Source organism: Aeromonas sanarellii (genome assembly GCF_000820085.1).
GTDB lineage: Bacteria > Pseudomonadota > Gammaproteobacteria > Enterobacterales > Aeromonadaceae > Aeromonas > Aeromonas sanarellii.
The window spans coordinates 1-57,671 of sequence record NZ_CDBN01000039.1; the positions used below are offsets into that span (position 1 = coordinate 1).

The following is a 57,671-nucleotide window of genomic DNA, read 5'->3' on the forward strand; positions in this document are numbered from 1 at the left end:
CGCCGCTGGCGGCGGTGGCCGAAGAGATGGTGGACACCATGTTCACCCATGGGGACGCCATGCTCTGTCTGGCCCGGATCCGGGCCAAGGATGCCTATCTGATGGAGCACTCCATGAACGTCGCCATCCTGCTGGCGAACTTCGGCCGTTATCTGGGGCTGGAGCGCAGCGTGCTCAGGGAGCTGACCCTGGGGGGGCTGCTGCACGACGTGGGCAAGATCATGACGCCGGACGAGGTGCTCAACAAACCGGGCAAGCTGACGGACGAGGAGTTCGATGTCATGCGCCAGCACGTGGTGCACAGCCACGACATCCTGATCGCCACCGCCGGCATCACCCCCACCATGCTGGAGGTGGCCACCAACCATCACGAGCGCCTCGATGGCACCGGCTATCCAAGACGGCTAAAGGGGGAACAGCTCTCGCTCCATACCCGCATGAGCGCCATCGTCGACGTCTACGACGCGGTCACGGCGGACAGGGTCTACAAGCGGGGGATGCAGCCGACCCAGGCGTTTCGCATCCTGCTCAAGGGGGCCGATCACCACTTCGACCGGGTGCTGGTGACCAAGTTCATCAAGTGCATGGGGGTCTATCCGGTCGGCACCCTGGTGCAGCTATCCAACCAGCGGCTGGCCGTCGTGATGCAGCGCAACGAACAGCAGCCGCTCAAGCCCGTGGTCAAGGTGATCTATCACGCGACCCAGCGCCACTATCTCGAGGTGCAGTGGCTGGATCTCGCCCGAAGCGGAGTGCAGGAGACCATAGAGAACACGGTGGATCCCAAGGAGTTTGGCATCAACCTGGCCCATTTCGTCTAGCGCACCCGGGACTCGGGGGCCTGCTCGCGGCAGTAGCGGATGAGGAACTCCTCATCCAGCGGGGAGAGATCGAAGCGCAGGCAGGCCTCCTCGATAGCCCGGATGTCGTGCAGATGATGGTCGCTTAGCCAGCGCACGGCACGGCGCAGATCCTCTCCATGGGGCAGCAGGGTATGGTCGCTCATGGTCACCTCCGGTCAGCCATCGTTCCCGGCCCGTCGCGGCGGGCCCTCTCTATCTAGCTTAGCCCGCCTGCCGCCCCTTCATCCTGCCTTCAAGCTGGCTCAGGCAAACGCCCGCTGCCAGTCCTGATCGAATTTCGCCAGCGCCGCATCCACCGCCGGCACCTGGAGCAGCTGCTCCGCCACATCGAGCGGCAGGGTAATGGACCGGCAGCCCGCCAGCAGGCAGTCGAGGGCCTGGCGCGGAGTACGGAAGGAGGCTGCCAGCACCTTGCTGTGCGGGGCGTGCAGCGCCAGCAGCTGCTGCAGCTCCTGCACTGTCTTGATGCCGTCCCCCCCCTGGGCATCCAGCCGGTTGACGTAGGGCGCCACGTACTCGGCCCCGGCCACCGCCGCCAGCCAACCCTGCAGCGGGGTATAGACCGCGGTGCCCAGGGTCGGCACCCCGTTCGCCGTCAGGGTCTTGATGGCCGCCAGTCCTTCCGCACACACCGGGATCTTGATCACCAGGTCCAAGTCCAGCTCACGCAGGGCAAACGCCTCGCGCACCATCTCGGTCTCGGTTTTGCCCATCACCTGGGCAAACAGCCGTCCCTTGGCTCCCAGCACCTCCCGCAGGGCGGGCAGCAGCTCGGGCAGCGGCATGCCGCCAGCCGCGGTGATGGACGGGTTGGTGGTGACGCCGGCCAGCGGCAGGATCCGCGACCAGCGGCGCACCGCGGCCACATCGGCCGTATCGAGATAAAGCTCCATCTCTGACTCCTTATGGGGATGTTCAATCTGTCGCCATTCTAGCGGTTTCTCATTCGCAAGTTTATTGATCAATATCAAAATGACTTTCGAATGAAAGCAAATAGAATGAAAATCAAAAGGAGGTGGTATGATTTTCGACCTGCAACGCTACTCGACCCACGATGGCCCCGGCATACGCACCCTGGTGTTTCTCAAGGGATGCTCCCTCGCCTGCCGCTGGTGTCAAAACCCGGAAAGCCGCTCTCCCAGGCCGGAGATCCTGCTCGACCGGCGCCAATGCATCGAGGGATGCAGCCTCTGCAGCCAGGCCTGCCCGGCCATCCTGCGTGACGCTCAAGGCATCCGGCTGATACGGTCCGGCCTCGGAGCCCAGGATGTGGAGCGGCTGCGCGGCCTCTGCCCGAGTGAGGCGCTGCAGGTGTGCGGTCGGGAGGAGAGCCTGGACGCGCTCATGAGCACAATATTGCGGGATCGCCCCTTCTTCGAGCGCAGCGGCGGCGGGGTCACCCTCTCCGGCGGCGAGCCCTTTATGCAGCCCGACTTCGCCGCAGAGCTGCTGGCCCGCTGCAAGGCCCAGGGGCTGCATACCGCTGTGGAGAGCTGCCTGCACGTGCCCTGGCACCAGATTGAGCCGAGCCTCCCCCACCTCGACCTGCTGCTGGCGGATCTCAAGCACGTGGATGAGGCGCGTTTCTTCGACTGGACCCGCGGCAAGGTCGCCCTGCCCCTGGCGAACCTCGGGCGTCTGGCCGAGCGCGGCGTGGCCATGCAGATCCGGGTGCCGCTCATCCCCGGCTTCAATGCCGACCGCGAATCGATAAAAGCCATCACCGACACCGCCGCCCGCCTCGGCACTGTGCAGGAGATCCACTTTCTCCCCTACCACACCCTGGGGGCGGGTAAATATGCCCTGCTGGATTTGCCCTACGAGGCGCCAGAGCGACCCCTCAATGACCCGGATTTGCTCGACTTTGCCCACACCTATGCCCAACGCCAGGGGCTGACCCCTGTCACCAGAGGATAAGATCATGACCCAGCTCGATTTGAATACCCTCAGCCCCCGGATCCGCGCCCACAAGGAGAGCCTGATCCACATCGTCCAGCCGCCGGTCTGCACCGAGCGGGCCCGCCACTACACCGAGGCCTATCAGGCCCACCTGGCCCGGCCGCTGCCGGTACGCCGCGCCCTGGCGCTGGCTCATCATCTGAAGGAGCGCACCATCTGGATCAAGCACGACGAGCTCATCGTCGGCAACCAGGGGAGCCAGGTGCGGGCGGCGCCGCTCTTTCCCGAATACACGGTGGGCTGGATCGAGAAGGAGATCGACGAGCTGGCCGACCGCCCCGGTGCCGGCTTTGCGGTGAGCGAGGCAGACAAGCTGGCCATCCACGCCCTCACCCCCTTCTGGCGCGGCCAGACGGTGCAGGATCGCTGCTACGGCCTCTTCACCGACGAGCAGAAGGCGCTGCTGGAGAGCGGCATCATCAAGGCCGAGGGCAACATGACCTCGGGAGATGCCCACCTCGCGGTCAACTACGAGCAACTGCTCGCCCTCGGCCTCGACGGCCTCAAGGCCAGGGTGGCCGAGCGGCGCGGCCGGCTCGATCTGGCGGACTGGGCCGATCTGCAGCGCGAGCAGTTCCTGCAGGCCGTCGCCATCACCTTCGATGCCGTCAGCCAGCACATCGAGCGTTATGCCGCGCTGGCCCGCGAACTGGCACAGCAGGAGCCGCGTCCCGAGCGCCGCTGCGAGCTTGAGACCATCGCCCTCAACTGCGCCCACATCGCCCACCGGCCCCCCGAGACCTTCTGGCAGGCGCTGCAGCTCTGCTACTTCATCCAGCTCATCCTGCAGATCGAGTCCAACGGCCACTCGGTGTCGTTTGGCCGGATGGACCAGTACCTCTATCCCTGGTATCGCCGGGAAGTGGAGCTGTCGGAATCCCTGCCGCGCACGCGCGCCATCGAGCTGTTGCAAGGGTGCTGGCTCAAGCTGCTGGAGGTGAACAAGATCCGCTCCGGCACCCACTCCAAGGCCTCAGCCGGCAGCCCGCTCTATCAGAACGTCACCATAGGCGGGCAGAACTGGCGCAATGGCACAGCCCAGGACGCGGTCAACGGCCTCTCCTACGCCATTCTGGAGTCCTGCGGCCAGTTGCGCTCGACCCAGCCCAACCTCTCGGTGCGCTACCACGCCGGCATGAGCGAGGATTTCCTCGATGCCTGCATCCAGGTGATCCGCTGCGGTTTCGGCATGCCCGCCTTCAACAACGACGAGGTGGTGATCCCCGAGTTCATCAGGCTCGGGGTGAGCGAGGAGGATGCCCACCACTACGCCGCCATCGGCTGCATCGAGACCGCGGTGCCCGGCAAGTGGGGCTATCGCTGCACCGGCATGAGCTTCATCAACTTCGCCCGCATCCTGCTGGCGGCGCTGGATGGCGGCCGCGATGCCACCACGGGCAAGGTCTTCTTGCCCCAGCCCCAGACCCTGCGCGAGGGCAATTTCGCCTCCTTCGACGAGGTGATGGCCCGCTGGGACGAGCAGGTGCGCTACTTCACCCGCAAGTCCATCGAGATCGACTGCGTGGTCGACAGCGTGCTGGAGGCCCAGGCCCACGACATCCTCTGCAGCGCCCTGGTGGACGACTGCATCGAGCGCGGCAAGACCATCAAGGAGGGGGGCGCCGTCTATGACTGGGTCTCCGGCCTGCAGGTGGGGATCGCGAACCTGGGCAACAGCCTGGCGGCGCTGAAGAAACTGGTGTTCGAGCAGGGCGTGGTGGATCAGCGCGAGCTGGCCGAGGCGCTGGAGCAGGACTTTGCCGGGCTTCAGGGGGAACAGCTGCGCCAGCGCCTCACCCATGCGGCCCCCAAATACGGCAACGATCTGGACGAGGTGGATCTGCTGCTGGTGCAGGCCTACCAGAGCTACATCGACGAGCTCAAGGGGCTGCACAACACCCGCTTCGGTCGCGGCCCCATCGGCGGCACCTACTATGCGGGCACCTCCTCCATCTCAGCCAACGTGCCGTTCGGCGCGGCCACCCTGGCCACCCCGGACGGCCGCCACGCCCACACCCCGCTGGCGGAAGGGGCCAGTCCGGCGTCGGGCTCGGATCGCCTGGGGCCGACGGCGGTGTTCAACTCCCTCGGCAAGCTGCCCACGGCGGCCATCCTCGGCGGCGTGCTGCTCAACCAGAAGCTGAGCCCGGCCAGCCTGGAGAACGAGCGGGACAAGGCCAAGCTGATGAGCCTGCTGCGCACCTTCTTCGAGGTGCACAAGGGGTGGCACGTGCAGTACAACATCGTCTCGCGCGAAACCCTGCTGGCGGCCAAGACCCATCCCGACCAGTACCGGGATCTGGTGGTGCGGGTGGCGGGTTACTCGGCCTTCTTCACCGCCTTATCCCCGGATGCGCAAGATGATATCATCGCCCGCACCGAGCACAGTCTCTGACCCCCACAGCGCCCGTGCGACCGATGACTGGCAAGCCACCCCCGGGTGGCTTTCCCTTATCTCCCCAACCTGCGAGGCCCCATGAACCCACGCCACCAACTGATCCTCACCCTGGTCCATCAGGCCCGCAAGATGAGCGTGGCCGAGCTCTCCCGCCACACCGGGGTGTCTGAGGTGACGGTGCGCAACGATCTCACCGCCCTGGAGAGGCAAGGGCTGCTCAAGCGGGTACACGGCTCGGCCATGGCGCTGGAGAGCGACGACCCGGACGCACGGATGAACATCAACTACCTGCTCAAGGAGCGTCTCGCCGAGCGGGCAGCCCAACTGGTGGAGGACGGCGAGACGGTCTTTATCGAGGGGGGCAGCGCCAACGCCCTGCTGGCCCGCTATCTGGCGCTGCACAAGCGGGTCACCATCATCACCATCAGCAGCTACATCGCCCACCTGCTGCGGGACACCCAGGCTCAGGTGGTGCTGCTGGGCGGCCTGTTCCAGCACCAGAGCGAGAGCGTGGTGGGGCCGCTGACGCGCCTGTGCATCGAGCAGGTGCACTTCTCCAAGGCCTTCATCGGGGTGGACGGCTTTCACCCCGAGATGGGCTTCACCAGCCGGGACATGATGCGGGCCGACGTGGTCAACAGCGTGCTGGCCAAGGGGGTGACCAACGTGGTCATCACCGACAGCAGCAAGTTCGGCGCCATCCACCCGAGCCCCCTCGGAGCGCCGGGGCAGATCGGCGTGCTGGTCACCGACGATGCCCTGCCCGCCCCCATGCGGGCCGCCCTGGCGGTGCGCGGCATCACCCTTCACTGCGTCGCCGCCTGATCCCGTCATGGCCGCTCGCGGCCTGACGCCTCCCCCGCCTGGCCGCTTGACGGCGCCCACCCTGACAGGGGTATGCTCGTCCTCTTTCGGCCTCCCCTGGCAGGAGCCGCTCACACAAGGACGTTGCATGCAAACCAAGGACAAGTGTCTGGCCGCCCTGGTCATCCTCTGCTGGGGCCTCAACTTCGTCGCCATCAAGTGGGGGCTGGAGGGCATACCGCCGCTGCTGCTGGGGGCGCTGCGCTTCATCGGGGTGGTCTTCCCCGCCATCCTGCTGGTCCCCAGGCCCGCCATGCCCTGGCGCTGGCTGCTGGCCTACGGCGGCGCCATCAGCCTGGGCCAGTTCGCCTTCCTGTTCTGCGCCATGAAGTTCGGCATGCCCGCGGGCATGGCCTCTCTGGTGCTGCAATCCCAGGTGGTGTTCACCCTGCTGTTCGCCATGATCTGGCTGGGGGAGCGCTGGCAACCCCACCACTGGGTGGCCCTGCCCCTGGCGGGGCTGGGTCTCTACCTCATCGCCACCCATGGTGAGGGTAACCTGACCCTGCTCGGCTTCGTGCTGACCCTGTGCGCGGCCGCCTGCTGGGGACTTGGCAACGTCATCAACCGCCAGATCGGGCTGCGCTACCAAACCACGCTGCCCAGCCTTATCGCCTGGGGCGGCCTGGTGCCCATACTCCCCTTCCTCGCGCTCTCCTGGCTGTTCGAGGGACCGGAGCTGATGGCCAGCAGCCTGCTGAACTTCAGCTGGCAGGGGCTCCTGTGCGTGCTCTATCTCTCCTTTGTCGCCACCTGGCTCGGCTACGGCCTGTGGGGGCGGCTGCTGATGCGCTATCCGGTGGCGCAGGTGGCCCCCCTCTCCCTGCTGGTGCCCTGCGTCGGCATGGTGGCCGCAGCCCTGCTGCTGGATGAACACCCCACCCCCTTGCAGTGGCTGGGCTCCGGCCTGGTGCTGCTCGGCTTTCTGGTGCATCTGCTGGGAGGCAGAATGCGGCTGTTCAGGGTCCAGGCCGAGGATTGACCTCGCAGGGGAAACTTCCCATGATGGTGAAGGCCCTCTTGGGCCCGATCCCCTATCCCGGCCGGACGCCATCATCAGGAGAGCAAGGACATGCGCCACCCTTCACCCTCGGTCATTCCCTCTTTATCACGGGCCATGGGGCTCATGGCCATCGTGCTGCCGCTGTGCTGGAGCCCCTTCGGCTGGAGTGCCAGCCTGCCGGCCGACCTCAAATGGGAGAGCAACGACACCGACCCCGTCTATGCCGACCCAGAGGCCAGGCGGGGCGGTACCTTCCGTGACTTCATGTCGAGCTTCCCGCTCACCCTGCGCAAATACGGGCCCGACTCCAACGGCGGTTTTGCCGGCTATGTTCGCGAGACCAACCTGCCGCTCTTGAGCACCCACCCCGTCACCGGCCATCCCATGCCGATGCTGGCCAACCAGTGGGCCTTCGGCGCGGACCACAAGACCCTCTATTTTCGCATCAACCCCAAGGCGCGCTGGTCGGACGGCCAGCCCGTCACCGCAGATGACTGGGTCTTTACCCTCAAGATGATGCGCAGCAAGGAGATCAATGACCCCTGGTACAACAACTACTACAGCACCCAGATAAGCGAGGTGACCCGGTTCGACGACCATACCCTGGCCATCACCAGCGGCACGGAGAAGAGCCGGGAGGATCTGCTGGAATCCCTGCCGTTCAGCCCGGAACCCAGCCACGCCATCAAGCTGACCAGCGACTGGGTCAAGGAGTACAATTGGAAGGTGCTGCCGGTCACCGGCCCCTACCGGATTGGCGAGGTGAAGAAGGGCAAGGCGATCACCTTCGAGCGGGTCAAGGATTGGTGGGGCAATGACGAGCGCTACTTCCAGCACCGCTTCAATCCGGACCGGATCGAGATCAAGGTGCTCAGGGATCAGAACATCGCCTGGCAGCACTTCCTGCGCGGCGAGCTGGACACCTTCCCCCTGGTCATGCCCAACTGGTGGCACGACAAGAGCAAGACGGCCGAATTCGAGAAGGGCTATATCGAGCGACTCTGGTTCTACAACCAGACGCCCCAGTCCCCCATGGGACTCTACCTCAACACCGCCGACCCCTTGCTGTCGTCTCTCGACGTGCGCCTCGGCATCCAGCATGCCCTCGCCTTCGACAAGATGCTCGAGACCCTGCTGCGGGGGGATTACCAGCGCCTCAACACCTATGGTTCTGGCCAGGGGGCCTTCACCAACACCGACATCAAGGCACGCCCCTTCGACCCCAAGCTGGCGCGGGAATACTTCGCCAAGGCGGGCTTCACCAAAACCGGGCCGGACGGGATCCTGCAGAACGACAAGGGCCAGCCCCTGAGCCTGACCATCACCTACACCACGGCGGAGCACGCCCAGCGCCTCACCCTGCTGCGGGAAGAGGCGAAGAAGGCGGGGCTCAATCTGGAGCTGAACCTGATGGATGCCTCGGCCGGCTTCAAATCCATGCTGGAAAAGAAGCACCAGAGCGCCTGGATGGCCTGGAGCGGTGGCCGCTACCCCGCCTATTGGGAGTTCTTCCACAGGGTCAACGCCAACAAGCCCCAGACCAACAACATCATGAACCTCGATGACGAGGCCCTCTCGGCCCTGGTGGAGCAGTACGACAAGGCCTTCGACTTCGGCAAGAAGGCCGAGCTCTCGCGCCTGATCCAGCAGCGGCTCTATGAGCTCGCCAGTTTCGTTCCCGCCTACCAGGTCCCCTATACCCGGGCCGGTGCCTGGCGCTGGGTCCGCCTGCCCAAGGTGCCGGCCACGCCCCAGAGCGATCTGCTCTACTGGCCGCTGGACGGCGGCAACAGCGGCTACAGCTATGGCGGCCTGCTCTGGATCGACGAAGAGGCGAAGGCGCAGACCCGGGCCGCCATCAAGTCAGGCCAGACCTTCCCGACAGTCACCCTGATTGATACCACCTATCAGCAGAAATGAAGCGGCTTGCGCCGCCTAGCCGCGCCACAAACAAAAGACCCCGCACATAGGCGGGGTCTTTTCTGCAACCGGGGTTGCAGCGGCAAGCGGGGCGATCAGCCGCGCTTGGCCTGCTTTTGCGCGATGGCGTCGGCCACGTCGGCCGGATCCAGCACTATGCCTTCCTGATCCGGCGTCGGGAACACGGCGACGCAGAGTTCGTCCTGCTCCATGCCATCCACCCAGCGCTCCAGCCACACCTTGAGGGTGATGGACTGCGGTTTGCACTCGGCCCACTCCCCTTCGGCCCAGGCCTTGGCGTAGTCGGGATGCGGCCACACCGGGATGCAGTCTTCCTCTTCGGTCGTCAGCATCATGACGCCGTGCTCGTCGGTCAGGACAAACAGCTCTTCGTGCTCGACCAGCTTGCTGATGAAGTGATCAAAGCGGTAATCGGCGTTCAGTTGCAGCGCGGCATTGCGCTCGGTGTCGCTAAGTTCATAGCTCATCGGTCAAGTCTCTCATGAAATAAAGGGCGATATGTTCACATCTTGCCGGCGCCTTGTCCAGCAGGAGTGATCGGTCACCCATTTTTCGCGATCTCATCCCAGCTCCGGGGTCACCAGGGTGATCTCCGCCATCTCGCTGAAACGCTGGCGCAACCAGTAGGCGGACTCCACCTCGACGAAGCAGAGCTGATCCCGTCCGGCCCGCACCCCTTGCATGATCTGCTCGAGGCGCGCCTGTTGCTGTCGTTGCCAGGCCGCCGCCAGCTTGGTGCCATGGGCCTCGTCCACCACCTCGCGGCGCAGCTCGAACAGGTTATCGGTGATCGGGCTGTTTATCTTGGCGGGGCTGTGCCAGTACATCAGCAGGTTGTCCAGCATCTCCTCGTCGTAACTCGCGAGCGCCTCGAGCCCGGGAGTGTCGCCTTCCCCCTGGGCGGCAAAGTCGCACCAGCCCGCCGCCAGCGGAGCCAGGCTCTGCGCACTCGCACCCTTGCCATGCTGACGCAGTGCTGTCACGTCCTCCCCCCTGATGGAAGGCAGCCAGAGATCCCCCTGATGTCCGTCCAGGAGGGGAAGCAGCAAGGAGGGGGCATAAACGGAAAAACGGGGGCCCAGGGAGTGCAGCAGAGATACCAGGGTGACAGTGATCATGAGACGCGCCTTGAACTGAACGACCTGGTGTCATACCCGGCCATGAGGATGAACGAGGGGCCATTCTAGCATGTTTACCAATGCAGAGGCCCAGAACCACGGCCCGGCGAGCGGCGGGCCAGAGCCCAAAAAAGCAGCGTTCGAACCTGAGCCTCCCCGAGAAAGACCAATAGTTTGAGCCAGCGCCCACTAAAGTGGCACCGGGGATGCTAGGTTGCATACATCTTTAGCGTGAGGAGTGCATCCATGAGTGGGATCAACCAGGTTTCTGACGATTTTGTGAATGAGCTGAAAATACTGGCGTGTTTTGATCCGGCCAACATGAGCCTGGGGATCAAGCTGCGCAGCGACATGTCGGAAGCGCTGTGCCAGGCCGCGGCACGCCTGCACAGCCAGGGTCTGATCACGGCGGCGGATGGCGGCTATCTGACCCCCTTCGGCATGACCATGCTGGAACATCTCCAGCACCTGCTGGTCGCACTCAAGCCGAATTGAGTTCCTGCGGGGCCCAGAGCGAAAAGTTGAGCAACTCCCAGTGCGCCCCCTGGCGCAGCAGACAGGCAAACAGCAAAGGACCTTCGGGTCCTTTTATCTTGCCATCGATCACCCACTCCCCCACTCGCTTCACCACAGGCTGCGCCCTGATCTCGTCGGGTTGCGTCGCGCTGCCCAGTCGCACCTGTACAAACTGCTGGCACACGGAGGCGGCTTCACGGGCCACGGGATCGGGTATCGGGACATTGACGGGGCTGGAGAGCGCCGCGCTCAGCAGGAGTGATGGGAGCATAGTGGAGGCCATGGCAAGGATCTGTCATCAAGATGGCACAAAACAAAAAGCCGTGGCACCAGAGGTACCACGGCTTTCTTAAATTCTGTAAGAATTACAGAGCAGTTACGTTCTCAGCCTGCGGGCCTTTCTGACCTTGGGTCACAGAGAACTGTACGCGCTGACCTTCAGCCAGGGTACGGAAGCCGTTACCTTGGATGGCGCTGAAGTGAACGAAAACGTCCGGGCCGTTTTCTTGCTGAATGAAGCCAAAGCCTTTGGTTTCGTTGAAGAACTTGACGGTACCGGTGATCATGTTGGACATATCTTTAAACCTGTATTCAAAATAATTACTTATGCTTTTCAGCGGATAAAGCTCAAAAAACGGGATTACTTATGAACAACAGGAAAAGATGCAAAACATCATATTCATTGACATAACTATCGCCCTTTCAAGCTGGTTGAGATTATACGTGCCTTTGTCGATTACGCAAACAAATTTGTACCCCGCCAGCGGCAGGGTACAAACGCTTACACCTCCGCGGATTCCAGCGCCTGAACCAGAGCCTTGAGGAAGCGCGCGGCCTCGCCACCGGTGCAGGCCCTGTGGTCGAACGTCATCGACAGCGGCAGCGCCCTGACCGGACGCGCCTCCCCGTGAACGAACACCACCTTCTCGAACAGCTTGCCCGCCCCTATGATGGCCACCTGGGGCGGCGTGACGATGGGGCTGGCGTAACGGCCCGCGATGGCACCGAAGTTGGTGAGGGTGATGGTCGCCCCCTGCAGCATCTCCCGCGGTACCGCACGGGCCTTCACGTCGGCGATCATCCGATCCAGCCCCTGGCGGATGTCCGCCCTATCCCGCTCGGCCACGTTCTCCATCACGGGCACATAGAGCCCGTGTTTGGAGTCGACCGCAATGGCCACGTTGACCTCGCTGAACAGCCGCCGCGACAGGGTCTCCCCGTCAAACCAGGCATTCATGGAGGGCTCGGCCCGGCAGGCGACGCCGATCGCCTTGATGAGGCGCACCGTCACGTCTTCGTCGGACCGCCAGTGGCGCAAGTCCACCTCGTCCGTGATGCTGACCGGCACCACAGTCTGGTGGGAGAGCTCCATTGCCTTGGCCATGGCCCGCCGCGACCCCTTGAGGAACTCGTTGCCGCTCCCCTGCATCGCCTCGAAGGCGCTCTGCACGTCCTGCTCGGTCACCATGCCGGCGCTGCCGCTGCCCTGGATCCTGTCGATGTCGAGGCCAAGTTTCTGCGCCAGCAGGCGCACGGCGGGCATGGCCTGCACCAGGGTGCCGCCGGGCGCCATGGCCCCCACCACGAAGTGATCCTCGATGTGCTGCTGATGGGCACTCACCTTGCCCACCACGGTGCCATCGTCCTCACCGCCCTCGAATTCCACCAGGGGGGCGCCGATGTGGAGTATGTCCCCTTCCTGACCGCACAGCCGGGCGATCACTCCGGCCACCGGCGAGGGCACATCCACCAGCGCCTTCGCGGTTTCCACCGACAACAGCACCTGATCGACGCTCACGGTCTCACCGGCTCGCACCTTCCATTCGACGATCTCAGCTTCGGCCAACCCTTCGCCCAGATCCGGTAATTTGAAAAATTTCATGACCCGTTCTCCATCCGCAGGAACATCACCAAAGGTTGAAAGATCTCATGGCTCTTGCTTGCCGGGGCGCCAGCGCGCCAACCTGTGAAAAAGGTCATAGCCATTTGTTCTCCATCAGCTGGCGAGCCGCATCGGCGATCTCCTGCTCGGTGATGAGGTAGTACTCCTCGTTGCGATAGTAGGGCACGGCAACATCCACCCCGGTGAGGCGTCTGGGCGGTGCCTTGAGGGAGGTGAGCGCCTCCTCGGTGACCCGCGCCACTATCTCGGCGCCCACCCCGAAGCTGCCACAGGCCTCGTGCACCACCAGCAGGCGCCCGGTCTTGCGCACCGAGGCCAGTATGGTCTCCATGTCCAACGGCTTGATGGTAGCCAGATCCAGCACCTCGCACTGGATGTCCTGCTCCGCCAGCAGGGTGGCGGCCCGCATCACCTCCTGGATACAGGCCCCCCAGGCGACCACGGTCAGATCCCGACCCGGTCTCAGGGTGAAGCAGACATCCAGCGGCAGGCCGACCCCGTCATCCACCACCTCCGACTTCATGGAGCGATAGATGCGATCCGGCTCGAAGAACATCACCGGATCAGGGTCGCGGATGGCCGACAGCAGCAGGCCGTAGGCCCGCCTCGGGCTGGAGGGGATCACCACCCGCAGCCCCGGGATATGGGCGAACAGGGCCTCCACGCTCTCGCTGTGGTGCTCGGGGGAGTGGATGCCGGCCCCATAGGGCGAGCGATAGACGATGGGGCAGGAGAGCCGCCCCCGGGTGCGGTTGCGCATGCGCGCTGCCTGGCAGACGATCTGCTCCATGCCGGGGAAGATGAATCCCTGGAACTGGAATTCGGCGACGGGCTTGAGCCCCTGGGTCGCCATGCCCACCGCCACCCCGGCGATCAGCCCCTCGGCCAGCGGGGTGTCTATCACCCGCTTGAAACCGAACTTGTCGCGCAGGCCCACGGTGGCACGGAACACCCCGCCATTGACCCCCACGTCCTCGCCCAGCACCACCACGTCGGGGTCGTGCTCCATCTCGTGGTGCAGCGCCAGATTGATGGCTTCGAGCAGCGTTATTTCACTCATGGTGAGCCTCCCCGCCGTGCTGCTGCATACCCTTGGCGATGATGCGCCGGCGCTGTGCGCGGTAATCCTTCGGCAGCTCGGCAAACTGATAGTCGAGCAGGGTCTCCGGCGCCTGCGGCATCATGCCCTCATAGGCGGCCACGGAGCGCTCGACTTCGCGGCTCGCCTCCGCCAGCAGCGCCTGCTCCTGCGCCTCGTCCCACCAGCCCTGCCCGGCCATGAACTGGCGCAGCCGCTTGACGGGCTCCCTGGCCCAGGCGGCTTCCACCTCGGCGGAGTCCCGGTAACGGGTTGCGTCGTCGGCGGTGGTGTGATCCCCGAGCCGGTAGCTGACGGCCTCGATCAGGGTCGGTCCCTTGCCGCTGCGAGCCCGTTCGACGGCGGTGCGGGTCGCATCAAAGACGGCCACCACGTCGTTGCCGTCCACCTGGAGGCTGCGCACGCCGGCCCCAATCCCCTTCTGGGCCAGGGTCGGGGCGCTCGACTGCAGCTTGCGCGGCACCGAGATGGCCCACTGGTTGTTGTTGATGATCATCACCATGGGGAGATGCCAGACGCCGGCGCAGTTGAGCCCCTCGAGGAAGTCCCCCTTGGAGGTGCCGCCATCCCCTATGGTGACCACGGCGACCCTGGGCTGATTGCGCAGCTTGAAGGCGGCCGCGATGCCGGCGGCATGGGTGATCTGGGTCGCGATGGGCACGCAGATGGGCAGATCTTCGGAAAGTTCGCCATCTGCCTTGTAAAAGACGCTGCCCCGTTCATCCCCGCCCCAGTACTGCAGGTTCTGCTCCATGGGCACGCCCCGCACGTAGAGAGTGGGCATGTCCCTGTAGTAGGGCACGTAGACATCCTCCGGCTGCATGGCGAGACCGACCCCTATCCCGACCGCTTCCGCCCCCAGGTGGGAGGGAAAGGTGCCGAGCTTGCCGGTTCGCTGCAGTGCAATCGCTTTCTTGTCGTAGCTGCGCACCATCACCATGTTGCGGTAGAAGGTGTGCAGTATCGCCTTGTCCAGCCAGGTCGGCAGTGTCGCGACCGGGCGCCCCTCCTCATCGAGGTAACGAAGGAAGGGGATGTCGACATGGGTCATAACTGGCTCCTTGCCGTTGTCAGCGTCACCACCATGAGGTGACCCCTAAAATGTAAACAACATGTTAAGTGCAGGGCAATGGGATTCACTCAGGTAAGACCAGTAGAAACTTCTTTAATTTAAGAAAGACACTGAGATCTTCGGCGAGCAGAAACGAAAAAGGGAGCCCATTCAGGCTCCCTGTCACGGCGAGTTCGGGATCGCTCCTCCCATCACAATGGCGCTGCGGGCCGCCAGGGAGGCAGATCCTGCCAGCACGGGCGGACCGGGATCACTCCCACAGCCGGGTCGGCACCACCAGCAGCATGGTGCGCTGGCCGATGGCCACGTTGGCGTTGGGGAAGACCACCGCCTCCCGCGGTTTCTCTACCCTGTATTGCCGATCCCCGTCTTCGGCCAGCACAAAACCCTGGGGAAATTCGGTGAAATTGTCCACATCGCTGGCAAACAGGAAACGGAACTGCTCCGACTGCTTGTTGATCACCCGATCGATGGCGAAGAGGGTGAAATCATCCGCCCGCCAGGGCTCGAGCAACACCTCATCCTGGGTCACCAGCTCCTGCAACGCCTGGCGCACCTCGATGAAGCGGGTCATGTCGTTCTCGCCGAAGGGGCGCACCTTGCCCAGCTCCACCGTGAAGGCATGGGCCCCGTGCTGGTGCGAACTGTAATAGCTGAAGGTGGTGGTCGGGCCGCTCGAGAGCAGTATGGTGCGCACGCCGCAGGCACCGAGGAAGCGGACCTGCTCCTTGCAGTGGGGGCGCTCGTGGGGGAAGGGATAGACGGCAAACTTCTCGTGGCGCGAGCCGCGGATGGCGGTGTGCAGATCGTAGTGATAGCGGGGCCTGGCGGGATCGGCGAAGAAGCGGCTCACATACTGCTCCAGGCGCATGGCGCGAATGCGCTCCCGGTTGCACAGCCCCTCCCCCCTGCTGTGGGCACCGGAGAAGAGCCGGTTCATGTTCTCTTCCACCTCCCGCACACCCTGGTTCATGGCGGCGGGGTTGCCAAACAGAAACAGCACCCGGTGACGGGCCCTGAGTTCTCCCCCGAGCAAGCGGCTCAGCAACTGGTTGCAGATCTCGATGGGGGCGGTCTCGTTGCCGTGGATGCCGCAGGAGAGCACTATGTCCTTGCGCCCGCCCGGCCTATCTTCCGCCCCGTGGGCGGGCTCCAGGCAGATCACGCCGGTGTCCCACACGCTCACCCTGGTGCCGTCGGGCAGGTCGAAGTCGAAGGGATCGAGCTGCCACTCGTGGCGACGCGTCAGGGCCAAAAAGTCATGCTGGGGAATCATCCGTCTCACCCTCTTGTCTGGAATACCATGGCCGGATTATACGCAAGGCGAGCGGGCTTAAAATCAATTTTTAAACAAATTCAAACAGTAACGACACAAAATTGGCGATGGTTGATGACAAGTCATTCAACACCAGGGGACGCGAGAGCAATACGGGGGAGGAAAAACGACGGCAGACGGCAAGGGGAAAGGGCGGCTCTTCACGAGGGGCATCAGGCCCCGGGGATCAGCGAGAGAAACGAGGCATCCGTGCCCGGCTGATCAACCACGCCAGAACGGCTTGGTGGTCTCTTGATAGCGATCGGCTTCGTTCAGACCGATGTCCTTGAGCAGGTAGGCGGGCAGCTCGGAGAGCTGGCGACGGCTGCGGCTGCGTTCCAGCCAGGTCAGGACGGTCATCTTGGCGCGAGCAACCAGGTTCGAGTCGCTGGAGTGCTGGTAACCGGCTTCGGTATAGGTCATGTTGGCCATGGTGTGGCTCCTCTAAGTTCTGCACTGGGTTCGTATTTTCTTGCGCAAAGCTTAGTCAGCCCGGTGAGGTGCCTCAATTGACGAATTTTGATACATGACATTAGTAAAAGTAATGGCTATTCTCCCCAGCCATAAAAACATAACCATATGATTTTTATCATAAATGTCAGGGCAACTTTCCCCCGTGCAACCCGACAGCATTTTCTCCTGCATCACGGGTTTCTAACTATGCAGTTTCCTACGTTAGCTATGCACGGACCGGCGCCGGACCCAAAGCCGGCCAGCCCGGTCTCACCACCAATTGTTAACCGAAAGTTTCATTAAAGATCGTTATTTAACAGAACGATGCAGCAAGGCAACGCCTTCGCCACGCACCGCGAGGCGACCCCGATCAGGGGCAGAAAGGGACACTTGGCACCCTGTCGACATGCTGGTATGGTTATTTATACAGTAGTCAGTCATGCTGCCTTTCCCCTCAATGCCGGACAGGCGACACACAGGATCTGCCGATGGACACCTTTACCCCCGCCGCCGCCCTGCGCCAACAGATGGCCCTGCTGGAAGAGGCCCTGGCCCGCCTCGCCAGTCGGCTCGCCCGGCTCGACTTGCAGGAGGCCCATGTCTATCCCCTCCCCGCCGTGGCGCAGGGGGAAGAGCACGAGCCCATCGAGGCCATCGAAGTCGGCCATCTGCAGGGCGACGCGGCGCTGGCCGCGACCCTGGCGGCCTTTCAGGATCACAGCGCCCGCCCCGGCTGCTCCACCAAGGCGACTCATCGCCTGCCGGGCTGGCTGCGCTTCCCCGCCGCCTGTGCCGCTGATCTGGCCCCCCTGATCGAGGAGATCAACGGCCACAAGCTCGCCTTCAAGGCCCTGGTGCAGGCCGCCGGCGGACGGGACGAGAAGTTCGAGCTGGTGCACGGCGCCCTGCCCGGCGTCATCACCCTGCAGGTCTATCGCAAGCTGACCTGGCTTCAGGGGGCGCTCCACTCCCTCGGTTTCACCTGGGCCGACAAGCAGAGCATCAGCCGCCTCAGCCGTGAGCAGGTGCTGGAGATGCTGGAGCGCAGCCGTCGCTACATCCCGGCCCTGTCGGACAACGAGGAGTGGAGCAAGATGGTGGATCAGGAGGTGTACGACATTCGCCGCCTGCCGGCGGATGCCCAGCTGCGCATCCGCCGGCCGGTCAAGACCCACCCCATGATCAACCTGCTCTGGCAGGACAGGGAGCCGCGCAAGCAGCAACTCAAGGCGAGCCTGCCGTTGCTGCTCTGCTCCGATACCTCGCCCAGCGTCACCCACCTGGGCCACTACCCGCCCAAGCTGCGTCAGGCGCGCCGGGATCGCAAGATTGGCGGCGAGCCCATCATCGAGCGGCTGCACCTCTACCTCTATCAGGGGTAGCTCGCCCGCACGGCCCCAACGACAAGGGGAGCATCCCAGATGCTCCCCTTGTCTCGCTCACCCGCACAGGCTGTCAGCTCATCAGCAGCGCTCTCAGGCTCTCCACGTCCAGCCCCTTCACCTCGGACTGGCCGCTCAGGAGGCCATCGGCCAGGGCCCGCTTCTCGTCGTGCAGGGCCACTATCTTCTCCTCCACCGTCTGCTCGCACACCAGCCGATAGACGGTCACCGGCTGGGTCTGGCCCATGCGGTGGGCCCGATCGCTCGCCTGATCCTCCACCGCCGGGTTCCACCAGGGGTCCAGGTGCAGCACGGTATCGGCCTGGGTCAGGTTGAGACCCGTGCCCCCCGCCTTGAGACTGATGAGGAACAGGGGCACCGCTTCGTGGCGAAAACGCAGGATGGACTCCTGACGGGACTTGGCGGAGCAGCCGCCGTCCAGATAGCAGTAGTCCCACTGCTTCTGCGCGATGCGCGCTCGCAGCAGGCTCAGGAGATCGACGAACTGGCTGAACACCAGCACCCGGTGGCCGCCGTCGATGGCCTCCTCCAGCAGGTTCATCGCCTCGTCCAGTTTGCTGCTGGTCTGGGACCACTCCGGCATCACCAGCTGGGGCGAGCAGCAGAGGCGCCGCAGCCGGGTCAGCCCGCTCAGCACGTGCATCAGGGCGCGGCCATCGGCGCTCTGCACCTGCTGCACCACCTCGCGCCTTGTCGCCTCGTAGAGCTGGCGCTCCTCGGGGGAGAGGCTGATGTGGTGGATGATCTCGGTCTTGTCCGGCAGCTCGGTCAACACCTGCTGCTTGAGGCGGCGCAGGATGAAGGGGCTGATCACCGCCCGCAGCATCGCCATGTGGCGGGGATCCTTCACCGCCTTGCCGAAGCGGCGCTTGAACTCGCCGAGGCTGCCGAGCAGGCCCGGGTTGATGAAGGTGAACAGGCTCCACAGCTCGCCGAGGTGGTTCTCGATGGGGGTGCCGGAGAGGGCCAGGCGAAAATCCCCGTCGAGCTGGAACAGCAGTTTGGCACGCTGGGTGCCGGCATTCTTGATCTGCTGCGCCTCGTCCAGCACCATGCTCGCCCAGTGACGGGACTTGAGCGCCTGGGAGAGGCTGCCGAGCATGCCGTAGTTCACCAGGATGATCTGCCCGGCCCTGGCCTCTTGGATCAGGGTCGCCCGCTCGGCGGGGTGCTCGAACACCACCACCTCCAGCTCGGGGGCAAACCGCGCCACCTCCTCCTGCCAGTTGGTGACCACTGACTTGGGTACCACCACCAGGGCGGGGCCGAGATGCTGGCGCATGCGCAGCACCATGAGCGCCTGCAACGTCTTGCCTAGGCCCATGTCGTCGGCGAGACAGGCGCCAAAGCCGTGGTGGGCCAGGGTCGCCATCCAGCGCACCCCCTCCTTCTGGTAGTCCCGCAGCGCCGTCAACAGCTCGGGGGCACACTCCACCTCCTGCTGCCACTCCTGCTGCAAGTCGTGCCAGGCGTCATCCCCGGCGGTGGTCACCGCCGACAGCAGGCGGGCCAGGGGATAGGCCAGCTTGTTGTTGATGCGCTGCTCGGTGTCCAGCATGGCCCCCAGCATGGTGAGACGCTCCACCAGCTTGTCGCTCAGCATCAGGCTGGTCTTCTCGTCGAGCTGGACGGTGCGCTGCCCCGGGGTCAGCTGGCGCAGGATAAGGCGAAGATCGAGGATCTGGTGCTCATCCAGCGCCAGCGCCCCCTCCACCTGGAACCAGTCCTGGCGCCGCTCGATGCGCAGGCTCAAGGCCGCCTCGTCGAGGCTCTTGAGGCGGGCGCTGTCCTGGTGCCAGTGCACCACCACGCCGGCGTCCACCAGCTCGGGCAGGGCGTTGACCAGGGTCAGCGCCTGCTCGCCATCCAGCTTCCACTCGTTGCCCGGCAGGCCGATGGGCAACTGGTTGCGCAGGCGCTGGGCCTCGGCCTTCTCGGCGGCCAGATCCCGCTGCCAGTAGTGGTACTCCCGGATCCCCTGGCGCACCATGGCCTCCCCCTTGCCAAGGGGCAAGGGAGGGAGATCCCCCTCCCGGGTCACCAGCTGGACCACCAGCTGGCCCTCCTGCCAATCCAGCTGGACCGAGGGGATGCCGGGCCAGGGGGCCAGCTCGGCGTTGCCCTTGAGCCCCGCCACCTGGCTGTGCCAGGGAAGATCCGGGATGGCATCCAGGGTGCGCTGGAGCTCGTCGAGCCCGGCGGGCGGCAACGCAGGGATAGCCTCCAGGGCCGGCAGCCTGTCGAGCAGCGCCTGCGGAGTCAGAATGAGCTGCCACAGATCCTGGGCCAGGGGCACGATGTGCGCGCCACGGGCCGCGGCGGCCGGGCTCAGCAGAGCCTTCATGCCGGCGCCCTGGGCCGCCGGGTCGTGGGCGCCTTCCTCCGGCACTATCTGCAGCAGGGGGGCGCTGATGGCCAGTTGCAGCTTCTGCCCCTTGGCATTGAACAGGCGGGGGTGGTCCGCCAGGGGGCGCCAGGCCTCTCGCGGCAGCTTGCCCATATTGCGCTGCAGGGTGCGCACCAGCGCCCAGTCCGCCTCGTCCAGCAGGTTGGCGTACTGGGTGGAGAGCAGGGCCGGATCGACCCGGCGCCCGGCGGTCCACTCCCCCTTGGTGCTCTGCTTCTGGATCTTGCACTCGAGCTCGGGCCCCTCGGCGTGGAGCAGCCATACCAGCCGCTCCTGAGGCTTGCGCACACCGCTCGAGCGCCCCAGCCCCTGCAACCAGTTGAGCCAGCTCGCCGAGGCGGGCGCCTTGCCTTCCTCGCCCTGTGCCCCCTCCTCGTCCTCATCCAGGGGGGAGGCGCGCAGCGAATGCAGCGGGGCACGCACCGCCCCCTGCCCCAGCAAGAGCCGCAACAGATCCTGGCAGAAGGCCATCAGACGGTGGCGCGGCTCGGCCTCGAGCAGGTGGGAGAGATCCCACTTGTGCAATATGGTCACCTGGGGACTCTGTTCGCCGTGGCGGGCCAGGGCGCAGAGATCGAGCCAGAGATAGCCCCAGTGCAGCTCCTCCAGCGGCAGTTGCAGAGTATCGAACAGCCCCACCGCCTGACCGTGGCGATCGCCCGCCCACTGTCCCAGCAGATCCGCCAGCAGGGGGGAGCCATTGCCCAGGCTGCGCTGCCACTTCTTGCGCTGTTCGCTCCCCTGCACGGGATCCGCCTGCTGCAACCAGCCGAGCCAGAGCAGGGCGCTGAACATCCTGGGCCAGGACCCGGCCCCCCCCTGCACCTGCCACTGCCCAAGCGCCCTCTGGAGCCGTTCGGCCAGGGGCTGTTCATCCTCCCGCGCCGCCAGTTGTTGTAGCGACGGCCAGTGAGTGGTCACCTCGCCGGTCAGCGGGCCGCAGAGCCACTCCCACTCGGTGGCCAGCGCCTCGACCCGCGCCGCCAGTGCAGGGGCGCAAGGGGTGACCAGGGACGCCAGCGGCCAGCTCGCCTCCGGCTCGGCATCCAGCAGGGTCTGCAGGGCGAAGTGTTCGAGCAGCAGGGTTTGCCAGGCGGGGCTGGAGCCAGGCAGCAGGCGATGGGCGTCGGGCAGATCCAGCAGGCTCAGGAGCTCCGCGCTCTGGTAATAGGCCGGGATCTGCCCCGCCTCCCCCAGGCAGAGCTCGCGCACCACCCCTTGTGCCACCTCCTGCCCCGTGACCGAGGGCACCCGGCGCCAGTCCGGCATGGGGCAAGCCCCCGAGCGTACCGCCAGGATCAGGGTCAGGGTCCCCTCCGCCGTCAGGCTCCACTGCTGCTCCGTGCGCTGGCGGATCAGCCCCAGCCGCTCCAGCCGGTTCAGGGTGTCGGTCAGCGAATGCTGCCCATGCAGCGTGTCTTGCAGGTAACGGGTGCTGGCGGCGCGCTGCAGTTGCAGCTCGCAGAGCAGGACATGGCAATCCGAAGAGAGGGTGAAGGCTGACATCGGAACTCACGGGCAGATGCAAAGGCGGAATTTTAACGGGAAAGCGGCGGCGGCTCGACCCTTAAGCGCGAATTAGCACAAAAAAAGCGGCGCAGGGATCTGGAGGCGCCGCCACGGCCACTGGCTCAGGCTGCCGGCGCCATAAAAAAAGGCGCCGCAGCGCCTCTTGATTGAGCCAGGAGTCACCCTCAGCCTTCGAGCCGTGCCAGGCGGGATTCCAGCGCCTGCAACTGCGACTTGAGGCGCTCGACTTCCTCTTCCAGCTGGCTCAGGCGATCGGCGGCAGGAGAGGCGTGGCTGACTGCCGGTGCGCTCTGTGCCAGGGCCTCCAGGTCTATCTCCCCGCCGAACAGGTGGGCGTAGCGGGACTCCCGCTTGCCCGGCTCCCGGGGCAGCTTGACCACATAGGGCCCCCGCTCGACGAGGCCGGCCAGCACGGCATCCACCTCGGTCACGTCGTCGAAACTGCACAGGCGATTGGTGCGCGAGCGCAGTTCACCCGGGGTCTGCGGGCCGCGCAGCAAGAGTTCGCAGACAATGCCGAGCTCCTGGGCGCTGAACTTGAGCTCGCCAAATTCGGTGTTGCAGAAGCGGTGCTGGTAGCGCGGCACCCGGGCGTTGAAACCGGCGGTATTGACCACCAGGCGGCGGCGGATCAGCTCGTCGATCACGGCGCGGATGTCCAGCTCGGCGAGCTCCAGCACGGGCTCGCGGTTGCTCTTCTGGTTGCAGGCGTTGACCAGCGCATTGAGCGAGAGAGGGTACTGATCCGGCGTGCAGATCTCTTTCTCTATCAGGCAGCCGATCACGCGCGCCTCTAATGGGCCTAGTACTATCTCCATGTCATACTCCCTTGCCAAACAAGACGTTAAGACGGTTATCTTAGCCAAGACGCTACCGCCGTCCAGCACTCAAGCCCGTTTTTGCGAGCCGATGCCCCCCTTGGTGCAACCTTGTACAGCTCCTGCCTCGACGTGGCTATACAGACTTGTCGACCCGGGTGTCCGCTCCCGTGGTCAGGATGCGCACCCTGTCCCCCTTGGCGAAGGTGAGTGCGGGATCCTGCTCCTGCACGACGTTGAGCAGTTTGCCCGCCTCCGTCTTGATCAGCAGCTCGACCGTCTGCCGGCCCTGCCCGCTCTGTTGGTTACCCTGGCGGCGGCGGGAGACTTCGGCCCCCGCGACGGCCCCCACTGTGGTGGCGACGGTCTGGCCGGAGCCACCGCCAAATTGGCTGCCGACGGCGGCTCCCAGCGCGGCCGCCCCTATGGTGCGAAGGGGCCGGGTAGTTCCCTGCCGGGGCGCCTCCTGGGTGAGGAGGCGGCTCTCCTGTACCGTGCCGTATTCCACCTGGGCGCTGGTGCCCGCGACAGCGGGCGAACCCGTCAGGGCGAGCAGGCTGATGACGATGAATGCACTCTTCTTCACGATATCCACTCCGGTGACGACCAAGACCCGATGACGCCGACCCCGCCTTGGGCCACGCCATCCCCCCGGGGAGACTACACCACCAAAGCTGACTGCCAGCTTGCCCGAGGTGGAAATGATCACGGCCGCGAGGCGGCCGTGATGGAAAGACACCGAGGGCTGTCACTCCGGACTATGAAGAGGGCTTGCGCTCCAGGGTCGCGGCAACGGATCTCGCCGCCGAGCCGGTGAGCAAGGGCTCACCCGGATAAAGCACCAGGGCCTCGGCCCGCAGGCGATCGGCCTCCTCATGCCTCCCCAGGGCATTGAGGGCGATCACCATGTTGGCGTAAATATTGGCCCTGGGGGTATGGCGCACGAACCCCTGTCCCCAGTCGAGATAGGCCTCCAGCTCCCCCTTGTTGTTGCTCTGCAGGCCCACCATCAGCCGCACCGCGTTCACGTCAAACTCCACCCGGGTCAGCCAGGCCATGGGATTGACGATGTCGAGCAGAAGCGCCGGCTGCTTGTAACCGCCCCGCTCATACTTGGTCACCACCCAGGCGGTGTGCAGGGCCGTCAGCATAAAGGGCACGACTATGAGGGGAATGGCGATGGCCGCGAAGCGCAGCAAGAGCCAGGGGCGACAGACATGCTCCCGCCAGTTGGCGTGGCCGGCCAGCCCCTCCTCCTCCACTTCCGCATCCACCACATGGATGAGCAGCAGCAGCGCCCACCACAGGGCAATGGCGTGGTAGAAGGGATATTCGGTCTGGGTATGCAACAGGATGGGCGTGACCAGGGCCAGCAAGGCCGCCCCCCTGACGATGCCAGCACGACCCAGCCGCCACAGCAGGGCGCCCCCCATCAGCACCATGCCGAGCATGGGGGCCAGCCCCCCCTCCACCGCCCAGTAGAGAAACTCGTTGTGGGGGTGATCCAGGTTGTATTCGATCTGCACCATGGCGGGGTTCAGCGCCTTGTCGGCCATGTAGTGCTGCAGAAAAACGGACTCGAAGCTGCCGTAGCCCCAACCGCTCCAGGGCGCCTCGGCGATGAGCCTGGCAGCATAGGGCCAGTAGACCGAGCGCATGCCGCCGGACTGGTACATCTCGAGCCCCCGCTTTGCCCCCGCCATCCCGTACTGGGAGGCCAGCCCGAGCGCCACACCCAGGGCCACCAGACCCAGCATCCGGCCCAGCAACCGCTCGCGGTGCAACCGGGGCACGAGCAGCAGCAGGGCCAGCACCCCGCCGAGTTGCCCCACCCTGGATTGCACCACCACCAGCAGCAGGGACGTTGCCAGGATCACCCCATAGCGCAGCCCCCTGAGCCAGGGGTGCCCATGGCCCCGCAGCTCCAGCCAGATGGCCAGCGACAAGCCGGTCGCCATGAAGCTCGCCATCACGTTGGGTTGCTGGAAGATGCCGTAGGGGCGGTTGACCTTGGTGTCATAGCCCAGCCAGTTGCCCGGCACCAGCAGGTAGTACTGCACCAGGCCGAGCAGCGCCTCTATGGCGACGGCACCCAGCAGCAGATAGAGCAGCCGGTCGCGTGCGCCGCGATCCAGTCGCCACTGGTAGAGGCTGGCGAGGAACAGCAGGCCGGCAAACAGCCCCAGCAGCCGGGGAATGGCGTAATCCTTGAGCTCGAAGCCGGGATAGGCCATGGGCAGCAACAGCAGCAAGCCGCCAAGCCACAGGACCGTCAGCAGCGGCGAAACCATCAGCCGCTGGTTGAGGGTGACCTGCCACAGCCCCAGGGCCATCACCAGGCTCGCGAAGATCCAGCCCCAGGCGTTGAACGGCAGGTAGAGCCCGGCCCCGCCGGGGTTGTGCATAAAGAAATGCATGCCCAGCAGCCAGTACAAGACCGACGTTCCCCAAAAAACCATATGAACTACACTGCACTCTCTTCTCATTTATGCCTCATCATGCATAAAAAAAGCCGTGACAGTGAAAACACTATCACGGCTCATCACACTAGCGAATCAATACCGAGAAGAGTCTTACAGCGGCAGGCGTTCGGTCATGTCATACAAGGTATGGCTACGGCTGAGCATCTGCCCCCCATCTCTTGTCAGAGGAACCCATCCAATTGTTCCCTTGGATGTTGTGGGGCGAATCAACATCAAATCAAAGGGAATCGTGATGTAGATGCCTTTGGTAAAACTGCCTTCCCCATACTCTTCGGCCGACACATCCGTCAAGGTTGCATATGCTCCCATCACAATCCCGGAGTCAAAGCGCTTGGAGAAATCAAACGTGGCCCCCAGGTCACCAGCCAGATAGCGCCCGACAGCTACCTTGGCAGTGACATTGTCCATGAAAGGCAACTGCCAATAGCCAGTCAGGTGACCCGTAGCAACGTCGTAGTCAGCCATCTTCAGGGTGTTGTTCCAATCACGCTGCTTGACCCAGTTGGTATCCAGACCCAGAGCCCATGACTGACCGAAAGGACGATAAAGCACCTCTCCCCCGACACCGGCGTACATCATTTCCAGATATCCGCCGTATGCTTGGCCGTACCACTCCTGACCAAATTGCTCCATATGCGTTAACTGGAGGTTGTTCAGCAGTATATTGGAAGAGTCGACATACTCTCTCACCCAGGTGCGAACTCTCGGTAACGCATCTGTATCGGCAGGCGGTGTTTTGTAATTAAATTTGTCGTAGTTATTCGCGATATTGAAGAACAACGTACCCTGTAACCAATCCTTATCGGTAAGACGCAACTCACTGTTGGCATTAATACCTATCTGGTACATATAAAATGATTCAGGGCCACCAAAAGATTGCGTCAGGGTAGGGTCAAATGAATAAGAGAACCACTCTGGTTCAGATTGGTAGCGAATCGTTCCCTGAACAGGATCTGGTACTTTTTGATGATCTACTGCCACCGTCTCCTGCCCAAGAACCTGGGGCTGGTTAGCCTTTCGCACAGAGTCGAGATCGATCACAGTCTCTTGCAACTGGAAATCACGCTGGCGCTCAATGATTCTCAACTCTTCGACAGTCTCAGGTAGATGATTAATCGCAACCAAGGCCGTACGATCGATTGCTTCTTGCTGGTCTCTGTATTTGTGCTGTTGGCCCAGCAAGGTTACCTTGGACTGGTCACTATAAAGTGAAGCCGCACTCCAACCAGCATTGTTTTCAAATTGTCCCGCCATAGCAGGCCAATCAACTTCAGAGGCATCAGACGGAGCCTTACCTGCAGTGTAAACAGGACGGGGTTCATCTAAATGATTCTGCCGCAGATCATTAAAATTGGTACGAAGAGTCACGCCCCACATCAGAGTATTTCCCCTCTGATAACTAAGATGGGTGTCCATGTAGTCAAACAGACGATAAACAGCACCTATATTGATAGGGGACGAATGGTCTATTTTCCCAGCAAATTCATTACTATAATCATTGCCATCATATTCCAGCTTCAGGCGAAGTGGCTGCCAAGGTGTCTGGTATTCAACACCACCAAATAATGCAGCATTACCATGAAACATATTCCCGGTTTCAAATCTACCACCGCCGCTGGAATAACTATTATCGCGGGAACACCAATCATCTTTCCACTCGCAAAAAGGATTGGTGATATTCCCGCTCTCTCCCATATTCCCCCAGCCCATGCCAAGGGTGAAATCAAACGGGCCAACACGCTTGCTGCCGACAATATACTCACTATCAAACAGCCCCGTTCCCATCAGGTCACGGAAACCCAAAGAGATATTCGGGATCCAGGTAGACTCCTCCAGCAACCTGATTTTGACATCCATTCCTTTGTCTTTGTAAGTCTGGTCGCCACTGAAATCGGGATTCGCGCTATAAAGGCGAGTTCTTACGTCTGTATAACGCAGAGTGGCTTCAAGCCAGTCGAACGGCTGCACTGACATGGACCAGCGACGATACTGATCATCATCAACATAATTGGCACTGAATTCACCCGTCTTGGCCATCCTGGCGGTTGGCATTTGCAGCAGGCCAACTCCGCCAAAGTCACTTTGTGATGGCCCCAACGGCTCAAAAATGTCGGCATCGGCGTGGGTTGCAAAGGATACCAGCAGGGCAATCAGTGAGAGTCTTGGGTAGGTCATTTGGGCATCCGATTCGCTAACAACGTCAACATGCGTGTATTCAAGTCTTGATACTGCTCAGGCAGCACACTCGGCGTAAAACCGACAAACAAGGTCGCTCCTGGCATGGCTTCGACATGGCGTTCATTCCAGATGGCAACGGGGATCCACTCAGATTTGCCACTGGGTGAGATCAAATAAGCACCGGTGTCATCACTGCCAGACAAGAAATTAAGTCTCTTCCAATATTCACGCAGGCCCGCAGCAGGTAAAACGGGGACTTCGCCGGGGTGACCAATCAAGCCAGCCAGATAAATTTGCGAACGGCGAGGGGCAAGATACAGCTGATAATCCCCCTGCAATACGGGGTTGACACCTGAAGGTACCAGGCTGATATCCGGGTCGACAGGCAATTCGAAACGCCCCGTCAAATGCAACTGCTGTAGCTGTTGATGCAACTGTAAAGCGGAATGGGCGAGCTCAGCTTCATCATGCTGTTGCCAGTACGTTGCCAGCAAGGTGAGATCCTTCAGCACGGCTTGCTGTTGATACTCAATGTCCTTTTGGCGCGCAGGGGTGGAAATATGCGCGACAGGCCAATAATTCTCGTACTGGGAGACTGCCGAGTTTAACAATACGTCACTCAACAGCATGGACTGGGGATGGGTCATTGTTGTTTTCGGTTGACCTTGCCACCAAATAGACACGGACACATCCGCCATAACGGGGGCAAATCCCAAGGTAGCGAGCAATAAGCTATATATTATTTTCATGATGAGTAGGGCTTAAGGAATGTCATTTCGATCATTGGCAAAGAAGGACCTAATTGCTGCTGGAATTTACGAACTTGACCTGTCTGCTCATCGATCCAGAAATGATTCAGCCATCGATCTTCATTCGGGGCGGTAACGACGTGCTCTTCAACAATCGCCGTTTTATAGGGGCGGTCCATAATATTCAGAACCTCATTACCCGTCTGCGTGTAATGCATGCTCAAGGGATAACCACTGGTGTATTTTTTCGACCACTCAGCGACGCTATACCACACCATCGATGGCGTCTTGTCTAACCGGGAGGTCTTCAGCGGATCCTTCTCCAAACTCCCCAGATAGCGCAAATCATTTGGCAAACCCACTGTTTTAATCAAGCGCCCATGTTGGGTCACAAACATCACACCATCGGCACTCATCCATGACATGCGCGGACCATTGACATAGGCCAGCACAACCAAGGCCTGGGGTAGATCCCCCACCTTGATATAGGCACTCGCATAGGGCAAGGCTCTCAATTCAGATGCTGTCAGTACGATGTCATCAGGCTTTTTAAATACATAGCCCAAGGTTTCTATTGTCTGATGCGTTGAGGTACTGCATCCAGCCAATAAAATCGCGGCTGATAATGCCAATAACCTGAGGGGGGGGAATAAATACTGTGCCACGCGCAATAAACCATCCATGAGGGACTAAGAGGAAAAACAAGGCTGCTCAAACTGAGCAGCCTTGTTGAATGTTATCGGGTTGACGTGGTAGTGCTGGTGTTATTGTTGCGGTTATTGGATTCAGATACTGCAACGACAGCCACAAATGCAGCAGCAGCACCAATGGCGATAGTCGTACCAGCCACACCCGCAGCAGCACCGGCCGCGCCAGAACCAGCAGCAACGCCAGCAACTTCTTCTGCAGCCATGCTATTAGCGGAGACAGCCAGCAGCGCGGCCAAAACAAACGCAGTCTTCTTCATATTATCTTCCTTTTTGTTGACACAGCTAAAACTAACACTGAGACGCTGAGTACTCCCAGCGTTATCTAGTATTACTCAAAAGAGGCATCAATTGAACCCTCAATTTTGCCCCTTAGAATATAACCGATCCCTTATCTATTCTCTCAGACTGGATCAGGCTTTCGTTTTATCACCATAGCTATATTGATAATATCCGTAATTACCGTAATAACTGCTGGCTTTCTTTTCTACCGCGTTGAGCAGAATACCCTTGATCACCACGCCATTCTGTTCGAAGCGGCGAATCGCCACCTCCACCTCTTTGACTGCCGTCTTGGCAAAACGCGCCACCAGCAAGGAAGCACCTACATGCTGACCGACGATGGCCGCATCCGTGACTGCCAGGATCGGCGGGGAGTCGACGATGACGAAGTCATAATGCTCACTGGCCCAATCCAGCAAAGCCTTGAAACGAGGATGCATCAGCAGTTCAGATGGGTTGGGCGGTACAGCGCCACGACAGACAAAATCAAGCCCGTCAAACCCCGTTTTGCTGATCACCTGCATCATCTCGGTCTGGCCTGCCAGATAAGCGCTCAGGCCGGCCCCCATCTCTTGCCCCATGACTTTCTGCATATAGCCTTTGCGCAAGTCAGCATCGATGACCAGCACCTTTTTCCCCCCCATGGCCAAGGTGGCGGCAAAGTTGGTAGACACAAAGGTCTTGCCCAGGCCAGGGCCAGGGCCAGAGATCATCACTATGTTGTTTTTTGCCTCCATCATGGCGAAATGGAGGCTGGTACGCAGGCTGCGCAGCGATTCCATCGCCAGATCGGCTGGATTGCGGGCGGCCAGCAAGGCTTCGTTGAGCGGCATCGCCTGACGACGTTTCTTCTTTTGTTGCTGCTCGATCTTGGCCTGATCCCCTGAATAAGGAATGGTTGCATAAACAGACAGCCCCATCTCTTCCAACTGCTCGGGGCTCTCTACACCGCGATGGAACGCGGCACGCACCAGGATGACACCCACCGACAGCATGCCACCCAGCAGGGTGGCCAGTACCACGATCAGCGGCTTCTTCGGTTTGACGGCACGGGTTTCGACAGCAGCATCGTCGATGATCCGCACATTCCCGATGGTGCCCGCCTTCATGATATTGAGTTCCTGTTGCTTGTTGAGCAACTGGACGAAGATCTCCTGACCCACTTGCACATCACGGGTCAGACGCAAGATGTCCTGCTGGGTTTTCGGCAAGCGCTTGATCGACTTGTTGATGTTGTTCTTGGTGTTGATCAGGGTTTGTCGCTTTTCCATCAGCGCAATATAGGCAGGATGCTGACGGGTATAGAGCTGCTGCAATTCAGCTTCACGGAAGGTCAACTCATTGAGCTGCTTCTCGAGACCCACCATGGTATCCAGTGCGGCCTTGGCCTCCAGCGACAAGTCGACCGACTCGTTCTGTTGACGATATGTATTGAGCAGTTCTTCCGAACGGTTCAGATCATCTTTGACCTGGGGCAGATGGGTCTGCAGGAAATCCAGACTTTTCTGGGCCTCTTCGGTCTTGCGCACCACGTTCTGCTGCAGATAGTTTTGGCTGATGCTATCGAGCACGGCGCGAATGCGCCCCTTGTCTTCCCCTTCCAGAGCAAGGGAAATGATCCCGGTATTCTTGCCCTTCTCGCTGACCTGAAGATCACGCTGCAACTCGCCGATCACATCCAGCAGTGGCTGCTTGACCAGAGTAAATACCTGACCATCCTGCGCAGCCACATCGGCCACGAGCAGGGTGATATCCTCTTTTGTCAAGAGCTTACCTACCTGCCCTTCCAGTACCCGGCCTTCAACCTCCAGGGTAAAACGGCTATCCCCGATAAAAGCCAATGTCATTGGTGTGTCGATCAACTCGGGAGCCACCTCAAACCGGCTCACCGCCACCTTGGGATAGGGCTGGCCCATCATGCGTGACAAACCACGGCCGACCAGTGGGAAGAAATCGGGAGTCACCAAGGTGTCAAGATGAAGCTCTTGCACAGTACGCCCCAGCACCATACGGGAGGTCAAGAGCTCTATCTCAGCGGCGGCATCAGCCTGTTCGCCGCCCAGCACATCAGCCATATCGCCGAGCAGGGCGGTACCGCTGGCCTTTTTCTCCACTTGCAGCAGTGCGTTTGCCTTGAAGATCGGCGTTGCCAGCAAGGCATAGGTGACCCCTATCACCATAAAGAGGCCGGTGATGGTCACAATCCACCAACGGCCATCGATCAGGTAACCCAGCAGGCGCCCCAGATCGATTTCATCGTTCTCCACCACGGCACTGTTTTGCCGGGACGAAACAGAAGAAGTCGTCATTACACAGAATCCATTTTTATTGTCAGATAAACCTGAACACAGGCTGCGAGTGTTGTTACAGTTTTTTCACCCAGCCATCGGCACTACGCGCCAACAACTGGTAGACGTGTTCATAAGCTTCCCGGCTGAGACGATAGGGATCAGGCACCTCGCACTCACCCAGCCAGTGGCCAAACAGCATGGTCTTGCCGCGAGCGCCAGGATCAATACCGGTCACGGCGGAAATATGCCCTTTCTCCATGACAAGGATGAGATCGGCCTCCTGGCACAACGCGCGGGTAAGCTGGCGTGCAACATGCCCCTCCAGGGAAAGTCCATGTTGCTGGGCCACCTCGGTAGCAACCTGATCGGCTGGCTTGTCAACCAGGGCACTCACCCCGGCCGAGGTGATCTGGCGACCAGACAAACGCTCACGCAGCAGACGCTCACCTGTCGGGGAGCGGCAAATATTGCCCACGCACACTACTAGAATCTTCTCAAACATATCGCTGTTACTCTTTCCCTTCTCCCGGCGCGAGAGAGATGCCACGCCGACACCACATCGAGACTTACCAGTTACGAACCCGCAGCATGCCCTCGGTCAACTCGTTGAACCCATTGATAGAGGGAACCAGCTGACTCAACACGCGGTTCCAGCGTGTTACTGGTGCCGTCGTCACATAGACAACATCATAGGGTTGCAACGCAAACTCGGTACCCATCACCAGAGCGGTCGCATCGCTCAAATCGAGTTGGTAGATGGCTGCTTTCTGCTGCGATTTGCCCGCCGGGCGCAATACGAAGATCCCCGTGGCATTGGCAGCATTCTGGTTCAAGCCCTCGGCACTGCTCAGGGCTTCGGTCAAGCTCATCCCTTCACGACCTATGGTCAGGGTTGAGGCTTTATTGACCTCCCCCATGACGAACACTTTCTGGGCATCATTGCGCGGCACATAGAGCATGTCGCCATCGCGCATCAGCTGGTTATGGGAGAGATCGCCATACTGCAGCAGGTCCTGAAGTGACAGCGGGTATTCCTTGCCCTGACGGGTCAACACCACGTGGTGCCAATCCGCCGTCGAGCTCAAGCCGCCCGCCAGATTGAACGCGTCGAGCAGGGTCATGGGCACATTGGTAATAGGCTGCGCGCCAGGTTTGGCCACCTCGCCGGAGATGTAGACCTTCTGGGAGCGGAAAGCGGCAATGCTGACATCCACCTGCGGGCTTTCAATAAACTGGGCCAGCCGCTTGGCGATATCCACACGGATTTCAGACACCGTTTTTCCTACCACGGCGACCTTGCCGATATAGGGGTAGAAGATGGAGCCATCCGCATGCACCCAGTTACCCGCCTCACTGGCGCTGCGATATGAGCCGGCGGGAATGGTCAACTCTGGGTGATCCCACACCGTTACATTAAGGATGTCACCGACACCAATCCGGTACTCATAGCTGCTGATCTGGCTATTGAGTTCAGGGTTGGCCTTGCCCACCACAGGCGCCTTGCGAAGTTGGCTGACCAGGGCAGGCGTCACCGGGTAAACATCGGCCAGTTGATCAACATCAACCGTCCCGGTAGCCACCTCGGTCTTGCCGCTGGTGGAAAGATTGGTACCCGGTACCACAGTGCATGCACTGAGCAGGGCCACGGCCGACAACAGAGGGATGAGCTGAATCCTTTTCACTTCCACACCTTATTTATGCTTGCCATCAAGAACTGAACCGAAAAATCGCCGTATGATAACGGAGAACACGGAAAATCATCAGGAAAATTTATCAAGAAAATCGGATCTGCCACCAGAGATGATGGCGAGAGACTGTGCGGATTAACCATAGACATGACATGCCTATCAATAGCACCTTGCGTGACGGTGTCCCATATCGGCGCCACGGCACCGCTTGGCCAATTAACGTGGTGGCATGATGTCAATATGATGATTGCTTGATATGAGCAACTCACTGGGCCTAATAAACGACCCATGGCAGGTTGCCCGCAAAGGGCAACCTGTTTCAGGGGGATTAATCACTACCAAACAGATCGCGGGTATATACCTTATCCATGACATCGGCCAGCTCATCCACCATGCGGTTTGCCAGAATGACATCACAGCTTGCTTTAAATTCCACCAGATCAGTCATCACACGTGAGTGGAAGAATTCAGTTTCTGTCAGGCTAGGCTCATAGACCACCAACTCAATGCCCTTGGACTTGATCCGTTTCATGACACCTTGAATGGCAGATGCCCGGAAATTATCGGAACCCGCTTTCATTACCAGCCGATATACACCGACACGAGTTGGATTTTTACGGATCACCGAGTCGGCAACAAAATCCTTGCGTGTGGTGTTGGAGTCCACAATGGCGCGGATCAGGTTATTGGGGACATTGTTGTAGTTCGCCAACAACTGCTTGGTATCTTTTGGCAAGCAATAGCCACCATAACCAAAGGAGGGGTTGTTGTAGTGACTGCCAATACGCGGATCGAGGCCAATGCCATCAATTACCTGCCGACTGTCCAGCCCGTGCAGTTGGGCATAGGTATCGAGCTCGTTGAAAAATGCCACCCGCATCGCAAGGTAGGTATTGGCAAACAGTTTGATCGCCTCTGCTTCAGTGCTGTCAGTGAAAAGTACAGGCACATCTTGCTTGATGGCGCCCTCCAGCAACAGGTTTGCAAACACCTGTGCCCGATCTGAACGCTCCCCCACCACGATGCGCGAAGGATGCAAGTTGTCATAGAGGGCGCGCCCTTCACGCAAAAACTCTGGCGAGAAAATCAGGTTGGCACATCCCAACTCCTCCCGCAGCCGAGCAGTAAAACCCACCGGAATCGTCGATTTTATTACCATCACCGCATCAGGATTGATGGCCATCACGTCCATGACCACGGACTCCACGGTACTGGTGTTGAAATAGTTAGTCTCTGGATCATAATCGGTCGGCGTGGCAATGATGACAAAGGCAGCGCCCTGATAGGCCGCTTCTTTATCCAGAGTGGCACGCAGATTCAAATCTCGGCTGGCCAGATAGCTTTCTATCTCTTTATCTACGATGGGAGAGCGGCCCTGATTGATCATCTCGACCTTGCTGGCAATCACATCAACGGCCACCACCTCATGGTGCTGTGCCAGCAATACCGCATTGGACAAACCGACATAACCCGTACCACAAATCGCAATTTTCACAACAAACCTCGCTTACCGCTGCGCGTTATAATAGTTTTTATACCATTCGACAAAGGCCTGAACCCCTTTTTCAACAGACATGACAGGACGATACCCTGTCGCTTCGAAGAAATCTTCCGTGTCGGCCCAGGTGGCATACACATCACCGGCCTGCATTGGCAACATATTTTTGATGGCTTCAATGCCCAACGCCTTTTCCAGGGCATCGATAAAGTCCATCAATTTGACTGGACTGCCATTACCGATATTGAAGATACGATAAGGGGCGCTGCTGTCAGCGGGTGAACCTTTCTCTGACTGCCAGTCAGGATTGGCAACCGGTACCACATCGGCAATGCGCAAGATACCCTCAACAATATCGTCGATATAGGTAAAGTCACGGCTCAACTGACCATTGTTATACACATCGATTGGCTGGCCAGCCAGCATGGCTTTGGTGAACTTGAACAGCGCCATGTCAGGGCGACCCCATGGACCATAGACGGTGAAAAAGCGCAGGCCTGTGGTTGGAATGCCGTACAGATGGGAATAAGTGTGCGCCATCAGCTCATTGGCCTTTTTCGAAGCGGCATAGAGTGAGACGGGGTGATCGACGGCATCTTGAGTGGCAAACGGCATTTTGCCGTTCATGCCATACACAGAACTGGAAGAAGCATAGACCAGATGTTTGACACCGTTGTGACGGCACCCTTCCAAGATGGCCAAATGCCCTGCCAGGTTGCTGTCAGCATAGGCAAAGGGATTCTCCAAGGAGTAACGCACACCGGCCTGCGCAGCCAGATGAATGACCCGTTCAAATTGCTCCTTGGCAAACAACTCGGCCATTCCTGCCCGATCGGCCAGATCAAGTTTGCGAAAATCAAAATTGGCTTCACCCGCCAGCCGAGCGAGGCGGTTCTCTTTTAACGAGACTTCGTAATAATCATTCAGGTTATCGATGCCAATAACGGTATGACCCTGTTGGCAGAGCCGCTGACTGACGGCGCTGCCAATAAATCCTGCCGCTCCCGTAACTAAATATTTCACAAATCTCTCCTTATGCGCCACCAAAATTACAATGTTTTAATTAGATCTATGTATTTATTAATAACTATTTTTTCATCAAATTCTTTTTCAATCTTATCACGACTTTTCTTTCCCATATTCAGCCGTAGACCATGCCCCATAGCAATGATTTTTTCTAATGCATCGACAAGACTCACAGTACTGCGTGGCTCACATAAAAAGCCATTAATACCATCATCAACAGTTTCTCTGCATCCGACATTATTCGTCGTTACAATGGGTTTTCCCATAGCTCCTGCTTCAAGTAATGATTTAGGCACGCCCTCTCGATAAAATGAGGGTAATACCATACAATCAGCCTTAGCTATTTCGTTCTCAACCTTATCCGTTGTGCCTAAATAATTAATTATACCTTCATCAACCCAAGCTTGCATTTCTGCTTTAGAGACAGCAGATGGATTATTTACATCCAAAAAACCTAGCAATGAAAATTCAACGCGAAGGCCATACTTTCTCTTTAGAATTCTCGCTGCTTCTACATAATGGATAATTCCTTTTTCATATAGCATCCTTGCAATCAATAAAAAACGAGTAACGCCATCATCAACTGTAGGGGTGATAGAAAAACGTGACAGGTCAGCACCTGAGCCAGGTAAGCGATCGGCAAGCTCAGCTCTTACTATACCGATATTAATAAAAAGGGCTCTGTCATCTTCATTTTGGAAAAATACTTTATGCGCATAACACTGGCTAACCTTGTATAGCATACGTGCAATTTTGGACGTCAATGTTTCATTGACAAACAATGTCCCAAGACCCGCAATATTATTGATAGATTTAGTTCCACTGATTTTTGCAGCTAAAGCACCATAGATATTATTTTTTGGTGTAAAATTAAGAACAATATCAACTCTGTGTTTGTAAAACGCTTTAATGAGTGAGTATAGAGTTTTTATATCCTTAATTGGATTGGTACCACTTTGATCTATATCAACATGAATAAACCTAGCGCCTAGGTCTTCTAATTTAGTTGCATAGGTATCATGTGGTGCTATTGCAATAACTTGGTAATCTAGCTCAATAAGAGCAGTAATGGTGTTTTTTCTAAAGTTATATAAATACCAACTAGTGTTGGCTGATATGGCTATTGTTTTCACATCTATACCTGATAGCAGTTTATTTAAACTCATCCCAAAGCTTACCAAGCATGAAGTCAGCAGTTCTAGGGTATATAGGTTCCCAGCCACTGCCATGACAGAATGTCATTTCTCCAAAATAAACTCTATCATCAACACTATACATATCAACACGTACATATTTAAAATCTTTTGAAAGTACTTTTGCTAAATAAAGAAGCTCTTCTATATTAGATGGGAAAGTGAAGTTAATATCAACAGATTCATACTTGGGCTGAATAGAAAAACCAGCAGGCGTTAAGTCCTCATTGTAAATTGTACGTTTATGATTCCCAAATCTATCAACATCAACTTGGATATATACTTTTGTAGTGTCACTGCCATTAAAAATATGGATTTTGTAATCCGAAGGATAACAGCCATCATTATGCTTTATTAATTCTTCAAAGATTATTTTTGGTGTTTCTATATCATAAAAATGCTCATCAACTATAACTCCCATCTTTATACCAAGGAAAGAGTTAAATGTATTGCATATTTCTGGCAGATTTAACTTTGATTTATCTTCTACTATTAGTACATTCTCTCCTCCACCACCATTACTAGTTTTAATCACGAATGAATCAGGAAGATCATCGAAATCACATGGATCAATACGATCAACAGCCTTTAAAAGCTTGATGAGATACTTGGCGCCAATCATTTTTGAAACATATTCCCTGACGGCATATTTATCTACATATTTTGAATACAACTCGGGAGCGGTGCTTATTTTCCTGTATATTATTTTCTCAGAAAATGAAACTGGCTTATCAGTGTTCAGTAAGTATCTGTGAGTAATAAAAAACCTTATTTTATTATACCATTTAACACCTAACAATAAACGTAAAGAATCCCTTAATATAAACTTGATTTTTTTTGGCATCATATTCTTCTTATCTTTCAGCTTTTTATTACAAAAATATTTTATCCAATTGCTCTCTCATTCTGGATTGAGAAAACATCCCGATAGTTTTTGCTTTATCCGGTTTAAATAGACTCACGTTCTCAAATATCTCGAGTATTGCATTCGAGATAAAAACGGGATCTGATTCTTCAATTATTATACCATCACATTTATCTGAAATTATCTCACTTACACCTGGGGTATTAGTAGCTATTACAGGGACACCGACAGATAAAGCTTCGATAAGTACAGTAGGTAATGCTTCACTCGATCTTATGGTTTGTAAATTATCACCAAGCTGTATCTTCTGTTCAATTACACTAGGAAAAACCAAAAGGTCACTATTCGCAATCTCCTGTCTAGAATGACAAGTCCAACCTTTGAAATGAATTTCTGTTTTCTTGATTCTTGTAAGAAGAGAGTCTAATAGTTTTTTATATTCCAAACTACACTGTTCAAAAGCACCATATATATTCAAGCATAGATCATACGGTGTGGATTTTTTCTCTAGGAGAGTAACTGCCTGGATCAAATTATGCACCCCTTTATGTGGAAAGGGGGTTCCTAAAAATATCAGTTTCTTTATATTGGGATTTTTAGGTACAGAGCATCTAATTTCTTCATCAAATATAAAGCCATTATAGATTATGCACACTTTATCTGTATCAGAGAAACTTTTTGCTATTGCTTCAGATGGCACAATTATGCGTGAACATAGTGAGATAAGAAATTTTTTTAAAATTTGACTCTTAGGTAGCTCTGAGTGTAAATGCCAAATTACCCTTACTCTAAATAGTCTTAAAAAGAGACAACTAAGGAGTAATCCTCTTGGATCATAGGTGTAAACATAACTGGGCCTTAACTTTATTATTTTTACTAAAGAGTAAATATTACATATCAATACAGAAAATATAAAATAAGAAATGTTTATTACTGAAAGATTGCCAAAGAAATCACCAGACCCAAATATTTTTTTTAATAGTGATTCTATAGGGAGAACACCCGTCTTTTTATAATTTATAAAATTTCTCTCATAACTTCCGTTGCTGTCTCTGTGTATAACATATAAATCAAACTTGGTATTCAAGTACTCCAATACATTTAAGCTAACCTTCTGAGCGCCTGCACACCCCCCAGAAAAAGGCTCTATAAACAGCAACCTACTTTTCATTATTTCAGAAACCCTCTTTTAACTTTAACAATTATTAATAACATGAAGAGTTAATAACATTTATTAATCTATCTTTGTGATCGTTATTAACCAATTCCGCATTTATCTGGAAGTCACTTCTTAAGATATAAGCAACCTTAGAGGTGAAAATATCAAGATCAAATCGAGGTATCAGAAAACCATTTTTCTCGTTATCAATTATTTCTGAAGGGCCACTCTCACAATCAAAAGAAACTACTGGTGTACCACAGGCAATGGATTCAACTAAGACGTTGGGATACCCTTCATAATAAGATGTAAGAATAGTGACTCTAGCCCTATTATAAAGGGTTACCATATCGTTACATTTGTATTCATAAGTGTATTTAATTCCATATTCATCTAACTCATTCAAGAGTAAGCTTTGTAACTCACCAACACCAACAATATGAACATTAAAAGATGAAATGGTGGATTTCATTCTCTTTAATATTTCGATAAGATTGTCAATGCCTTTTTGCTGAGTTAATCGGCCGACGAACAATATATCAATATCCTTACATAGCTCAATTTTTCTAAACTTTGGGGCGATAGGGTTATAGATAACCTCGATTTTATCTAACGCAATTGAATATGAATCTGACATTGATTGCTTCATCATATTACACTGCGCTATATATCCATCCATTTTATTATAAAAAAAACGCATCAGAAATTTTGTTATATGACGCTTTAAGATATTTCCTTTTTTAGCATTCAAATCAAGTTTAAGATTGTTTACATTCCGAGCAATTATAGTTTTCTTTATAAAGATCACTCTCGTTAAAATGTATAATATAAGCGATATCTGATGATTAAATGCTATAAAAACATCTGTATCTTTAATCAACCTTGGGCATGAAAGAAGGGTTAAAAACGCAAAGACACCATTCTTGGCATTTAGATTGATAATTTTTACACCTGCATCTAACTCATCTAGATAGCTTCTCTTTTTCTGGTTAAAAACCATGATTGATACGCTAAACCCCAGATCAGCCAATATATTAGCGTATGTAATACATACTCGCTCTGCGCCGCCAGTACCAAAAGTATCAATAAATAGAGTGATTTTTCTACGCATAGAATCAGTCGCCTGAAATTTATATATTATGTGATATGCCTTAAATAGCTATTTTCTAAACCGTCTTGAAAGAACGTTATTAATAACAAGAAACAGCCAGACCATGAATATAATGGAAAGCTCTAAAAATATTGACGATCTAGAAAGGTATAGAGACTTAGAGTAAAAGACGAAAAATGAAACAACGCCTATATTTAAATATGAAACGTCCCCTCTATTAAATCTCGTCTCATTAAAACCTATAAATAAACCAAAAATGAACATCCCCAAAAAAACACCTGTAATGCCAAAATCTAAATAAAGATCCGCTGTAATAGATGTACCATCACCATATGTCTGGTTATCACCCTGAATCAAATATGAGATAAATTCCGCTGTGGAAAGATAATTATCATCACCGTTCTCAACAATACTGTTTATAACGCCCTGCATACCAGGGATAATGCCGGAAATTCTTTTTAACGCGTAGATCCCATATCTAAAATCGAAGTTATTTGGAACATTATTCAACGAATGGTTTAATGTTCTGCCTGACTGAGCAAGTTCAATAAAACTATCACCAGGAACCGTCTCCTCATACCATCGACTATTTTCTTTTTTTCCACTTAGGGAAACCACAAACTGCTCATAATAAGTCAATGATTTATCTTTACTTTGTCTAACCTCACCAACAATTGTTAAGAAAAACGATGCTGTAATTAATATAAAAATCAGCTTAACAAGCCCAATTTTCTTGTTTTTATACACATAAGCCGATGCAAAAAGCAAACCGTAGGCTATTATAACACCGCGATCACCAATATAGAGTGAAAAACCTAAATGCCATGTTATAATTAATAATAACGGAAGTCCAAAGAAGCGAACATACCGATACAAACTTAACTGTTCTTTTGAAAGAAAAATATTAGTTAATTTTACAATGATTGCAGCAGTTAAGGACGCGTTAAATAACTTAAGAAAGTAATTTGAAATAGGCATAGCATCCGCAGCATAATATACACCTGACCGATATGAACCGGCAGTTGAGAAAAATGCCGCATAAGATACATAGATAATAATTACTAATAGGAATATAGAGTTAGTTTCTTTTTTTAATGAAACGTTGGTTTTTTTATAGTTAAAAAAACCAGCGTATATATTGCCAATCATATATAATATGATTGCTACAACAGATACAACGAGAGATAAGTTTTCAATTTTTGGATCGGACCAGTATTGTTTATATGACCATGCAGGCAAATAATACCCTACATGTTGTAACAATATGATTTGAAAATAAACTATAAAGTACCCAGATATAAATATCACATTAAATGAAAGCCAATTTCCATTTATATTTGAGATTTTGAAAAATAAAAGTGCTGCAATAAACACTAAAGCTAACAGAAGTCGCTGATAGTTTAAATCAACATCAATAGGAATGAAGAAAAATGCAATAAAAGATACGGCAAGAATTGCATGCAACGTAAGCAAGGGAATTGTTATTTTAGATGTCATATGAATGAATTAACCAATAATTGTTTTATATGAGATTAGTTTTATTGCTCTCTAATAAAGTTTCTTTCTGTTTATGATTTAGATTCTTTGTAAGCAAAACTCTAGGCAGATTTTTCTCTTTATATTGCTCTATTGTCATTATTTTCTTCACAGGAACACCAGCATAGACATACCCACCCTCAAGCTCACCACGAACAATAGAGCCAGCCCCCACAATAACATTATCACCAATACAACTGTTGGGGAGAACGATTACATCACAACCTAAGAATACATTCTTTCCTATACTTATACGTCCAAATAGATCTGCACTCTTTAGCTCTGGATAAAGATTTCTCAATACATTAACAGACCCATCATGGGTAACAAATTTAATGCCTGTTGAACAGTAGAAGTCATCGCCTAGGGTAATTAAGTATGGCTCACTACCAAAATCGACTGTTTTATTTAACTTACAATTCTTCCCCAGCTTAACACCTCTTAGCTCAGCAAGCTTATTGGCGGACAGGAATATTTTTTGAATCCTACGATAGAAACTACTTATTAATGACATGATATCACCTGAAAAATATGATTCTGTTCACATATAACTGCATTATAAAATGGGCTATTTGAACAATTAAGAAGCAGATCGCTAATCCGATAGCATCATATTCAATAACCAATGGATAGACGATAATCAAGTTAAGCAGCACAGTAAAAAATGTGATCCTTGATAAGACCGCACTTCTGTTCTCAATAATCAATACTGTTGATAGAACGCTACCGACTGAAAACAATAAGCACAGTGAAAATATTGCAAGCATATCCTGCATATATTGACTGCTTTCTTTCATCAGCATTATTAAAATATAGTTTTTAGATAGATATAACAACAATGATGAGGCAACCAAAACAATAAGAAAGATAATAAAGAATTGTTTTATTTTTTTATTATATTCTACCGCATTATTTAACCTTAAACGAGATAAATATGGAAATACTGCTTGTATTAGCGGGTTAAGCATCTCTCTTATGGCCATATATATCTTTTCAGCTACAGCATAGTAGCCTACCATGATAGGTGATGATAATAATCCTAGTAGAACTACATTAAACCTAGTATAAAAAAGAACAGAAAACTTTGATAAAAAAATATGCCAAGAAGCTCTCAATGTAGAAATAACACGTCGATAGTTAGGCGCATGAAACTCAATGTTAAACTTTTTCATTGCCCATGAGAAAGAAACTAATGACGAGATTAACGCAACACTGCCTTCAATAAGTGGTATGTATAATGTATCGTCACTAGAGTTAACAAACAACATTGTCAACCCAACAAATATAAATCGACTGGATAACTTTAGTACGGTTATAGCTTTCATTCTCTGCACACCTTGATATAACCATATAGGAAAAAATACATCCGCAAAGGCTAAAATAAACAAGGCAAACAGAAGACTTTTCAATTCATGAAACTGAGGTATAAGTAGAGTCAGACTGACTAAAAGCGCAAAGCAAATCAGGGAAAGAAGTATCTTAGCATAGATTATCTCTTGGAAGATCTTACCAACCTCTTTGAGGTCATCAGATACTTCTGCAATGGCTTTAGTTCCACTTAAGTCGAATCCATATGATACGATTGCTCTAAAAAACATTATAATTGCAGTCGCGAAGCTTAGAACTCCGAACTCTTTCACTCCAATCTTAATAATTAGATATGGAGTGAGCACAAGTGGCACTATGTAGTTACCTACTTGCAATAAAGCCAATGATACAAAATTTATAATTACATTTCTATAATTAGAATTCATGCATCATCCCAACAATAATTTGAACACAAAAATCAATACTTATTAAATAAGCTTTAATTTCAAATGACATATCAATTCCAATTATAAATTGTACATCTTAATTTTTTTTAATCTTATTAATATCTACTTCCAAATGTTTCATATTCTTAACCCACTTTCCCAACTTCCATGCATGTGACAAACAGTAGGAATAGGCAGCAAACAGCAGCAGATAGAGTGCCATCATCAGCCATTCAGGCAATTGGGCCTGTTCGGAGAAAATGCCAAAGAAGACGATGCCCAGATTGGCCACCACAATCAATAGCAGGGCCTCGCGGGAGGTAAAGCCGGCATGAAGCAGAATATGGTGCAGGTGATTGCGATCAGGGCGCAGGGGGGATTGGCCTTTACGAATGCGACGGATCATGATGCCCACCATGTCCATCAACGGCAGGCCGATCAGCCAGAGGGCGGTCACGGGTCGAAAGGCAGGTTCCAGATCATGATGTTGTGAACCGAACAGCACCAGATAACCGATGACAAAACCCAGGAACATGGAGCCGGCATCACCCAGGAATATTTTTCGCTTGAAGGGGGGAATGTTGAGATTAACCAGCAGATAGGGCACCAGGGCAATGGTGATAACCAGGCAGAGTTGAGCCATGTCAGGCATGGTGTTGGCAAACAGTATGGAGAGTCCGACCAGCGAGATGCCAGCCATGCTGCCTGCAAGACCATCGATGCCATCCATCATGTTATAGGCATTGATGGCGGCGCAGACCGCGACAATGGCGACCAGCAGATCAACATACGGGATGGTGAGATTGCCGCCCCCCAGCACATTACCAAACTGATGCAGGCTGATGTCGGTCGAGAGGCAGAGCACCAGTATCAGGAAGGCTTGCAGGCTAAGCCGGATCCAAGGCGAGATATCTTTGGCATCATCAATGGCACCAATCATCATCATGCAACCGGCACAGATCAACATGATGATGATCGAGCTTTGCAAGGGAATGGTGAAGAAGACGCTGAGGTAAACCCCCAGGCACACCGCAATGCCTCCAATCAGAGGGACTGCGCCAACGTGTTGTTTACGTTGATTAGGTAAATCAACAAGTTGCAATTTAGCTGACAATGGGCGCAAGCAAGCGATAGCCAGCGCGGTTCCAAAGAACGCAACCAGACCAGACGTTTCCATTTTTTTATCCCTAAAAAATATCAGGTTCGCTTCGATGACGACCTGCTTTTAATTTGCCTAACGGCAGCCAGCATTTATTAAATGACAATCTAGACCGTAACAACCAATAGGAAGCCGACTCAACAAACAATAAAGTGGCTACCGCCCCTGAGTTACAGCTCCCAGTGTGCTCGCAGTCTTCAACATTGCTTATTTTGCCCAAGAAATATGACAACTTTCGATCTTATGCACGTTGTCAAGCAAGACGATGAGAACCTCGCCATACTTACCCAGCGTCATAACCCTGCTCTCTCTACGTCTATTAAGCGCAAGAAGAAACAGGATTAATTTTGAATCGGCGGGCGTGATTCTACCTGCGGTTTGCTGAAATGGGTAGCCAATCCGGTCTAATCAAAACTTGATCGCCTAAAAAATAACCAAAAAGGACAGCTTCATATAAGAAAACCCTTATATTGGGGGTTCATAATAATTTTATACTTGACATCCCACCGATAATTATAACAAGAGCCACTCAGAGGGAGTTGAGAGATATTGCTGCATGCCAGCCCAGGTCTTCCCGTCAAGTTTCAAAGCAGTGATTCCTCCCATCGCACCTGCCACAGAAATAGAAAAGGAGGCCTGAGCCTCCTTGCATCAAATGGGCATCCGTTTACCTGATGCTGCCTTGCCCACGAAATGCGAATCGTATGGCCACAATCCCCACCCCCAACATTCCCCCAAACAGGGTAGCCAACACCACCACCAGAGGTCGCTTGGGCTTGTCCCGAGACAGAGGCTCGCTGGGCGAGGCCTGATAGGCGAAGGATTGGAATGGCAGAGCCTCCAGCTTGATGGCCTGGAGGCTGCTCAGTTGCAGACGCAAGTCACTCATCTTCGGGTTCATGAACTCAGGGTTTTTGATCTCCTTGAGCACCTTGAGCTTCTCGGCGAGAGCCCTGGCCCCCAGATTGATGGCAAAACTGTCCTGATTTTGCAGATTTTGCACTGGTGTCTCGATCCCTGCAGCCTGGCTGATGCGCAGACTGTATTCAGTGCGCAAAATATCATCTTGCAACTGCTTGAGGGTATCGGCTCTGGCGCTTTCAAATTGGCTCTGCAACGTTTTGATCCGGTTGCGCCAGAGGGTGTCGAGCTCCTTCCCCTTGGAGGCGGACTCCAGGTTCTGGATAAAGGAGATATACTGCTCCAGCCGCTCTTTGGCCTCTTTTGCCGTGCTCGCAGTGAAGGAGAGAGTAATATCTTCACTCAACTTATCCGGAGCCCTGGCATCTATACCCTCGGCCATCTTTTTGAGCAGCAGTCGCTTGTCCCTGCCGTCCGTGACGTTGTTCTTCGCCGCTTCGGCATCCAGATAGCCTTTTTCCATCAAGAACTGGCGTTTGTTATTGAAACCATTGAAATTATTAACAAAATCATCATATATCACCTTCTTTTCAAAAGCGGTGAAGGCGCTCGCAGGTACCGAGGCATTCATTAGCTGATTGATATTGAGTTCAAGGGATTCTGTCTCCTTGAGGGTAGGGCGTTTGATCTCCGCATGGCTGACCCATACCTGAGGTGCCAGTAAGGCATAGGTGATACCACTCGCCGCAAATAGGCCAGCAACACAAAGGATAAGCAGCTTGCTGCGCCAGAGTTCCAGGATCAGTGCTTTCACATCGATGTAATGGTTCGGACGGGACGGAACCCAGTCTTGGGGAAAATCTGCCTTGGGAGGAGTCAGGGTTGGTTCTTGATTACTCATATTGTCACATTTCTCTGATTAGAAACTGGGTGGGCAAGCCCACGGCAAAAATGGTGTGCAACCCGGAGTAGGCTGGCCTATGTCGCCACGATATCGGCCGCAACGGTTTTCACTCCCGCTGGCAGTCATCCTTGGCTGATGGCCACGGGCATCCCCAACCCGGCTTGGGTGCGAAACCTATTATCACGCAGCATTGGCTTCGTTGGCAGGCTTGTCGCTGGCTTCTCGATCACCTGGATATTTCATCTCCTTGACACCAAATTACGCCAGGTTGCAGAAATCGTACAGCAGGTAGAAAGGTCATCGATACACCACATTGCGCCAGCGTTATGTACTTCTACAACGTGGCCAAGGCAATTCGAAGAAACAAGCGGGTTGCCCTGGAAAACAACCTTCCGGTTGAGATGCCTGATGGACAGCATTGCCACATCCTGGAACATCTACCGGGACAGGCGGGTTCCCGTTACTGCGATTGCCAATGCCACTTGGTTGCCGCCAGCAAACAGGCACTTCACAAGAGGGCACTTGATGACGTTAGCTATGCTGATCATTGCCCACTATTGCAAGACGGTTACATGATTCCCTCTCTCGTAGGGGAACCCCAGCGATCTGGCTAGTCGCAGCCAAACAGATCGCGGGTATACACCTTATCCACCACATCGCTCAGCTCACTGGCCATACGATTGGAGAGGATCACGTCGGAGAGTTGTTTGAACTCGTCCAGGTCGGCGATAACTCGGGAGTTGAAGAAGGCCAGCTCCTTGAGTGCAGGCTCAAACACCACCACTTCTATTCCCTTGGCCTTGATCCGCTTCATGACCCCTTGGATGGCTGACGCACGGAAGTTGTCTGAGCCCGACTTCATGATCAATCGATAAACCCCAACCACTCTGGGTTGACGACGTATGATGGAATCAGCAATGAAATCTTTACGGGTAGTATTTGCATCGACGATAGCCCGCACCAGATTGTTCGGTACATCGTCATAGTTTGCCAGCAACTGTTTGGTGTCCTTAGGAAGGCAATAGCCGCCATAACCGAAAGAGGGGTTGTTGTAGTGATTGCCGATACGTGGATCCAGCCCCACGCCTTCAATAATCTGGCGACTGTCAAGACCATGGGTCTGGGCATAGGTATCCAGTTCGTTGAAATAAGCGACCCGCATGGCAAGATAGGTATTGGCAAATAGCTTGATCGCTTCCGCTTCTGTGCTGTCTGTCAACAATAGCGGCACATCCTGCTTGATGGCCCCTTCTTGCAAGAGGGAGGCAAAACGCTCAGCACGCTCGGAACGCTCACCTACAATGATGCGCGAGGGATGCAGGTTGTCATAAAGCGCCCTCCCCTCTCGCAAGAATTCGGGTGAGAATACCACATTTTCACAACCCAGTTTTTCTCTAATCATATTGGTGTAACCCACGGGGACAGTGGACTTGATCACCATGACGGCAGCCGGGTTGATGGTCATCACATCCCGGATCACCGCCTCCACAGAACGGGTGTTGAAGTAGTGGGTGTCCACATCGTAGTCGGTCGGGGTCGCAATGATGACAAAATCCGCCCCCTGGTAAGCCTGATGCTTGTCTAGGGTTGCCGTCAGATTGAGGGGGATATGGGCAAGATAGTGCTCTAGTTCGTTGTCTGCAATGGGGGACTTGCCTTGATTGATGAGTTGAACTTTTTCTGCCACCAGGTCGAGGGCGACCACTTCATTATGCTGGGCAAGCAGCACGGCATTGGACAGACCGACATAGCCGGTTCCCGCTACGGCAATTTTCACCATGGGATTACCTGATTGATTAGATTAAGGGGCTGATTTTGAGTAGGCAATTGTGCCACAAGAGCATGGGGTTACACTAACTTCAGGGGCAGAAGCAGGGGGCATTGGCATCCTTTTCGGACAGATGCACTGGCACTCCAGACCGCAGAGGCCAATCAATGGCCAAGAGAGGAGAATCCCAACGTAGGGTCTTTTCCCCCTCGGGATAGTAGTAGTCACTGCATCGATAGAGCAGATCAGCTACTTCACTCAACACATAGAAACCGTGGGCAAAGCCGGGCGGGATCCACATTTGGTGGTCATTTTTCTCTGACAGAAGCTGGCCAACCCATTGGCCATATGAGGCTGAGTCAGGACGCACATCCACTGCAACATCAAAAATGCGACCGCGAACAACCCTCACCAATTTTCCTTGGGGTTTCTCCGTTTGATAATGTAACCCACGCAACGTGCCCTGCCAGGAGCGGCTATGGTTATCCTGCACTAGGGTGTATACGCCGCACTGGTGCTCAAATTCATCCTGCCGCAGAGTCTCCATGAAAAAACCACGCTCATCACTATGACGAGTGGGAATTAGTAATTTAACGTCAGGAATTGCAAGGGATTGATATTTCATAAGTCTCTTCAAATGTTGAGCCAGGGAGGTTGCGCTGCAGCAAGTTCAGAAGAGTAATCACCCACATGTCTGCTCAGACTGGCAAGTCGTTTGTAGATGGTCATGCTCATCAGATAGCGCCAACTAGCCTAATCACCTCGCTCAATACGATCTCTCTGTGCAGAGTCATGACACCCTCTGGGTTAAATAAAGGGAGTTATGGAAGAGGATCTCCGTCCACCCGATTGGCTTCAGCCCTTAGTCTGATCAGCCAATCCATCATCTGCGTTTGCCAAGAGGGCAACGCGATATTAAAAGTAGTGGAGAACAATCGACAGTCCAGCCTGGAGTTCAAAGGACGAGAAGCAGCCTGGAACCAGCTCGCTGAAGAAATGGGATTCACCGGGACTGGCTTAGCCAATATACCCAGCCTATAAGCTTCCTGTACCAGAACCGACGCAAAACCATGCCAACTTGTATCTCCCTTGCAGCTCAAATGATAGAGACCTCGCTTGTCAGGATCCATCAACACCTGAGCCAAGGAAAGTAACACCATACGTGCAAACCAATGAACCTGGGTCGGTGTCCCCCATTGATCATCTACGACTTGAATGGGGAGGCCTTCCCTAGCATGGCCAAGTATGGTGCTAGCAAAGTGTTTTCCCTCACCACCATAGAGCCAGCTAGTACGAAACATCAAATGAGCCGGACATATCGATTGAATTGCCTGTTCACCGGCATACTTGCTGGCGCCATATACGTTGAGAGGCCCGGGCTTATCCGTCTCCATCCATGGTGTAGTACCGCTGCCATCAAACACATAGTCGGTGGAGAAATGTACCAACAGGGAGCCACGCCCATTCGCCTCCCGAGCCAGAGTCACTACGGCTTCATGATTGATACTCTCAGCTAGCCGAGGCTCGGATTGTGCAGCATCGACAGCCGTATACGCGGCCCCATTGATAATCACATCAGACTGGTAGCGGTTTAAGGCATCTGTCAGGGAGTGAGGATCTGTGATGTCACACTCGTCTCTACCCAACGCTACCACCTGCCAACTTGGCCAGTCCTTGCACAAAGCAGAAAAAAGAGCTCGTCCTAACTGGCCACGAGCCCCCAGCAACAAGATCCGCATTGAGGATTACCGCGCGCCAAAGCCGGTCAGAATGGTGCGGATGGTCTTGAACACGATGAGCACATCCAGCCAGAGGGAGAAGTGCTTGATGTAGTAAAAATCGTGCTCGATCTTGATGCGGGTATCATCGGCATCGGCCGCATAGCCGTGCACCACCTGGGCCCAGCCGCTGATCCCCGGCCGCACGATATGACGGTACATGTAGAACGGGATCTCCCGCTCGAACTGATCGACGAAGGTGCGCTGCTCTGGCCTCGGCCCAATCAGGCTCATGTCCCCCTTGAGGACGTTGAAGAACTGCGGCAACTCGTCGATGCGCAGCTTGCGGATCACCTTGCCCACCCGGGTGACGCGCATGTCGCCATCCTGAGCGAACTGGGCACCGGCCTTCTCCGAATCCTTGCACATGCTGCGGAACTTGTAGATGCGAAAATCCTTGTTGCCCTTCCCCACCCGGTTTTGCAGGAACATCACCGGACCTGGGCTCTCCAGCTTGATGAGGATGGCCGTTACCAGCATCAAGGGCGAGAAGAGCGGGATCGCGATCAACGCGGCCAGGATGTCCATCCCCCGCTTGATGAAGGCATAGATGGGAGAAGGCAGGAGGGAGCCAAGCTGGTTCTCGTGGAGGTGGTCAATCTTTACACGCCCGGTCAGGGTCTCACTGATCTGCTTGATATGATAGACGGGGATATGAGCCAAAGCACAGCGTGCCAAGAAACGTTCCCATTCCCCCGCCAGCTTCTCATCTCGAAGATCTGCCACCACAGCGTCATAACGAACCTCCCCCAGATCCGGTTTATCAAGCAGACGCCATTGTACACTCTCATGTCTGGTCAAGGGCTTATAATCACCAAATGGGAGCAAGGCATACTTGGGTGTCCGATAGCGACGGCCGATAAAATAAACAAGCCAACAGCAGAGCAACGCCACAACATATGATTCGAACAAGACCTGACGACTGTAAGGTAAGCGCAGGAAGAAAAGAATTCCGACCAGCAGACCATAGAGTGTCGTCACTGTTGGGATCATGTAGGCAACAGGGCTTGCACCTGGGTATCTCAGAAAACGATGAAGTACGATGCCTGTGAGTAAGAAGGCTACAAAGGCTCCAGCCAAGGTATTGACTCTTACCGCATCGAGTCCTCCCCAAAAACCCCATCCCCAGCGTTCAATTGCAGGGACGCATACAGCCAGCAAGGCTCCAAACAGAAACAAAGAGGGTGGGCTAAATAATACACGCTCATACCAGCGTGAGTGACGGCGTTGGTAGCTCAATTATTACCTCGGGATTATTCTTATAAAATGAAATTCAACATCGCTCGGAAGCCAGGAGCCTAACAATTTCAGAGTGTAGATTGCTTAACACATGTCATCAAGGTTTACACTACAGCTCTTGTTATATCCCAAGCCACATTACTTGTAAAACCTCTACTTTAAATTGAAACAAAATGATCTACCCATGAAAAAACAATCACACATAACATATTATGGTCGGATGTTAAAATTATAGAATTCATCAAACATTGACTATTATGGTTTATGCTTCTTAATCCCATTAAGGGCATACCAGAAAAAATACCAAGAGGATCTTAGCAAACCCAACTTGACTACTTTCCTGTAAAACTCCCATTGGTATTTTGCAACATTGATTTTGTTTTGAGTCATTCCTGAATCAGTTCTATATTTCGCCAGAACATCCGACAAGCTATAGGCTTTACTACATTTTTTGAGAAGAGTTAGCCAAAGCCCCATATCTTGCCTTTTCCTTATTAAGGGCATTCTCTGCTTACCTAAAGCCTCGGCATTATATACGGCAGTAAGGCATCCAATTACATTGCCATAGAGGAGCTGATTATATGATACTGACTCCGGTGCATTAACTATTTTCCCATCCCCAAGATGCGAAAACATCTGGTAAGATGTAAAAGTAAAAAGATAATTATTTTTCTCCATAAATGAGATTTGCATTTCTAGCTTATTTTCAACCCAAAGATCATCCGCATCTAGAAATGCAATGTATTTTCCACTCGCCCGCTCAATAGATGCATTTCTAGAAAAACCAGCACCTCTATTTCTGTCGTTAATAGTAATAGAAATGCGTGGCTCATCTATTGCCATCTTCTCAATGAGATTTACTGTATTATCTTCAGAGCAGTCATCCGTAATAATTAGCTCCCAATTATCATAGTTTTGATGCAATACACTTTTTATGCTATCAACAACTGTATTGGATGAGTTATATGTTGGCATTATGACTGAAACCAAGGGCTGCGAAGTATTTTTCATAACCTGATTCAACCTCGCCATAAAACGGATTTCAGTGCCGTTTTGATAAAGAACAACCCAAAACCAGCTTTATGTGCGATAGCACTCTTTTTCACAACAAAGAGGATAAAAAGAAATAGGCCACAACGAGGAGAGACTCTCATAAACATATTTCTCTTGGCTATTATTTTTTTATCCGTTGAATAAAAGTCAGCCCCTGAAGTGATCGGTGGATGCGAGGACACTTCTATAGGATAACGCTGGATGGATAATCCATTTCTCAAACAGTCAGATAGGAATATCATTTCCTCACCTGAAGGATTGTCTGTACCTAATCCAAACTTTTCATCAAACCGAATCTGGTTACTTAAAATAGCTTTCCTATTAAAACAGATGTCAATGGATGAGGGCTTGGCGATAGTAAAAAAATTAAGCTTATGTGAGACTTGAGTGCTTAACGTAGTTCTGCCATCTAGGTACCTATGATAATAAGTACCTACATCGGCATTATCTCTCTTCATTCTTTTTATTATATCTAGAATTTTTTCAATGGAAAAAACGACATCATCATCCATGATCATCACGTATTCGCCATTAGCATTTTCCAATGCTATGTTCCTGCTAATAGACAACCCATTGGTATCAGTAGGGATATATGAAACATCATCCCTGCTTTTTAAATTGTTGATTGCATCCAAAGGCGCCTCAAGTGGTTTTTGGTGAACAATCACATATTCAATATTTGGGTTGAAGTCCAAGTTTAAATTACTAACCCTATTAGCATATGTAGAAATCGCTATTGACAAAGAGACCATATAATCACTTAGAAAGGTTTAATTTTTAAATTCAAGTGTTCAGCTTGTATCACGTCATTTCATTAGCAATGATTGATCGCTATTATCACCTACTTTATGCCCCCCCCAATACCTTAGAGCGCCAACCGTGTATATTGGTAAAATCAAAAAAAACAAAACATATAAAAAATATTTTTGATATATAATAAACTGCAAAGATTGGTTTATTGGCAACGTTGAGAAAAATATAAGTGATATTGGCCAATAAACTATATTGTTCAGCGATGTCAACCATCGAAAGAATATCAGATAAACCAATAATGAAAATAAGATAAAAGAAGAGAATAAATATACGCCTAACTCTCCGGAATATGCCCACATCTCACCAACAATAAATGTGTTAGAGTTGATGACATGCCCGCTATCGCTATATATATATGGAACTATCCATTCATCTGGCTTTAGTTCTTTTAATCCAAGAAGATGTGAGAATGGTAAATCAGAGAATACCCCTGTAAGCTGGGGTTTATAATACTGCATGATATAGTACATGCCTTGCGCTTGGCCAAATATACTTCGGTCAAGAATTCTGACTAAGGCGTTACCATCCCCAGACATCATTGTAGAATAAATTAAACCAGTAGTAAAAACGAAGGAGATCGAAAAAATAATGATTTTCAATACTGACTTAGAGAGCAAGAAATACGTCACCCCCATCATCATGAAAAGCAAGAATAAATGTGCTTTCTGGCCATCAAACGTAAGTTGAATTGAGGATACTGCAATAATAAAAAATAGTCTCATTCTAGAGACCTTATTATTACTTACCAATATCATCGTGGATATCGTTATATAAAAACAGAGAAAATAAAATATTTTTCCAATATAAGGAATATCAACAAAAACTTCCCCTTTCTGAATCGAAGCTCTAGATAATGCAGCTTGCGTATAATCACCTAACGCAACATAGTAGAGTGGAGATTGTTGATAGAACAGTATAAATTTGACCAAGCAGTATATAATAAAAAGCAAAGACAATGGATTGATGACATATACAGCTTCATTAACCTCCGCTTGATCATGTAATGACATTTTTTTATTGTCGATGGACAAAAAATATACTAGCAACCCCATGAAAATAATAATTACTGAAAAGGAAGTCATATAATATACATTATGTATGACTTCTTTATTGAATCCATCTAGTCTGGCCGATATATCTGGGAAAAAGACAACCAGCACTGTAGAAATCCAAGAGGTAAAGAAAACATTAAAGACTATTAATATAGAACAAGATATGCTTTGCTCTTTTCGTTGGAGCATGCTTATTACTAGAATACTAAAAAGCACCCCAACTAGAACTGCTATGATAACCTCACTAACCATTATTTATTCCTTAGTTGTGAAGTAAGTTACACATAATAACTTTCAACTACATTCAACAATAAGCATTAAAGATTAACGGCCTATATATATTCTTAGCTTTTTCAACTGAAGAGAAATAAACCCTGGTTTCAATAAATTAATCAAAGCAACTATAATGTTGGAAAAGGTATTGGGAGTGTTATTAAAAATCCTAGCCACATACACCATTGCCTTCGGCCATGCTTTTTTTCTTAACTTTAAGATATACTGACTTTTCTTTAGTTCAGGTATTACAACTACGCTATCAATTAATGCCATCTCATTGAAGTAGCGTTCATTGATTATTTTTGAGCGACTACTACTAATACTATCAGACTTGCGATATTGAACAGTAATTTTATTAAAAAATTTAAGTGTGTAACCCTGCTTTGTCAATTTAAGCCATAAGGGGTAATCTTCTATTAATTTGAATCGTTCATCTGCATAACCTACCGATATCAATGCACTTCTTTTAATAAAGGATGAGGGGGCAATGGGAATACCATTGATTTTCAAATAATCATACTGAGCTTCAGCCGTTAGATAAAAAAAGTGATGATATGCTGAAGATGGCATTAAATGAGAGTTGACCTTATTGGATTGTTCATCCATATAAAAAACTTGCATTAATGAAAATACAGCACCGACTTCAGCATTAGCTTCATTGAGAACATAGTCGACATTATCATCGAGACAATTTGGCAAGAGTATATCATCTCCCGCAATAGTCTTAATCCATTCTGAAGTAGATGCAGTCCATGCAACATTTATATTCTTTGAAACACCACCATTTGTTTTGTTTTTAAAAAAGACAACCTTGTTAAAACTAGATTCATGTAGTGCCAACCAATCATGAATAACTGCCACTGTATTATCTGATGATGCGTCATCGGAAATTATCAATTCAATATTTCCAGCACCATACGTCTGACGATAGATGCTGTCTAATGTTTCAGTAACAGTCTTCGCTGAATTGTAAGTTATAACAGCAACAGATATTGTTTTTTTCATGGTTATATATTTAGTCTCGGTGATAGTAATTAATGCGTGTCACTTGGATATTTTTCTTACATTGAAAAAAACAAACATAAAATATAGGCAATAATTAACTAGATATGCCATAGGTGCGCCCTCAACCCCGATGACACTGATAAGCGAATACGATAAACCCACAAGAGTCATTGAGGATATGATTTCGCTAATAATAAAAATTCTGGTAGTTCCACGGGACAACATGGGATATGCGTATAACCAGCTGGCGATTTTCATTATGTCACCACACAACTGGATGGCAAATAAATCACGAGCAGAGTTGAACTCTGCAGTGAAAAGAAGCCAAATAGCTATATCACGTAACAAATAAACCGCCAATGCCATCACTGCTACAACAGGGATTACAACCCGAGCAGTCCTATGAATTTCATCAACAATGGCATCAACACCGATCAAAGATGACAAACGTGGAAGGTAATAAGTACTGAGGGCCATCGTGATAACACCAAGATATACTTCAGATATTTTCCACACCGCTTGCCAATATCCAGCAGCCTCCCATCCAACCAACTCGATTAAAATCGTCCTGACCAAGATGAGTGATATTGGAAATGTTAAAGCACTTGTGATTGCCATCAGCATATATCCACCAATGGATTTCCTTGCCTCAACGCTTGTCTCACCCCACCAATACTGCATTCGAAACCAGGCTTGATGGAAGTTCGCTATCAGCATCACCAGCCCTATCAGTCCGGCTTGTACTGCCGCTGCCAATAAGGCACCTCGGATATCCGCCATCACAATCATCATCAACATCACACTACTGGATATGACTACCGATAACATACCCAATAAAACATAGCGACGATAAAGTTGTTGACCGTTTATAACTGAATTACAAAGTGTACCCACAGCAGATAGAGGCAAAACGCAAACCGTAACCATCACAACCCAAGCCAGTTTCGCATCCTGGAACAGCCAGTTAGCAACATGCTCAGCAAATAACAATCCACTAGGAATGAGCAGAGCAGAAATGACTAAAACCCACTGCAGTGATGCTCGCCACCAAGGTGCACAAGACTCAAAACCCTGCTGTTTATTTTCGGCGGTATAACGTACTACTCCACTACCAACGGGAGCATTAATAACTCCATTGAGGCTGCCCACCAGACTTTGTACTTGGCCTAACATAGCCATACCAGTAGGGCCTGTATATATGGCGACAACTTTCGCAATAACAAAACCCATCGCCATTTTGAGCAATGTTAAAAGCCCTGTCATGGCAGTCACTTTTAGCAAGCGTCTCATGCTGTAAAGCCATTTACCGCATCTATCACCCGTGTCACAGCCTCATCACTCATGGTAGGATCCATAGGCAAAGAAAGCACTTGCTGATGAATGCGTTCCGTCACTGGCAATAGGTAATCCCGATACTGTGGGTATGCTTGTTGCTTATGAGGAGGTATTGGATAGTGAATCAGAGTTTGGATTTTTTGCTCGAATAACCACTGCTGAAGCTTCTCACGCATATCGCAGCGCACAACGAATAAATGCCACACATGTGCACCTTCATTTTCCACATTAGGTAATTTCACTAAAGGGTTTTTAATTCTTGTACGATAAGATTGGGCGATATTCTGACGACGAGCAGTCTCCCTTTCCAGATAAGGTAGTTTAACTCGCATCATAGCGGCCTGAATTTCATCTAACCGACTGTTGACCCCTTGATACAAGTTTTCATACTTTTTATGTGAACCATAATTGCGCAGTGCACTGATTGTTTGAGCCAACTCATCATCATTTGTTGTCACAGCACCGGCGTCTCCTAAAGCACCTAGGTTTTTACCCGGATAGAAGCTGAAGCCTGCAGCATCCCCCCAGTTACCTGCACGCTTGCCCTGGATTTCAGCTCCATGCGCTTGGGCACAGTCTTCCAACACCAATAAATTAAATTCCGTAGCAATTGTCATCAGCTCTGGCATAGGAGATAGCTGGCCGTACAAGTGCACGGGTAGTATGACTTTGCTTCTGGATGTGATGGCCTTTCTAACTTGGACGGGATCCAGATTAAAAGTTTCTGGATTAGGTTCGACTAAGACAGGAACCAAATCGTTCTCAGTAATTGCCAAAATGGAAGCAATATAAGTATTTGCTTGTACTATAACCTCATCACCAGCTTGTAACTTACCAAGTTCTTTCCATGCTCTCAGTACTAGGTTCAGAGCATCTAGCCCGTTTGCTACACCGATCGCATACTTGGTTCCGCAATAGTGAGAGAATTCCTTTTCAAATTCGACCAGCTCATTCCCCATAATATACCATCCAGAGTCAATGACTCTGGCACAGGCATCTTTAAGTTCATTTTTGTACTGATTATTGATAGCTTTCAAATCGAGGAAGTTAATCATTTTTCCATCTCAATATAACGGATTATTTTAGCTGGATTTCCAGCGACAACGGCATAATCGGGTACATCTTTAGTGACAACGGCACCAGCACCTACCATTGCATATTTCCCGATTGTAATACCAGGCAGTATAGTTGCATTGGCGCCTAACGATGCACCAGACTTTATTCTCATTTTAGGGAATTCCGCTGG

52 protein-coding genes (1 of these 52 running past the window's edge) are annotated in these 57,671 nt (G+C 53.4%); 8 read left to right on the forward strand and 44 right to left on the reverse strand.

Going from position 1 to position 57,671, the window contains the following annotated elements; translation table 11 throughout:
* The coding region (locus BN1132_RS08095) for an HD-GYP domain-containing protein (protein ID WP_042076665.1) at nt 1-821 on the forward strand (821 nt) is incomplete at its 5' end.
* On the opposite strand, the gene BN1132_RS08100 is transcribed toward BN1132_RS08095, so the two are convergent.
* Together BN1132_RS08100 and fsa are read right to left on the reverse strand one after the other, a co-directional pair.
* Nucleotides 818-1,006, reverse strand: a complete 189-nt coding sequence (locus tag BN1132_RS08100) for a hypothetical protein (protein ID WP_042076666.1) — start codon at nt 1,004-1,006, stop codon at nt 818-820. The genes BN1132_RS08095 and BN1132_RS08100 overlap by 4 nt on opposite strands.
* Before the next feature lie 99 nt (nt 1,007-1,105).
* Nucleotides 1,106-1,756, reverse strand: a complete 651-nt coding sequence (fsa, locus tag BN1132_RS08105) for a fructose-6-phosphate aldolase (RefSeq protein WP_042076668.1) — start codon at nt 1,754-1,756, stop codon at nt 1,106-1,108.
* A 127-nt stretch (nt 1,757-1,883) separates the two neighbouring features.
* Here fsa and BN1132_RS08110 point away from each other — a divergent pair, with 127 nt between their 5' ends.
* From BN1132_RS08110 to BN1132_RS08130, 5 genes are all read left to right on the forward strand, one after another.
* Complete coding sequence (locus BN1132_RS08110) at nt 1,884-2,780, forward strand: glycyl-radical enzyme activating protein (protein ID WP_042076669.1); 897 nt, start codon at nt 1,884-1,886, stop codon at nt 2,778-2,780.
* 4 nt (nt 2,781-2,784) lie between these two features.
* A complete protein-coding gene (locus tag BN1132_RS08115) occupies nt 2,785-5,217 on the forward strand; it encodes a formate C-acetyltransferase/glycerol dehydratase family glycyl radical enzyme (RefSeq protein ID WP_042076670.1) in 2,433 nt (810 codons plus the stop codon).
* A gap of 81 nt (nt 5,218-5,298) precedes the next feature.
* Nucleotides 5,299-6,045, forward strand: coding sequence for a DeoR/GlpR family DNA-binding transcription regulator (locus tag BN1132_RS08120; RefSeq protein WP_042076672.1), 747 nt, complete (start codon nt 5,299-5,301; stop codon nt 6,043-6,045).
* A 127-nt stretch (nt 6,046-6,172) separates the two neighbouring features.
* Nucleotides 6,173-7,066, forward strand: a complete 894-nt coding sequence (locus BN1132_RS08125) for an EamA family transporter (RefSeq protein WP_042076674.1) — start codon at nt 6,173-6,175, stop codon at nt 7,064-7,066.
* A gap of 90 nt (nt 7,067-7,156) precedes the next feature.
* Entirely contained in the window at nt 7,157-9,007 is a 1,851-nt protein-coding gene (locus BN1132_RS08130) for an extracellular solute-binding protein (RefSeq protein ID WP_084202692.1), read from the forward strand.
* 95 nt (nt 9,008-9,102) lie between these two features.
* On the opposite strand, the gene BN1132_RS08135 is transcribed toward BN1132_RS08130, so the two are convergent.
* Both BN1132_RS08135 and BN1132_RS08140 read right to left on the reverse strand, forming a co-directional pair.
* The gene (locus BN1132_RS08135) at nt 9,103-9,495 is read right to left on the reverse strand and encodes a DUF2750 domain-containing protein (protein WP_042076678.1); all 393 of its coding nucleotides are present in this window, start codon (nt 9,493-9,495) and stop codon (nt 9,103-9,105) included.
* Between the two features lie 93 nt (nt 9,496-9,588).
* The gene (locus BN1132_RS08140; protein ID WP_042076680.1) at nt 9,589-10,146 is read right to left on the reverse strand and encodes a hypothetical protein; all 558 of its coding nucleotides are present in this window, start codon (nt 10,144-10,146) and stop codon (nt 9,589-9,591) included.
* A gap of 246 nt (nt 10,147-10,392) precedes the next feature.
* On the opposite strand from BN1132_RS08140, the gene BN1132_RS08145 reads away from it, so the two are divergent.
* Complete coding sequence (locus tag BN1132_RS08145) at nt 10,393-10,641, forward strand: TIGR02647 family protein (RefSeq protein ID WP_010675310.1); 249 nt, start codon at nt 10,393-10,395, stop codon at nt 10,639-10,641.
* On the opposite strand, the gene BN1132_RS08150 is transcribed toward BN1132_RS08145, so the two are convergent.
* From BN1132_RS08150 to BN1132_RS08180, 7 genes are all read right to left on the reverse strand, one after another.
* A complete protein-coding gene (locus tag BN1132_RS08150; protein ID WP_042076764.1) occupies nt 10,628-10,933 on the reverse strand; it encodes a hypothetical protein in 306 nt (101 codons plus the stop codon). The genes BN1132_RS08145 and BN1132_RS08150 overlap by 14 nt on opposite strands.
* A 94-nt stretch (nt 10,934-11,027) precedes the next feature.
* A complete protein-coding gene (locus BN1132_RS08155; RefSeq protein WP_005302803.1) occupies nt 11,028-11,237 on the reverse strand; it encodes a cold-shock protein in 210 nt (69 codons plus the stop codon).
* A gap of 206 nt (nt 11,238-11,443) precedes the next feature.
* On the reverse strand, nt 11,444-12,544 hold the full coding sequence (locus tag BN1132_RS08160) for a dihydrolipoamide acetyltransferase family protein (RefSeq protein WP_042076682.1): 1,101 nt from the start codon (nt 12,542-12,544) through the stop codon (nt 11,444-11,446).
* A gap of 94 nt (nt 12,545-12,638) precedes the next feature.
* The gene (locus tag BN1132_RS08165; protein WP_042076683.1) at nt 12,639-13,625 is read right to left on the reverse strand and encodes an alpha-ketoacid dehydrogenase subunit beta; all 987 of its coding nucleotides are present in this window, start codon (nt 13,623-13,625) and stop codon (nt 12,639-12,641) included.
* Nucleotides 13,618-14,715, reverse strand: a complete 1,098-nt coding sequence (gene pdhA, locus BN1132_RS08170; RefSeq protein ID WP_042076687.1) for a pyruvate dehydrogenase (acetyl-transferring) E1 component subunit alpha — start codon at nt 14,713-14,715, stop codon at nt 13,618-13,620. The genes BN1132_RS08165 and pdhA overlap by 8 nt, the downstream gene beginning before the upstream one ends.
* A gap of 271 nt (nt 14,716-14,986) precedes the next feature.
* A complete protein-coding gene (gene astE / locus BN1132_RS08175) occupies nt 14,987-16,012 on the reverse strand; it encodes a succinylglutamate desuccinylase (RefSeq protein WP_042076690.1) in 1,026 nt (341 codons plus the stop codon).
* Between the two features lie 261 nt (nt 16,013-16,273).
* Nucleotides 16,274-16,483: a DUF1127 domain-containing protein gene (locus BN1132_RS08180; protein WP_042076692.1), complete on the reverse strand. Its 210-nt coding sequence runs from the start codon at nt 16,481-16,483 to the stop codon at nt 16,274-16,276.
* A 509-nt stretch (nt 16,484-16,992) separates the two neighbouring features.
* On the opposite strand from BN1132_RS08180, the gene BN1132_RS08185 reads away from it, so the two are divergent.
* A complete protein-coding gene (locus tag BN1132_RS08185) occupies nt 16,993-17,886 on the forward strand; it encodes a DNA replication terminus site-binding protein (protein ID WP_042076693.1) in 894 nt (297 codons plus the stop codon).
* A 73-nt stretch (nt 17,887-17,959) separates the two neighbouring features.
* On the opposite strand, the gene BN1132_RS08190 is transcribed toward BN1132_RS08185, so the two are convergent.
* The 33 genes from BN1132_RS08190 to BN1132_RS19510 form a co-directional block, all read right to left on the reverse strand.
* Entirely contained in the window at nt 17,960-21,820 is a 3,861-nt protein-coding gene (locus BN1132_RS08190; protein ID WP_042076694.1) for a DEAD/DEAH box helicase, read from the reverse strand.
* Between the two features lie 188 nt (nt 21,821-22,008).
* A complete protein-coding gene (locus tag BN1132_RS08195; protein ID WP_042076695.1) occupies nt 22,009-22,662 on the reverse strand; it encodes a YceH family protein in 654 nt (217 codons plus the stop codon).
* 136 nt (nt 22,663-22,798) lie between these two features.
* Complete coding sequence (locus tag BN1132_RS08200) at nt 22,799-23,248, reverse strand: glycine zipper 2TM domain-containing protein (protein ID WP_052447009.1); 450 nt, start codon at nt 23,246-23,248, stop codon at nt 22,799-22,801.
* A gap of 172 nt (nt 23,249-23,420) precedes the next feature.
* Nucleotides 23,421-25,121, reverse strand: a complete 1,701-nt coding sequence (locus BN1132_RS08205) for a PglL family O-oligosaccharyltransferase (RefSeq protein ID WP_042076696.1) — start codon at nt 25,119-25,121, stop codon at nt 23,421-23,423.
* 114 nt (nt 25,122-25,235) lie between these two features.
* Nucleotides 25,236-27,320, reverse strand: coding sequence for a YjbH domain-containing protein (locus BN1132_RS08210; protein ID WP_042076697.1), 2,085 nt, complete (start codon nt 27,318-27,320; stop codon nt 25,236-25,238).
* Entirely contained in the window at nt 27,317-28,006 is a 690-nt protein-coding gene (locus tag BN1132_RS08215; protein ID WP_167335704.1) for a capsule biosynthesis GfcC family protein, read from the reverse strand. Before BN1132_RS08215 ends, BN1132_RS08210 begins: the two co-directional genes overlap by 4 nt.
* Before the next feature lie 62 nt (nt 28,007-28,068).
* Complete coding sequence (locus tag BN1132_RS08220) at nt 28,069-28,737, reverse strand: YjbF family lipoprotein (protein WP_244462924.1); 669 nt, start codon at nt 28,735-28,737, stop codon at nt 28,069-28,071.
* 71 nt (nt 28,738-28,808) lie between these two features.
* Nucleotides 28,809-29,039, reverse strand: a complete 231-nt coding sequence (locus BN1132_RS19450; RefSeq protein ID WP_084202696.1) for a hypothetical protein — start codon at nt 29,037-29,039, stop codon at nt 28,809-28,811.
* A gap of 153 nt (nt 29,040-29,192) precedes the next feature.
* Nucleotides 29,193-31,370 carry a polysaccharide biosynthesis tyrosine autokinase gene (locus BN1132_RS08230; protein WP_042076705.1) on the reverse strand — a complete coding sequence of 726 codons (2,178 nt, stop codon included), beginning with the start codon at nt 31,368-31,370 and terminating at the stop codon, nt 29,193-29,195.
* A 55-nt stretch (nt 31,371-31,425) separates the two neighbouring features.
* Nucleotides 31,426-31,854, reverse strand: coding sequence for an arsenate reductase/protein-tyrosine-phosphatase family protein (locus BN1132_RS08235; protein WP_042076707.1), 429 nt, complete (start codon nt 31,852-31,854; stop codon nt 31,426-31,428).
* Between the two features lie 64 nt (nt 31,855-31,918).
* Nucleotides 31,919-33,034 (reverse strand): polysaccharide export protein, encoded by a 1,116-nt coding sequence (locus BN1132_RS08240; protein WP_042076710.1) that lies wholly within the window; start codon nt 33,032-33,034, stop codon nt 31,919-31,921.
* A 334-nt stretch (nt 33,035-33,368) separates the two neighbouring features.
* Complete coding sequence (locus BN1132_RS08245) at nt 33,369-34,535, reverse strand: nucleotide sugar dehydrogenase (protein WP_042076712.1); 1,167 nt, start codon at nt 34,533-34,535, stop codon at nt 33,369-33,371.
* A 12-nt stretch (nt 34,536-34,547) separates the two neighbouring features.
* Nucleotides 34,548-35,561, reverse strand: coding sequence for an NAD-dependent epimerase (locus BN1132_RS08250; protein ID WP_042076713.1), 1,014 nt, complete (start codon nt 35,559-35,561; stop codon nt 34,548-34,550).
* Nucleotides 35,562-35,587: 26 nt separating this feature from the next.
* The gene (locus tag BN1132_RS08255) at nt 35,588-36,697 is read right to left on the reverse strand and encodes a glycosyltransferase family 4 protein (RefSeq protein ID WP_209428958.1); all 1,110 of its coding nucleotides are present in this window, start codon (nt 36,695-36,697) and stop codon (nt 35,588-35,590) included.
* A gap of 19 nt (nt 36,698-36,716) precedes the next feature.
* Nucleotides 36,717-37,601, reverse strand: a complete 885-nt coding sequence (locus BN1132_RS08260; protein WP_084202723.1) for an ATP-grasp fold amidoligase family protein — start codon at nt 37,599-37,601, stop codon at nt 36,717-36,719.
* Nucleotides 37,602-37,629: 28 nt separating this feature from the next.
* Complete coding sequence (locus BN1132_RS19455) at nt 37,630-38,793, reverse strand: glycosyltransferase family 4 protein (protein WP_084202698.1); 1,164 nt, start codon at nt 38,791-38,793, stop codon at nt 37,630-37,632.
* Between the two features lie 34 nt (nt 38,794-38,827).
* Nucleotides 38,828-39,892, reverse strand: coding sequence for a glycosyltransferase (locus BN1132_RS19460; RefSeq protein WP_084202700.1), 1,065 nt, complete (start codon nt 39,890-39,892; stop codon nt 38,828-38,830).
* A 48-nt stretch (nt 39,893-39,940) separates the two neighbouring features.
* Nucleotides 39,941-41,389, reverse strand: coding sequence for an O-antigen polymerase (locus BN1132_RS19465; protein WP_084202702.1), 1,449 nt, complete (start codon nt 41,387-41,389; stop codon nt 39,941-39,943).
* Between the two features lie 25 nt (nt 41,390-41,414).
* Complete coding sequence (locus tag BN1132_RS19470; protein ID WP_042076719.1) at nt 41,415-41,942, reverse strand: acyltransferase; 528 nt, start codon at nt 41,940-41,942, stop codon at nt 41,415-41,417.
* Between the two features lie 4 nt (nt 41,943-41,946).
* On the reverse strand, nt 41,947-43,182 hold the full coding sequence (locus BN1132_RS19475) for an oligosaccharide flippase family protein (RefSeq protein WP_084202704.1): 1,236 nt from the start codon (nt 43,180-43,182) through the stop codon (nt 41,947-41,949).
* 97 nt (nt 43,183-43,279) lie between these two features.
* Complete coding sequence (gene wecA, locus BN1132_RS08275; protein ID WP_042076723.1) at nt 43,280-44,359, reverse strand: UDP-N-acetylglucosamine--undecaprenyl-phosphate N-acetylglucosaminephosphotransferase; 1,080 nt, start codon at nt 44,357-44,359, stop codon at nt 43,280-43,282.
* 649 nt (nt 44,360-45,008) lie between these two features.
* Nucleotides 45,009-46,103, reverse strand: a complete 1,095-nt coding sequence (locus tag BN1132_RS08280) for an LPS O-antigen chain length determinant protein WzzB (protein WP_042076725.1) — start codon at nt 46,101-46,103, stop codon at nt 45,009-45,011.
* Nucleotides 46,104-46,716: 613 nt separating this feature from the next.
* The gene (locus BN1132_RS08285; protein WP_456305093.1) at nt 46,717-47,886 is read right to left on the reverse strand and encodes a nucleotide sugar dehydrogenase; all 1,170 of its coding nucleotides are present in this window, start codon (nt 47,884-47,886) and stop codon (nt 46,717-46,719) included.
* Between the two features lie 79 nt (nt 47,887-47,965).
* Nucleotides 47,966-48,499, reverse strand: a complete 534-nt coding sequence (rfbC, locus tag BN1132_RS19480; protein ID WP_084202706.1) for a dTDP-4-dehydrorhamnose 3,5-epimerase — start codon at nt 48,497-48,499, stop codon at nt 47,966-47,968.
* A gap of 196 nt (nt 48,500-48,695) precedes the next feature.
* Entirely contained in the window at nt 48,696-49,613 is a 918-nt protein-coding gene (gene rfbD / locus BN1132_RS19485; protein ID WP_084202708.1) for a dTDP-4-dehydrorhamnose reductase, read from the reverse strand.
* A 6-nt stretch (nt 49,614-49,619) separates the two neighbouring features.
* Entirely contained in the window at nt 49,620-50,645 is a 1,026-nt protein-coding gene (locus tag BN1132_RS08295; protein ID WP_244462925.1) for a sugar transferase, read from the reverse strand.
* 501 nt (nt 50,646-51,146) lie between these two features.
* Nucleotides 51,147-51,902 (reverse strand): glycosyltransferase family 2 protein, encoded by a 756-nt coding sequence (locus BN1132_RS19490; RefSeq protein WP_084202725.1) that lies wholly within the window; start codon nt 51,900-51,902, stop codon nt 51,147-51,149.
* A gap of 8 nt (nt 51,903-51,910) precedes the next feature.
* On the reverse strand, nt 51,911-52,639 hold the full coding sequence (locus BN1132_RS19495) for a glycosyltransferase (protein ID WP_167335707.1): 729 nt from the start codon (nt 52,637-52,639) through the stop codon (nt 51,911-51,913).
* A gap of 111 nt (nt 52,640-52,750) precedes the next feature.
* The gene (locus BN1132_RS19940) at nt 52,751-54,061 is read right to left on the reverse strand and encodes a hypothetical protein (protein WP_157005368.1); all 1,311 of its coding nucleotides are present in this window, start codon (nt 54,059-54,061) and stop codon (nt 52,751-52,753) included.
* A gap of 72 nt (nt 54,062-54,133) precedes the next feature.
* Nucleotides 54,134-55,090 (reverse strand): glycosyltransferase family 2 protein, encoded by a 957-nt coding sequence (locus tag BN1132_RS19500; protein WP_084202712.1) that lies wholly within the window; start codon nt 55,088-55,090, stop codon nt 54,134-54,136.
* Between the two features lie 39 nt (nt 55,091-55,129).
* Complete coding sequence (locus tag BN1132_RS08300; RefSeq protein WP_042076730.1) at nt 55,130-56,380, reverse strand: O-antigen translocase; 1,251 nt, start codon at nt 56,378-56,380, stop codon at nt 55,130-55,132.
* Nucleotides 56,377-57,480 carry a DegT/DnrJ/EryC1/StrS family aminotransferase gene (locus BN1132_RS19505; RefSeq protein WP_084202713.1) on the reverse strand — a complete coding sequence of 368 codons (1,104 nt, stop codon included), beginning with the start codon at nt 57,478-57,480 and terminating at the stop codon, nt 56,377-56,379. The genes BN1132_RS08300 and BN1132_RS19505 overlap by 4 nt, the downstream gene beginning before the upstream one ends.
* Nucleotides 57,477-57,671: the 3' end of an acyltransferase gene (locus BN1132_RS19510; RefSeq protein WP_084202715.1), read on the reverse strand. Its footprint extends 273 nt past the window's final position; 195 of the gene's 468 nt are visible here — the last part of the coding sequence; its start codon lies beyond the right edge, outside the window; the stop codon is at nt 57,477-57,479. Before BN1132_RS19510 ends, BN1132_RS19505 begins: the two co-directional genes overlap by 4 nt.

What these genes read in the sequence shown, in the direction of transcription:
- BN1132_RS08165 (WP_042076683.1), bottom strand. Translation starts at nt 13,625, where the DNA reads ATGAGTGAAATAACGCTGCTCGAAGCCATCAATCTGGCGCTGCACCAC.
- BN1132_RS08140 (WP_042076680.1), bottom strand. Translation starts at nt 10,146, where the DNA reads ATGATCACTGTCACCCTGGTATCTCTGCTGCACTCCCTGGGCCCCCGT.
- astE (WP_042076690.1), bottom strand. Translation starts at nt 16,012, where the DNA reads ATGATTCCCCAGCATGACTTTTTGGCCCTGACGCGTCGCCACGAGTGG.
- BN1132_RS08115 (WP_042076670.1), top strand. Translation starts at nt 2,785, where the DNA reads ATGACCCAGCTCGATTTGAATACCCTCAGCCCCCGGATCCGCGCCCAC.
- BN1132_RS08145 (WP_010675310.1), top strand. Translation starts at nt 10,393, where the DNA reads ATGAGTGGGATCAACCAGGTTTCTGACGATTTTGTGAATGAGCTGAAA.
- BN1132_RS08300 (WP_042076730.1), bottom strand. Translation starts at nt 56,380, where the DNA reads ATGAGACGCTTGCTAAAAGTGACTGCCATGACAGGGCTTTTAACATTG.
- BN1132_RS19465 (WP_084202702.1), bottom strand. Translation starts at nt 41,389, where the DNA reads ATGACATCTAAAATAACAATTCCCTTGCTTACGTTGCATGCAATTCTT.
- BN1132_RS19470 (WP_042076719.1), bottom strand. Translation starts at nt 41,942, where the DNA reads ATGTCATTAATAAGTAGTTTCTATCGTAGGATTCAAAAAATATTCCTG.
- BN1132_RS08285 (WP_456305093.1), bottom strand. Translation starts at nt 47,886, where the DNA reads ATGGTGAAAATTGCCGTAGCGGGAACCGGCTATGTCGGTCTGTCCAAT.
- BN1132_RS08160 (WP_042076682.1), bottom strand. Translation starts at nt 12,544, where the DNA reads ATGAAATTTTTCAAATTACCGGATCTGGGCGAAGGGTTGGCCGAAGCT.
- BN1132_RS08235 (WP_042076707.1), bottom strand. Translation starts at nt 31,854, where the DNA reads ATGTTTGAGAAGATTCTAGTAGTGTGCGTGGGCAATATTTGCCGCTCC.
- BN1132_RS08135 (WP_042076678.1), bottom strand. Translation starts at nt 9,495, where the DNA reads ATGAGCTATGAACTTAGCGACACCGAGCGCAATGCCGCGCTGCAACTG.
- BN1132_RS08295 (WP_244462925.1), bottom strand. Translation starts at nt 50,645, where the DNA reads ATGATCCCAACAGTGACGACACTCTATGGTCTGCTGGTCGGAATTCTT.
- BN1132_RS08110 (WP_042076669.1), top strand. Translation starts at nt 1,884, where the DNA reads ATGATTTTCGACCTGCAACGCTACTCGACCCACGATGGCCCCGGCATA.
- BN1132_RS08155 (WP_005302803.1), bottom strand. Translation starts at nt 11,237, where the DNA reads ATGTCCAACATGATCACCGGTACCGTCAAGTTCTTCAACGAAACCAAA.
- fsa (WP_042076668.1), bottom strand. Translation starts at nt 1,756, where the DNA reads ATGGAGCTTTATCTCGATACGGCCGATGTGGCCGCGGTGCGCCGCTGG.
- rfbD (WP_084202708.1), bottom strand. Translation starts at nt 49,613, where the DNA reads ATGCGGATCTTGTTGCTGGGGGCTCGTGGCCAGTTAGGACGAGCTCTT.
- BN1132_RS19505 (WP_084202713.1), bottom strand. Translation starts at nt 57,480, where the DNA reads ATGATTAACTTCCTCGATTTGAAAGCTATCAATAATCAGTACAAAAAT.
- BN1132_RS08260 (WP_084202723.1), bottom strand. Translation starts at nt 37,601, where the DNA reads ATGCCAAAAAAAATCAAGTTTATATTAAGGGATTCTTTACGTTTATTG.
- BN1132_RS08120 (WP_042076672.1), top strand. Translation starts at nt 5,299, where the DNA reads ATGAACCCACGCCACCAACTGATCCTCACCCTGGTCCATCAGGCCCGC.
- BN1132_RS19490 (WP_084202725.1), bottom strand. Translation starts at nt 51,902, where the DNA reads ATGAAAAATACTTCGCAGCCCTTGGTTTCAGTCATAATGCCAACATAT.
- BN1132_RS08280 (WP_042076725.1), bottom strand. Translation starts at nt 46,103, where the DNA reads ATGAGTAATCAAGAACCAACCCTGACTCCTCCCAAGGCAGATTTTCCC.
- BN1132_RS19460 (WP_084202700.1), bottom strand. Translation starts at nt 39,892, where the DNA reads ATGCGTAGAAAAATCACTCTATTTATTGATACTTTTGGTACTGGCGGC.
- BN1132_RS08150 (WP_042076764.1), bottom strand. Translation starts at nt 10,933, where the DNA reads ATGCTCCCATCACTCCTGCTGAGCGCGGCGCTCTCCAGCCCCGTCAAT.
- BN1132_RS19455 (WP_084202698.1), bottom strand. Translation starts at nt 38,793, where the DNA reads ATGAAAAGTAGGTTGCTGTTTATAGAGCCTTTTTCTGGGGGGTGTGCA.
- BN1132_RS08180 (WP_042076692.1), bottom strand. Translation starts at nt 16,483, where the DNA reads ATGGCCAACATGACCTATACCGAAGCCGGTTACCAGCACTCCAGCGAC.
- BN1132_RS08190 (WP_042076694.1), bottom strand. Translation starts at nt 21,820, where the DNA reads ATGTCAGCCTTCACCCTCTCTTCGGATTGCCATGTCCTGCTCTGCGAG.
- BN1132_RS08130 (WP_084202692.1), top strand. Translation starts at nt 7,157, where the DNA reads ATGCGCCACCCTTCACCCTCGGTCATTCCCTCTTTATCACGGGCCATG.
- BN1132_RS08230 (WP_042076705.1), bottom strand. Translation starts at nt 31,370, where the DNA reads ATGACGACTTCTTCTGTTTCGTCCCGGCAAAACAGTGCCGTGGTGGAG.
- BN1132_RS19500 (WP_084202712.1), bottom strand. Translation starts at nt 55,090, where the DNA reads ATGAAAAAAACAATATCTGTTGCTGTTATAACTTACAATTCAGCGAAG.
- BN1132_RS08210 (WP_042076697.1), bottom strand. Translation starts at nt 27,320, where the DNA reads ATGACCTACCCAAGACTCTCACTGATTGCCCTGCTGGTATCCTTTGCA.
- pdhA (WP_042076687.1), bottom strand. Translation starts at nt 14,715, where the DNA reads ATGACCCATGTCGACATCCCCTTCCTTCGTTACCTCGATGAGGAGGGG.
- BN1132_RS08185 (WP_042076693.1), top strand. Translation starts at nt 16,993, where the DNA reads ATGGACACCTTTACCCCCGCCGCCGCCCTGCGCCAACAGATGGCCCTG.
- rfbC (WP_084202706.1), bottom strand. Translation starts at nt 48,499, where the DNA reads ATGAAATATCAATCCCTTGCAATTCCTGACGTTAAATTACTAATTCCC.
- BN1132_RS19940 (WP_157005368.1), bottom strand. Translation starts at nt 54,061, where the DNA reads ATGGTTAGTGAGGTTATCATAGCAGTTCTAGTTGGGGTGCTTTTTAGT.
- BN1132_RS19450 (WP_084202696.1), bottom strand. Translation starts at nt 29,039, where the DNA reads ATGAAGAAGACTGCGTTTGTTTTGGCCGCGCTGCTGGCTGTCTCCGCT.
- BN1132_RS08205 (WP_042076696.1), bottom strand. Translation starts at nt 25,121, where the DNA reads ATGGTTTTTTGGGGAACGTCGGTCTTGTACTGGCTGCTGGGCATGCAT.
- wecA (WP_042076723.1), bottom strand. Translation starts at nt 44,359, where the DNA reads ATGGAAACGTCTGGTCTGGTTGCGTTCTTTGGAACCGCGCTGGCTATC.
- BN1132_RS08195 (WP_042076695.1), bottom strand. Translation starts at nt 22,662, where the DNA reads ATGGAGATAGTACTAGGCCCATTAGAGGCGCGCGTGATCGGCTGCCTG.
- BN1132_RS19475 (WP_084202704.1), bottom strand. Translation starts at nt 43,182, where the DNA reads ATGAATTCTAATTATAGAAATGTAATTATAAATTTTGTATCATTGGCT.
- BN1132_RS08100 (WP_042076666.1), bottom strand. Translation starts at nt 1,006, where the DNA reads ATGAGCGACCATACCCTGCTGCCCCATGGAGAGGATCTGCGCCGTGCC.
- BN1132_RS08125 (WP_042076674.1), top strand. Translation starts at nt 6,173, where the DNA reads ATGCAAACCAAGGACAAGTGTCTGGCCGCCCTGGTCATCCTCTGCTGG.